General features: G+C 43.7%; 49 protein-coding genes and 2 tRNA genes (2 of these 51 cut by a window edge). 20 read left to right on the forward strand and 31 right to left on the reverse strand.

Going from position 1 to position 57,671, the window contains the following annotated elements; translation table 11 throughout:
- On the forward strand, positions 1-170 hold the 3' portion of the coding sequence (locus DV872_RS05375) for a Do family serine endopeptidase (RefSeq protein ID WP_114628831.1). 1,321 nt of this gene lie to the left of the window's left edge; only the last 170 of its 1,491 coding nucleotides appear in the window; the start codon falls outside the window, past its left edge; it ends in the stop codon at positions 168-170.
- A 194-nt stretch (positions 171-364) separates the two neighbouring features.
- Positions 365-1,498 carry a PQQ-dependent sugar dehydrogenase gene (locus tag DV872_RS05380; RefSeq protein WP_114628832.1) on the forward strand — a complete coding sequence of 378 codons (1,134 nt, stop codon included), beginning with the start codon at positions 365-367 and terminating at the stop codon, positions 1,496-1,498.
- An 8-nt stretch (positions 1,499-1,506) separates the two neighbouring features.
- Here DV872_RS05380 and DV872_RS05385 read toward each other — a convergent pair whose 3' ends face one another.
- The 14 genes from DV872_RS05385 to DV872_RS05450 all read right to left on the reverse strand — a co-directional run bounded on the left by DV872_RS05385 (position 1,507) and on the right by DV872_RS05450 (position 14,255).
- On the reverse strand, positions 1,507-2,310 hold the full coding sequence (locus tag DV872_RS05385) for an ABC transporter permease (RefSeq protein ID WP_114628833.1): 804 nt from the start codon (positions 2,308-2,310) through the stop codon (positions 1,507-1,509).
- Positions 2,307-3,173: an ABC transporter permease gene (locus tag DV872_RS05390; RefSeq protein ID WP_114628834.1), complete on the reverse strand. Its 867-nt coding sequence runs from the start codon at positions 3,171-3,173 to the stop codon at positions 2,307-2,309. The genes DV872_RS05385 and DV872_RS05390 overlap by 4 nt, the downstream gene beginning before the upstream one ends.
- Positions 3,174-4,397 carry an ABC transporter substrate-binding protein gene (locus DV872_RS05395; RefSeq protein ID WP_199563432.1) on the reverse strand — a complete coding sequence of 408 codons (1,224 nt, stop codon included), beginning with the start codon at positions 4,395-4,397 and terminating at the stop codon, positions 3,174-3,176.
- 19 nt (positions 4,398-4,416) lie between these two features.
- Complete coding sequence (locus DV872_RS05400; protein WP_114628836.1) at positions 4,417-5,388, reverse strand: ABC transporter ATP-binding protein; 972 nt, start codon at positions 5,386-5,388, stop codon at positions 4,417-4,419.
- 41 nt (positions 5,389-5,429) lie between these two features.
- Complete coding sequence (locus DV872_RS05405) at positions 5,430-5,873, reverse strand: DUF1499 domain-containing protein (protein ID WP_199563433.1); 444 nt, start codon at positions 5,871-5,873, stop codon at positions 5,430-5,432.
- Positions 5,870-6,334, reverse strand: a complete 465-nt coding sequence (locus DV872_RS05410; RefSeq protein WP_114628837.1) for a MarR family winged helix-turn-helix transcriptional regulator — start codon at positions 6,332-6,334, stop codon at positions 5,870-5,872. Before DV872_RS05410 ends, DV872_RS05405 begins: the two co-directional genes overlap by 4 nt.
- An 8-nt stretch (positions 6,335-6,342) precedes the next feature.
- Positions 6,343-7,731 (reverse strand): NAD(P)/FAD-dependent oxidoreductase, encoded by a 1,389-nt coding sequence (locus tag DV872_RS05415; protein WP_114628838.1) that lies wholly within the window; start codon positions 7,729-7,731, stop codon positions 6,343-6,345.
- 128 nt (positions 7,732-7,859) lie between these two features.
- Complete coding sequence (locus tag DV872_RS05420; RefSeq protein ID WP_114628839.1) at positions 7,860-8,492, reverse strand: energy transducer TonB; 633 nt, start codon at positions 8,490-8,492, stop codon at positions 7,860-7,862.
- Complete coding sequence (locus DV872_RS05425) at positions 8,489-8,893, reverse strand: biopolymer transporter ExbD (RefSeq protein WP_255525787.1); 405 nt, start codon at positions 8,891-8,893, stop codon at positions 8,489-8,491. Before DV872_RS05425 ends, DV872_RS05420 begins: the two co-directional genes overlap by 4 nt.
- Positions 8,886-9,302 carry a biopolymer transporter ExbD gene (locus DV872_RS05430; RefSeq protein ID WP_114628841.1) on the reverse strand — a complete coding sequence of 139 codons (417 nt, stop codon included), beginning with the start codon at positions 9,300-9,302 and terminating at the stop codon, positions 8,886-8,888. The genes DV872_RS05425 and DV872_RS05430 overlap by 8 nt, the downstream gene beginning before the upstream one ends.
- Positions 9,303-9,304: 2 nt before the next feature.
- Positions 9,305-9,943 (reverse strand): MotA/TolQ/ExbB proton channel family protein, encoded by a 639-nt coding sequence (locus tag DV872_RS05435; protein ID WP_114628842.1) that lies wholly within the window; start codon positions 9,941-9,943, stop codon positions 9,305-9,307.
- On the reverse strand, positions 9,944-10,771 hold the full coding sequence (locus DV872_RS05440) for a hypothetical protein (protein WP_114628843.1): 828 nt from the start codon (positions 10,769-10,771) through the stop codon (positions 9,944-9,946). It abuts the gene before it with no gap.
- Between the two features lie 11 nt (positions 10,772-10,782).
- Positions 10,783-13,275 carry a TonB-dependent receptor plug domain-containing protein gene (locus DV872_RS05445; protein ID WP_158546844.1) on the reverse strand — a complete coding sequence of 831 codons (2,493 nt, stop codon included), beginning with the start codon at positions 13,273-13,275 and terminating at the stop codon, positions 10,783-10,785.
- 344 nt (positions 13,276-13,619) lie between these two features.
- Complete coding sequence (locus DV872_RS05450; protein WP_114628845.1) at positions 13,620-14,255, reverse strand: hypothetical protein; 636 nt, start codon at positions 14,253-14,255, stop codon at positions 13,620-13,622.
- Positions 14,256-14,384: 129 nt separating this feature from the next.
- Between DV872_RS05450 and DV872_RS05455 the strand changes: the two genes are divergently transcribed.
- Positions 14,385-14,990, forward strand: coding sequence for a phosphoribosyltransferase (locus DV872_RS05455; RefSeq protein WP_114628846.1), 606 nt, complete (start codon positions 14,385-14,387; stop codon positions 14,988-14,990).
- 66 nt (positions 14,991-15,056) lie between these two features.
- Here the strand turns inward: DV872_RS05455 and DV872_RS05460 are convergent, their stop codons facing one another.
- Positions 15,057-16,334 (reverse strand): hypothetical protein, encoded by a 1,278-nt coding sequence (locus DV872_RS05460; protein WP_114628847.1) that lies wholly within the window; start codon positions 16,332-16,334, stop codon positions 15,057-15,059.
- A gap of 9 nt (positions 16,335-16,343) precedes the next feature.
- Entirely contained in the window at positions 16,344-16,946 is a 603-nt protein-coding gene (locus DV872_RS05465; protein WP_147283106.1) for a TP0733 family outer membrane beta-barrel protein, read from the reverse strand.
- A gap of 130 nt (positions 16,947-17,076) precedes the next feature.
- On the opposite strand from DV872_RS05465, the gene folD reads away from it, so the two are divergent.
- From folD to DV872_RS05485, 4 genes are read left to right on the forward strand one after another with little or no spacing between them, the layout of a single operon-like run.
- A complete protein-coding gene (folD, locus tag DV872_RS05470; protein WP_114628956.1) occupies positions 17,077-17,958 on the forward strand; it encodes a bifunctional methylenetetrahydrofolate dehydrogenase/methenyltetrahydrofolate cyclohydrolase FolD in 882 nt (293 codons plus the stop codon).
- Between the two features lie 42 nt (positions 17,959-18,000).
- Complete coding sequence (locus DV872_RS05475; protein WP_114628849.1) at positions 18,001-20,019, forward strand: LCP family protein; 2,019 nt, start codon at positions 18,001-18,003, stop codon at positions 20,017-20,019.
- 43 nt (positions 20,020-20,062) lie between these two features.
- The gene (locus DV872_RS05480) at positions 20,063-20,413 is read left to right on the forward strand and encodes a hypothetical protein (RefSeq protein WP_114628850.1); all 351 of its coding nucleotides are present in this window, start codon (positions 20,063-20,065) and stop codon (positions 20,411-20,413) included.
- Positions 20,367-21,389, forward strand: coding sequence for an SPOR domain-containing protein (locus DV872_RS05485; RefSeq protein ID WP_114628851.1), 1,023 nt, complete (start codon positions 20,367-20,369; stop codon positions 21,387-21,389). The genes DV872_RS05480 and DV872_RS05485 overlap by 47 nt, the downstream gene beginning before the upstream one ends.
- Here DV872_RS05485 and DV872_RS05490 read toward each other — a convergent pair.
- Positions 21,373-22,878, reverse strand: a complete 1,506-nt coding sequence (locus DV872_RS05490) for a pallilysin-related adhesin (RefSeq protein ID WP_147283107.1) — start codon at positions 22,876-22,878, stop codon at positions 21,373-21,375. The genes DV872_RS05485 and DV872_RS05490 overlap by 17 nt on opposite strands.
- Before the next feature lie 7 nt (positions 22,879-22,885).
- Complete coding sequence (locus DV872_RS05495; protein WP_114628853.1) at positions 22,886-23,863, reverse strand: bifunctional oligoribonuclease/PAP phosphatase NrnA; 978 nt, start codon at positions 23,861-23,863, stop codon at positions 22,886-22,888.
- 34 nt (positions 23,864-23,897) lie between these two features.
- Between DV872_RS05495 and DV872_RS05500 the strand changes: the two genes are divergently transcribed.
- Positions 23,898-24,554 carry an NTP transferase domain-containing protein gene (locus DV872_RS05500; RefSeq protein ID WP_114628854.1) on the forward strand — a complete coding sequence of 219 codons (657 nt, stop codon included), beginning with the start codon at positions 23,898-23,900 and terminating at the stop codon, positions 24,552-24,554.
- Here the strand turns inward: DV872_RS05500 and DV872_RS05505 are convergent.
- From DV872_RS05505 to DV872_RS05520, 4 genes are all read right to left on the reverse strand, one after another.
- Positions 24,539-25,234 (reverse strand): hypothetical protein, encoded by a 696-nt coding sequence (locus DV872_RS05505; RefSeq protein ID WP_114628855.1) that lies wholly within the window; start codon positions 25,232-25,234, stop codon positions 24,539-24,541. The genes DV872_RS05500 and DV872_RS05505 overlap by 16 nt on opposite strands.
- Positions 25,235-25,481: 247 nt before the next feature.
- Positions 25,482-26,114: a deoxynucleoside kinase gene (locus tag DV872_RS05510; protein ID WP_114628856.1), complete on the reverse strand. Its 633-nt coding sequence runs from the start codon at positions 26,112-26,114 to the stop codon at positions 25,482-25,484.
- Between the two features lie 10 nt (positions 26,115-26,124).
- Positions 26,125-31,950, reverse strand: a complete 5,826-nt coding sequence (locus DV872_RS05515; protein WP_114628857.1) for a transporter substrate-binding domain-containing protein — start codon at positions 31,948-31,950, stop codon at positions 26,125-26,127.
- 62 nt (positions 31,951-32,012) lie between these two features.
- Positions 32,013-32,735 carry a FadR/GntR family transcriptional regulator gene (locus DV872_RS05520; protein ID WP_114628858.1) on the reverse strand — a complete coding sequence of 241 codons (723 nt, stop codon included), beginning with the start codon at positions 32,733-32,735 and terminating at the stop codon, positions 32,013-32,015.
- 121 nt (positions 32,736-32,856) lie between these two features.
- On the opposite strand from DV872_RS05520, the gene DV872_RS05525 reads away from it, so the two are divergent.
- The 6 genes from DV872_RS05525 to DV872_RS05550 all read left to right on the forward strand — a co-directional run bounded on the left by DV872_RS05525 (position 32,857) and on the right by DV872_RS05550 (position 40,253).
- Positions 32,857-34,611, forward strand: coding sequence for an NAD(P)/FAD-dependent oxidoreductase (locus tag DV872_RS05525; protein ID WP_370446650.1), 1,755 nt, complete (start codon positions 32,857-32,859; stop codon positions 34,609-34,611).
- Positions 34,601-35,863 carry an NAD(P)/FAD-dependent oxidoreductase gene (locus DV872_RS05530; protein ID WP_114628859.1) on the forward strand — a complete coding sequence of 421 codons (1,263 nt, stop codon included), beginning with the start codon at positions 34,601-34,603 and terminating at the stop codon, positions 35,861-35,863. Before DV872_RS05525 ends, DV872_RS05530 begins: the two co-directional genes overlap by 11 nt.
- Positions 35,860-36,258 carry a DUF1667 domain-containing protein gene (locus DV872_RS05535; protein WP_114628860.1) on the forward strand — a complete coding sequence of 133 codons (399 nt, stop codon included), beginning with the start codon at positions 35,860-35,862 and terminating at the stop codon, positions 36,256-36,258. Before DV872_RS05530 ends, DV872_RS05535 begins: the two co-directional genes overlap by 4 nt.
- 12 nt (positions 36,259-36,270) lie before the next feature.
- A complete protein-coding gene (locus tag DV872_RS05540) occupies positions 36,271-37,818 on the forward strand; it encodes an FGGY-family carbohydrate kinase (protein ID WP_114628861.1) in 1,548 nt (515 codons plus the stop codon).
- Between the two features lie 72 nt (positions 37,819-37,890).
- Entirely contained in the window at positions 37,891-39,654 is a 1,764-nt protein-coding gene (locus tag DV872_RS05545; protein WP_114628862.1) for an FAD-binding oxidoreductase, read from the forward strand.
- Positions 39,651-40,253 carry a GNAT family N-acetyltransferase gene (locus tag DV872_RS05550; protein WP_114628863.1) on the forward strand — a complete coding sequence of 201 codons (603 nt, stop codon included), beginning with the start codon at positions 39,651-39,653 and terminating at the stop codon, positions 40,251-40,253. Before DV872_RS05545 ends, DV872_RS05550 begins: the two co-directional genes overlap by 4 nt.
- 264 nt (positions 40,254-40,517) lie before the next feature.
- Here DV872_RS05550 and DV872_RS05555 read toward each other — a convergent pair.
- Positions 40,518-40,589: transfer RNA gene (locus DV872_RS05555), tRNA-Gly, on the reverse strand.
- A 55-nt stretch (positions 40,590-40,644) separates the two neighbouring features.
- Positions 40,645-40,716, reverse strand: a tRNA-Gly gene (locus DV872_RS05560).
- A gap of 172 nt (positions 40,717-40,888) precedes the next feature.
- Here DV872_RS05560 and DV872_RS05565 point away from each other — a divergent pair.
- The 4 genes from DV872_RS05565 to guaA are packed head-to-tail and all read left to right on the forward strand — an operon-like array spanning position 40,889 to position 46,556.
- Positions 40,889-42,322 carry a lyase family protein gene (locus DV872_RS05565; protein WP_114628864.1) on the forward strand — a complete coding sequence of 478 codons (1,434 nt, stop codon included), beginning with the start codon at positions 40,889-40,891 and terminating at the stop codon, positions 42,320-42,322.
- Positions 42,319-43,758 (forward strand): IMP dehydrogenase, encoded by a 1,440-nt coding sequence (gene guaB / locus DV872_RS05570; protein ID WP_114628865.1) that lies wholly within the window; start codon positions 42,319-42,321, stop codon positions 43,756-43,758. Before DV872_RS05565 ends, guaB begins: the two co-directional genes overlap by 4 nt.
- A 30-nt stretch (positions 43,759-43,788) precedes the next feature.
- Positions 43,789-45,018 (forward strand): adenylosuccinate synthetase, encoded by a 1,230-nt coding sequence (locus DV872_RS05575; RefSeq protein WP_114628866.1) that lies wholly within the window; start codon positions 43,789-43,791, stop codon positions 45,016-45,018.
- Positions 45,003-46,556: a glutamine-hydrolyzing GMP synthase gene (gene guaA / locus DV872_RS05580; RefSeq protein ID WP_114628867.1), complete on the forward strand. Its 1,554-nt coding sequence runs from the start codon at positions 45,003-45,005 to the stop codon at positions 46,554-46,556. Before DV872_RS05575 ends, guaA begins: the two co-directional genes overlap by 16 nt.
- A gap of 169 nt (positions 46,557-46,725) precedes the next feature.
- On the opposite strand, the gene DV872_RS05585 is transcribed toward guaA, so the two are convergent.
- The gene (locus DV872_RS05585) at positions 46,726-48,108 is read right to left on the reverse strand and encodes a DUF1295 domain-containing protein (protein ID WP_114628868.1); all 1,383 of its coding nucleotides are present in this window, start codon (positions 48,106-48,108) and stop codon (positions 46,726-46,728) included.
- Between the two features lie 319 nt (positions 48,109-48,427).
- On the opposite strand from DV872_RS05585, the gene DV872_RS05590 reads away from it, so the two are divergent.
- Positions 48,428-50,017, forward strand: coding sequence for a SulP family inorganic anion transporter (locus DV872_RS05590; protein ID WP_114628869.1), 1,590 nt, complete (start codon positions 48,428-48,430; stop codon positions 50,015-50,017).
- A gap of 84 nt (positions 50,018-50,101) precedes the next feature.
- Here the strand turns inward: DV872_RS05590 and rlmA are convergent, their stop codons facing one another.
- From rlmA to DV872_RS05620, 6 genes are all read right to left on the reverse strand, one after another.
- Positions 50,102-50,917: a 23S rRNA (guanine(745)-N(1))-methyltransferase gene (rlmA, locus tag DV872_RS05595; protein WP_114628958.1), complete on the reverse strand. Its 816-nt coding sequence runs from the start codon at positions 50,915-50,917 to the stop codon at positions 50,102-50,104.
- A gap of 56 nt (positions 50,918-50,973) precedes the next feature.
- On the reverse strand, positions 50,974-51,369 hold the full coding sequence (locus DV872_RS05600; protein ID WP_114628870.1) for a hypothetical protein: 396 nt from the start codon (positions 51,367-51,369) through the stop codon (positions 50,974-50,976).
- A gap of 13 nt (positions 51,370-51,382) precedes the next feature.
- Entirely contained in the window at positions 51,383-51,967 is a 585-nt protein-coding gene (locus tag DV872_RS05605; protein WP_114628871.1) for a hypothetical protein, read from the reverse strand.
- 69 nt (positions 51,968-52,036) lie between these two features.
- A complete protein-coding gene (locus DV872_RS05610) occupies positions 52,037-53,443 on the reverse strand; it encodes a hypothetical protein (protein WP_114628872.1) in 1,407 nt (468 codons plus the stop codon).
- A 9-nt stretch (positions 53,444-53,452) separates the two neighbouring features.
- On the reverse strand, positions 53,453-56,845 hold the full coding sequence (locus tag DV872_RS05615) for a fibronectin type III domain-containing protein (RefSeq protein ID WP_114628873.1): 3,393 nt from the start codon (positions 56,843-56,845) through the stop codon (positions 53,453-53,455).
- A complete protein-coding gene (locus DV872_RS05620) occupies positions 56,838-57,275 on the reverse strand; it encodes a DUF6567 family protein (protein WP_370446651.1) in 438 nt (145 codons plus the stop codon). Before DV872_RS05620 ends, DV872_RS05615 begins: the two co-directional genes overlap by 8 nt.
- Before the next feature lie 182 nt (positions 57,276-57,457).
- Here DV872_RS05620 and DV872_RS05625 point away from each other — a divergent pair, with 182 nt between their 5' ends.
- On the forward strand, positions 57,458-57,671 hold the beginning of the coding sequence (locus tag DV872_RS05625) for a CoA transferase (protein ID WP_114628875.1). It continues 2,318 nt past the right edge of the window; 214 of the gene's 2,532 nt are visible here — the first part of the coding sequence; its start codon is at positions 57,458-57,460; its stop codon lies beyond the right edge, outside the window.

Raw genomic sequence — 57,671 nt, forward strand, 5'->3', positions numbered from 1 at the left:
AGGTAGCAGGTCTACAGTCCGGTGATATCATCACAGGCATAAACGGCAAGAGTATTTCAAACCTCCCCGAGTTCTATCAGGCCATTGCAGCCATAGGAAATGACAAGTTCTATGTAAACTTCATCCGTGAAGGGCATGAGATGGAATCGCCCAAGATTAAAAAGAAATAGTTAAAATAACGTATTACAACCCCGTCTAAGTAAAGGCGGGGTTTTTTTTTCTAAAGCTATCGTGGGGACAGACCCCGGAGTTTCTGTATTTGATAAGTGGTCAGGTGACTGTGATACAATATCTGTACATAATAATAGGAAAGGTAATTGCCTTATAATATTAATGTCATGGACCAACATGATTGGAGAGTATTATGCAAAGTATATCTTTCAAGAGTTGTATACCACTTTTTCTAATTCTCCTTTCCTGCAGTACTTATGCAGGAAGCAATAGGGTCATTATTGAGGGAAATGCAGGCTCAAGGCTTATGGCCGAGAGTTTTGGAACATTCAATGAACCCTGGGCAATGACTTTTCTGCCCGACGGTAATCTCCTGATAAGTGAAAAAGCAGGAAATCTGATTTTAGTCCGATTTGATGAACAAAGCCTTGAGAATGTCATGGGGATACCCAAGGTAGCTTACGGAGGTCAGGGGGGCCTGGGAGATATTATTCTACATCCCCGATACGAAGAGAACCACTGGGTTTATCTGTCCTATGTAGAGCAGGATGATTCAGGTAACAGGGGCGCCGTAGTGGCACGGGCTCAATTCCATCCAGCATCGCTTAAACCTGAATTGAAAAATCTTGAGATAATCTGGCGGCAAACACCTAAAGTTTCCGGAAGCGGGCATTACTCACACCGTTTGGCATTCAGTCCGGATGGAAAACTTTTTATCACTTCCGGGGAACGACAGAAACAGACTCCCGCACAGAACTGGACTGGAAATCTTGGTAAAGTGATAAGGTTAAATGAGGATGGTACATTGCCGGATGACAATCCTTTTCAGGATAAGGGGGAACTTGCAAAATCCTTCTGGTCTCTAGGGCATCGTAATCTTCTTGGTATTGCATTTGATACACAGGGGCAGCTGTGGACACATGAAATGGGCCCCAGACATGGTGATGAATTCAATCTGACCAGTGGTGGAGATAATTACGGTTGGCCCCTTGTTTCATGGGGTGATCAATACTCGGGTGTTCCCATTCCTGATCATAATACACGTCCGGAATTCAATGCACCTGAGCTCTACTGGGTACCAACCGTTGCACCTTCGGGGCTGATTATATACTACGGTTCCATGTTTCCTATGTGGTATGGAAATGCCTTTATCGGAGGACTCAAGTCAGAATCATTGATACGTATCAGTATCAATGGAGAACATGTAGAAGAGGCTGAACGTTTTAATATGGGAAAACGAATTCGTGAGGTTGAGGAAGGTCCTGATGGTGCAATATGGCTTCTGGAGGATGGAAAAGACGGCCGTCTTATTCGACTCAGTCCATAAGTTCCTTATCATAAAAGATTTCTTTTTCTATATAGTTTCTGAACGATGATATCCTGCACTAAAAACAGGAGAAGTGGCACAGTAAGAAAAACAAGTACAAGAAGAGATGATATGGAATGATCCGAGCCGGATATAAAAGGAAACAAGTATCCCGATAAAGAGGGAACGGCTCCTCCTCCGATGAGGAATACAAGGTAATATTCGCTGAAAGCCGTCAGAAAGAGAATCGGTCCTCCTGCAGAGAGTGCCGGTGTCAGCATGGGCAGCTCAACACGTATAAGGGTGTAGAACCATGAAGCCCCCAGATTTCTCGCGGTCTGGGTCATGGTAGGAGGAATTTGCTGATAGCCGACTATCAGCGCTCTGAGCATGTAGGGGTAGTTGTAGAGGGTCAGAACTATCACAACACCGGAAAAGGTTCCTGTAAGTCCCCATCTGAGGAGTATTATATGGATTCCCATGCTGAAAGTCATGACCGGCAGCAGTACGGGAGAGAGAAGCAAGCCCTCTATAAAGCCTTTCATGGGGAAGTCATTTCGTGCCAGGGCTCTTGCGGGAAGCAGGCAAATCACTGCGGCGGTCACCGTTGTGGTGAGTGAGTATGCCATACTGCTTAATACGGAGCTGAAAAACCCGGGACTTTCTCTAAAGACATAGCTGAAGGCTCTGAGGCTGAAAGATTCAGGTCCCGGACCTGGATATCTCCAGGATGAGGAAAAGGCCAGGATTAAGAGGACTAAAAGTGGTGTAATAAATATAAAGAAGAGGAAGGTAAGTGTTATGAGGTTCTTCCATGAAACATTCTTTTTCATACTCTTCGTGCCTTTTTATCAAGTTTTCCTGCACTTTTCAGATAGATAAAAATGAATCCTATGGAAAAAAGAAACATCAGAGTCAGTCTGGCCATGACTAAAGGTCTGTTCACCAGATCTGATTCAAAGTACAGACGATAAATCCTGATGCTCAGCATGGAGGGTTTGGACATCCCCAGTATAAAAGGAATATCGAAGGCACCAAGGCTGTAGAGGAAGAGGATGATGAAAACCGTGTTGATCACAGGGCGCAATTCAGGCAATACAACTTTGTAATAGGTTCTGAACGAACCGGCTCCAAGCATCTGAGCAGTAATCAATCTGTCCTCGGGAATCTGCCTGAGTACCGCCAGCTCCATCAGCACCACAAAGGGGACTTCCTTATATAAATACGCCAGGATGATCGACCAGCCCATGGAGCTGTAAATCAGATCGGGAAAGGCCTCGGCAGCTTCCGGTGAGATCAACTGGTACGCCAGAATCGGTACCATGCCCCTATTTGAGAATAGGAACAATATCAGAAAAGCCACAGTTATATGCGGTAGTATGATGGGTATGCGATACACTGAAGCCAAGGTGTGCAGACGGCTTGGAAGCTTTCGTATCTGCCATGCCAGAAGGCTTCCAAAAAGGACGGAACCAAAACTGCTCGCCAGGGAAATCCAAAGAGAGAATATCCCGTTTCTTAAAAATGCGGGGTCTTTTAAAACCAAATCATATGCATGGAATAAATCTCCCTGGTAGTCGGATACTGCCCCGACACCGAATGACTGGGCTACTGTCATTACCATGCTGTAGATAAAAAAGAGGGCGAATGGAATGAGCAGCGGCGCCAGGTGGGCGGCCAGGGCTAATCGTTTCATCTATCTGAGAACCTCCCTATACCAGGCTTCTTCGATGGCTTCTACATATGATGGACTGATTTCCGGTACGGCGACTGCTGCAAGTTCTTCAAGAGACAGCGTGGCTATTCCGAGGTCCAGATCTTTTAGTTTCAATTGCCATTCTGCACCGAGTCTTGGGGTATCCAAAACGGTGAAATCGCCCCAATTTCCGGGGATGTTTTTTGAATATTGCATTTCCGGCGACAGGAGGAAATTTGCCAGAACCATAGCGCCTGCCGCATTGGGTGCATTCCAGGGTATGCTTGTGAAGTGGGTGTTTGAGATAGAGCCTTCTTCAAATACGAGTGTGCGGATTGTCCGGGGATAACGGCCGTCTGCAATTCTTCCTGAAGCTTCCGCCTGGGTATAGGTCATATTGAAAACCACTTCTCCCTGCTCGAATAATCCATCCAGCCTGGCCTTGTCTGGGGGGTATGTTTTCCCTTCCTGCCAGAGATAGGGTTTGATCTGATTCAGGTAATCCCAGAGAGGAGCTGATTTTATTGTAAAAGATTCTTTATCGAAAGCCTCTGAGAATGTTTCATATCCTCCCGAAGTGGCATATAGGGCCTGACGGAGGAAGGTGCTCCCCGTGAAATCGGGAGGCTGGGGGTAGGTGAAAAGCCCGGGGTTATTCCTGGTCCATTCCAGAAGCTCCTGGAAGTTCCGCGGAGGATACTGCACCCTGGCACTATCATACTCAAAGACAAATTGAGCGCGTCCGTAAGGAGCCTCAAAGCCTTCGGTGGCTGTCCCGAAATCGTAGGCTGCGGATTGTGGATCGACCAGAGCAAAATTGGGGAGGATCGAGGCAAATGATCCATATAAAAGCCCCTCATTTTTAGCCCTTCTGAAATTTTCTCCATTGATCCAAATCAAGTCGATTGATCCCCGATTCCTGGGGACGGCTTTTTCGGCGAGAAGCTGGTTTATAAAGACTGATGCGTCCATGGGGATTCTTTTCAATGACAGTTGATGCTGTTTCATTAAGGCTGGAGCAACAACGTTGTCTATCCAGTTGTTGATGGAGGCACTTCCTCCCCACATATAAAAATTTACTTCCGTACCTCTTGCTGCCGAGCTTATCTCTTCCCAGGATGACTGGGTCCAATCCACATCCATCTTCTCAGTCTGACCTTCAGAAAAAATGAAGGTAGTCACAATTGTAAAAAGAATCATCAACAGTTTATATTTGCTTTTCATACTTGTTCCCATTCATTTTTTATATTGATTTGTCCTGGTCTTCGGGGAACTGGAAATACTCTTTTAGAACAATATCCAATGGATTCCCGGGTGATAGATTTTCTTCTGATGAGTATACTTCCAGATGAGAATCTTTCACTCTGATAATGTATTTATAGAATCTTCCATTGAAGAATCGCTGTTCCACGATGGCGCTGCCCCTGGCATTTTCTCTTATATCCAAATCCTCGGGGCGGCAATAGACCTTATTTTCTTCATCTAATTGAAAGTAATCGTAACACTCCCTGGGAATGCAGTTTACCTTTCCTAAGAATTGGGCCCCTTTCAGAGTTCGGGGTTTTCGGTATAGCTGTTCTGCCGCACCGAAGTCCTTCACTTCCCCCTCCATCAGTAGGGCAATGGTATCGGAAAGCATCATGGCCTCTTCCTGATCATGGGTCACAGAAATGAGGGTCAGGTTGAATTCCTGCTGAATCCTCCTCAATAACCGGGCTGTATCACTTTTCAGGTTTTTGTCCAGATTGGCAAAGGGTTCATCCAGAAGTATCACCTGGGGATTGAGTACCAGAGCCCTCGCCAAGGCACAGCGCTGTTTTTCACCGCCCGACAGTTGACCCGGATAGGCGTCTAGATGATTGAGAATCCCCAGAGTGCCGGCGATCTCCTTCACCAATCGTTCAATTTCTTTCCGGGGTTTATGTCTGGCCTGCAATCCGAATGCAATGTTGTTGTATACAGACATGTAGGGGAATAGCTGATAATCCTGAAAGACCAGTACAGGGGATTGCCTGATATCTGAAGGATAGCTTACTGTTCCGCTGTCCGCTTCGAGTATACCGGCCAGTATCTTCAAAAAAGTTGTTTTTCCCGCCCCCGATGGACCAAGCAATGAAAGGAATTCTCCCTTGGGAATATCCATATCAATGCTTTCCAGTATCATTTTATTTCCAAATCTTTTTGTCAGTTTTCTTACTTCAATATTTTTCTTCATACCTTTCTCTAAGGATCTGTATACTGTTCCATGATATCTATTTATTTCAGCAGCTCTATTAAACTCTCATAACGTTCTCTATTCACTCCCATATCAGAATATCCAATCCTTGAAGCCGAACGAAAATGAATAACTGCCGCCTGTTCATCAAAATAGAATTCCAGATCATCGTTGTACTTCATTTTAGTGCTGGTGTTTACAGCATGGATATAGTTATTCTCTTCTTTGACAATTCTGATATTTCCATAGGCATTCAGGGCCTGTTTAATTTTCTCTTTTGATTCATTCAAGTCTCCCTTGAATGGGATTGGAGCGACCTTTTTTTCAGGATCATCACTTTGGCTGGATACAGCATTAGGGGATTTAGGCATGGGAGCCAGTTTTCCCTGGTTTACACCCAGATTTGAGGGAGTTTTAATATTTTTTACCATCATTACGATTGCCATAAGAGCAATCAGAGCTAGAATCACCAGTAATAATTTCATTTTTTAACCTCTTCTTTCTGTTTAATTTCTGCTTGTTCAAGGATCTCTCCCAGTTCATCTAAGAGACATACATACTTCTGATACTGTTCCATATCCATATTTATATAATTCAGGAGAATCTCAGGAATTTTTATGGCATTATGCTTCAGCTCTCTGCCTTTCTCTGTTATTTTCACCCAAATCCGTCTGTTATCATCGGGATTCATTTCTCTATACAGATAACCAAGGATCTCCAGACGCTTTACAATCGGGGTGAGAGTTCCGGTCTTCAAGTCCAGCCGTCTTCCCAGTTCTTTAAAATCAATATCATCTTCTTCCCACATCACAAGCATAGTCACATACTGGGGATATGTAATGTTCAGGGATTCCAGGATAGGCTGATATAACCTGATCATTGTTCGGGACGATTTATACAGGCGGAAACAGATCTGATTATCCAGCCTGAGGGCTTTGTCATTCATATCTGATCCTACTTCCTGAACAGTTTAACAAGTGGGTGGTTTAGAATATTGTCCACCATAACTCTTTTTCCAATTTTGGAGAAAACTTCACTGTAAGTGGGGTAGGGATGGATTACTGATCCCATTTTAGCAAAATTAATCCCTCTGGTTTTTAAAAGCTGTGCCTCTCCAATCAGCTCACCAGCCCGGTCCGCCAGAATCGAAATTCCCAGAATCTTGCCCTTTCTATTCAGGATAACCTTCATTTTTTCTATGGTTTGGCCTCCTGTCATGGCACGGTCAAGCTGATTGAAATCGTAGTCATATATTCGAATGGAGTCACCGTGAGATTCTCTTGCTTCCGCTTCGGTCATCCCGGCCCGGGCAATTTCGGGTTCTGTAAAAGTTACCCATGCAACATGGTCATAGTTTATTTTCCGCTTGAAAGGAAGTATGGCATTCTGTGTAGCCAGAATACCCTGGGCATTGGCCATGTGGGAGAACTGATAGGGACCTGCAACATCCCCTATGGCATAAATTTTTGTCTGACTGGTCTGCAGACGGGAGTTGACCTCTATACCTTTCTTATTATATCTGATTCCCGCTTTATCCAGTTCCAGTCCATCCATATTGGGTTTCCGTCCGATTGCAACAAGAAGAGAATCTGCCTTTATGGTCTGCTCTGTACCATCTTTTTCATAGCGCAGGGCAATCTGATCTTCCGATCGGGTAACCTGAGTGGCTTTGGCTCCAAGATGAAGTTTCACACCTTCCTCTGCCAAACATTTTTGTATAGCGAGAGAGAACTCCATCTCTTCCCTGAAGATTAGAACAGGCATCATCTCAACAATCTGAACCTCAGTACCCAGTCTGCTGACAGCCTGAGCCATCTCAATTCCTATAGCTCCGCCCCCCAGGATGATAAGACTTTCGGGAAGTCTCTCCAGTTCGAATATGTTCTCATTTGTGAGGTAGGAGACTGAATCCAGTCCATCGATGGGAGGGACAAAGGGGGATGAGCCTGTGGAGATGATATATTTCTTACCTTTTATTTCCCTGTCTCCCACCAGTACTGTCCGGGAATCCTTAAAGCTGGCCTCTCCCTGAAGGTACTCTATTCCGGATCTAGAGAGTGCTTCCGGTGTTTCATGAGAGTAGATCTTATCTCTTACTGCATGAACATGGTCCAGAGCAGTTTTACTGTCATAGGAATACTCTTTGACTTCATTTCTGACAGTGAAAACTTTTTTGGCTTCATGAATCAGGGCCTTACTGGGAATACAGCCGGACCAGGTACACTCTCCCCCCGGTTTGTTTTTATCTATTAGAAGTACTTTTTTCCCGAAACCTGCAGCGGTGACGGCTGAGGTAATACCACCGGAACCTGCTCCGATAACAACAACATCATATATATCCATAATTATTTTCCTCTCATAATGATCGTGCAAGATCAATCGTGTAAGATAAATAATAGTTCATAGATCAATGCCTGTCAAGAAATTGATTTGAAATAAGATAAAAATTATTATTGTTTATTTAAGCTTTCCTATTTTAAAATAAAACGTATGGGATAACGGTAGCGGACTGCTACTTTTGTGCCGTTTGATTCTGCTGGAGAACATCTGACTCCCTCCAGAGCCTGAATGGCTGCATCTGCAAAACCATGACCGGGGTCTTTGAGTATTACAACCTTTCTAATCAGGCCTGTACTGTCAATATAGAGTTCCGCATACACAATTCCTTCAATTCCCTGCCTATGGGCCATGGGAGGGTACACAATTCTGCCCTGTACCTCATCTGAAGGTATGACGGGAATTACTGATATTTTATGCTGAGGGAGGTATATAGGCTCAACGTAGACAACAGTCTCTACCACCTGGCTGACAAGTTCTATCTCTTCATCAACTTCAATAATGATCTCTGAAGCAGCAGGCTGCTCGTTTACCACAATCACTTTTTTTTCGGGTTCAATCCTGGGTGGCGGGGGTGGGATATATTCCATTATATCCACAAGCTTTATTATCTCTGCATCCCTGATTTCCTCTTCCTCTCTTACAGGAAGAGAGAATCTCAAATACAGAAGAAAGGCAATGTGTATAAGAGCAACCGCTGCAAATATTGAAAAGCGGATTAACCTTGCAGAGTCCAATTTTTTTAAGATGTTCTGTCTATCTTTCATAGATCCTCTTTAACAACAAAGCTGACAACGCGATGCTGCAGTGTCTGGAGGATCTTTATGACATGTTCCACATCTTTATAAGCTGTCCGTCTGTCGGCCAGAATATGGATTCTGGTGTCGGCCTGTTCCAGGAAGGCATCAACAATGATGTTCTCAAGTTCTGTAGACGATACATTGTGTCCGTCTACCAAGACTGCACCGTCCTGCTGTATCCAGATTTCAAGCTGATGATCCGCTTCAGTTCTCTCAATCTGACTGGCCTCGGGGTACTCAATTTTGACTTCTTTTCTGTAATTAATAAGTGAGATAAGCATTATGAATATGAGAAGGAGAAATCCAATATCCGACATGGCGGATAGAGGGGCTGAGGGAGCTCTTCTCCGGCTTTCAATTTTAATCAGACTGAACTCCTTCTTTCATGGTGGAGAAGGAGAAGTTTTCAACTTTTAACTTTCGTATCAGCTCAATGGTGCTTACAAAATTCTGGTATTCAGTCTCCGGATGAATCTTCAAAGAGAGTGTCAGGTTGGGATGTGATTTGAGATTTTCTGTTACCAGGACTTCCAGGTCTTCCCCATTCAGAACCTGCTCTCCATAATAGAGTGCTCCTGAGGCATCCAAAGATACCTTTAATAGATCTTCCCTCTGGATGATAAGGGGCTTATCCGTTGAAGGCAGGTTTAAAAGGAATCCAAAGTTGGTGTTAAAACCAGCTATCACAAGAAAATAGATGATCAGGAGAAAGCTGAGGTCATTGAGAGCCGCCATGGGATCATCAGCTTTTCTGGTAAAGAACTTTTTAAGCTTCACTGTCAGAGTTTTCCGGATTGTATGGTTAATGCTCCCACAATATCACTTGATGCTTTTGTGATATCTGCAGCAAAAGTATCCACACGGTGAGCCAGGATGTTATAACCCACAAGGGCAATAATGGCTATTATCAAACCGAATACCGTGGTTAAAAGGGCTTCGTATATTCCGTTTGCTACCAGTTGGGCATTTACATCTGTCGCCTCGGCAATAGAGCGGAAGGCACCGATCATTCCCGATACGGTTCCCAGAAATCCTGTAAGGGGAGCTATTGAGGCCAGTGCCGAGAGGAAGTTAAACCCGTTTTCAAGCTTTCTTATCTGCTCCTGACCTTCTGCTTCCACAGCCTTTTCCATTCGGTGCTCACCATAGGGGGCATTTTTGAGAACCTCTTTCAGTATTCTTCCCGAAACATTTCTGGGCTTCAACTGTGCAAGATAGGCATCTGCTTCTGTCAATTTTCCCTTCTCCGAGAAGTCAAGAATGTCTTTTCTTATGGTCTCAGTTTTTAAATCATGAATGAGGATGTACAGTACCCTCTCCAGAATGAATCCTACAGTCAGTATCGAAAAAACGAGGAGAGGCCACATAAAAACCCCTCCCATCTCAAAAAAGCGGATAAGACTCCATTGTTCGGTCATTTATTGCTCCTGTATCTCTATTTGCGTAATAGAATCATTCCAAAGATATCTCCATCGGGAACATAAGAGAACAAGCTGCGAAGCTTCTTCATAATCTCTGAAAAGTGTCCCCGTATTTCGTATATCCTGAAATTCTTCAGGATAATAGTTTTCTGTATATACTGTATCCCACTGCAGTTCCTCATTTTTAAGATAACGTTCTTTTTTGCTCAAGGGACTCTCAGGCTCCGGAAAGTTTGTACTGAATCCGTAGATTTCCGGAAATAGGAAGGATTCCAGATCACTGACGTAGTCCCTTGAGTAAAAGCCCTTTTTTTTATCCTGAAAAATATAATCATCCTCTGAGAGGGGAATGATCTCAGCCAGAGCTAAGGCGCGGTTCAGTCGGCGGTTTGCCATGTCTCTTGCCCGGTCATGATAGATTCTGTCTCTTTTAAAACGGATCTGTGCTGTCTTGACTGATAGTATCTGAGGTATTTCCACAATCTCTATCCGCCACTTCGTTTTCTCAGTTCTCCTGAGTTTAAGGATACCCTGCAGTGCTGTTTCAGACTCGGTCCAGCCGTTGTACCAGTTGTAAAACAGATGCAGCTCATCCGTATGGAAGATCCATTCACCCGAGTCCTCGAGGAAAGCCTCACCATGAACTTCAGCCTGATAGTCAAAGGGTAGTGTAAGGACAGCCTGATTTTTATCATCCACACTCAATGTCAGTGATCTCTTTCCCTGCGTATAGATCCAGTTTTCGGCATCTTCTGCGGTTGTGCATGAACTCATTACAAGGCAGATCAGAAGAACTCTAAAGAATTTTTTTTGCTTATATTTCATCATCTGTTTCCTTAGTAGCTTACTTTCAAACCGAACGAGGGAATGGGTATTCCAACATTGAAATCTGCCGATGTATCCGTGTTTTCTTCACCGGTGACAGAATTAAAGGATGAATTGGCAGATGGCTGATAAAGTTGGGCAAAAATGTCTTCTACAGCCACATACCACTCCCACTTGATTTTTGAATCAGCAGGATAGTAAGCATAGGCAATTCTCAAATCCACGGGGGCTGATATACCATCTCTCAATGTATCTGAATAGCTGCTTGTCCTGCCGTACTGCTGAATCACTCTACCATCATATTCTACAGGATAGGTCGTGACATCTCCCACTTCCTGACGGGGTGCTCCTGATGCCAGCTGGCCAATCACCGAAAAGGTCCATCCAGGTTGGAATCGCCAGTTCAGAACCAGATTCAGATTATGGAATCTGTGATAGTAGGGAAAATACCACTCATCCATAGGCTCTCCGCCGGAAAGCTGTATTGATTCACTCTCACTGCCTGTATTTGATGGATTGTGGAAGCGGGCCCAAATAAATGAATACGTAAGATAACCGTCCCAGTTGCGGCTTATTTTTTTCTGCAGCATAAAATCGAATCCTGCTGCATGACCACTCCCATCTGTATTGTAGTAGTATCGGGTTTCCCCCTCAGCTTCATCACTGCTCAGAACAAGGCGGTTCAGGTAGTACTTGTAATAGCCTTCCAGTTTAAATTTCCATATATCGTTCCATAGAAATTCAAGCCCCAGAACATTGAAAAGCGCTCTGTCAGGTGACATCTCCCAATCTGATGTACCATACTCTTCTTCAAGAAGCTCTGCTGTCATAGGCATATAAGAAAACAATCCGGAACCCAGAGAGAGGTTGATTTCATCAAAATACCTGCCATCTTTCTGGGCTGTATAAGTCATATTTCCCCTTGGATTAACCAGGGGAAGGGCATTCATTTTAAAATCATCGTTCCAGATATAGTAGAATTCGGATCTGACTCCCAATTCAGTTTTCAGTCTGGATTGTTCATTCCCCGTCTCCCAGATAAGGAATCCGGCTGTATTCAATGATTTATTGTCCTCGACATCAGTCTTAATATCCATTTGTTTGAGACTTAGATTTCCAGCGCTGTCATCTGTGACCCAGAGCTGAAAATCAGAGGACTGTGATGTCTTTGAAAATACTGTTTCGGCCCCAGCGGCTATGATATGAGAATTTCCCAGGAGATATTCACCGTTTAATTTAGCTTGAGCCTGCCGGCTGTCAGTATCGCTGATCCCTCTATTTTCCAGTCCGTCTATTGTGTAGGCATCTCCAGAGCTGAGTCCATATAGATCCCCGTATTTTTCTAAAAACTCATCACTGTAATACATGGTCCCTGAATTGGAGGTATAAAACTCCATATCCATAATATTCCAGTTATATCCGCCTAGAAGTTCTATATGAGTCTTCTCTCCCGGTGACCAATCCATCCCCCCCGAGAGAAAGGCATTTGTATAATTGTAATCAAACATAATGTCTGTGGAATAGGATTCGCGATCGGCTACCGTATCCATTCCCACTCCGTCACTTCCATAAAATCCATTCATGTAGAGCTCCACTGAGCTTCCCGGTTTATAGAAGACTTTGGTATAGAAATCCCTGATATAGGGGAGGGTTGTTATCTGTTCTGTCATTTCCGGGTAAATGAGTCTGATTGAATCAAGATAGGTAATCTTACCCCCCGCAAGGAGCCCCCCCTGTCTACCAAGGGGTGTCTGGATAAAGAGGTCTGTGGAGGTAGTTGATAGAGCTCCGTCAATTCTCAGTTCCGGTTCGTCCGGTGTGATGGTCGTAATCTCCAGGAGCCCGGACATGGCCCTGCCGTAACGTGCCGAATAAACTCCGTTGGAAAGCTTGGCCGAATCAACCATATTGGGATTGAAGATGGAGTAAGCTCCTCCCCAGTGAAAGGGATAGGTGACATAAAATCCATCAAGGGTGGCTGCCATTTCATCAGGATATCCACCTCGGATTGAGGGTCTTGCGTTCCAGCTGGAAGTATAGCCCACACCGGGAAGTGTCTTGATGGTGCTCATCACATCCTCTACGATCCCGATATTGGCGGTTGTATCCATCTCCTCTTTATCCATGACAACAGAGACGCCAACTTCTTCATCACTCTTTCCAATGATCTTTCTCTCTACGACAAGTTCCTCTCCCTCTATGATACCGTTGAGTATTAATTCAACATCCAGAGATTTCTGGTCGGGACTGAGGGTGATTCTCCGGCTGTCATAGCCTGGATAAACAATGGTCAGGACGATTCTCTGCATATCATCAGGAATCTCTATATTTCCCTTTCCATTAAAATCAGTATAGACGCTGCCTTCGAGACCGGGGATCTGAAGTAATGCCCCTTCCAGGGGAATTTCAAGATCACGGTCGGTCACCGAGATAATCAGATCATAGGAAAAAAGAACTGTCAGCTGAGAAAACAGCATAAAGAGCGTCATTAAGCGGGATTTCATAACAACTTCCTTTTTCCTGGTTCTGTGAGCCATAGCATAACAATGAGCTTCTTTCCCGGGGGGAGTTTATGTTTTCTGATTTTATGACTGAACCTGAGATCTCCATCAATAATCATCAGTTCAAATTTATCCTTAGCATTGCATTACATTGTAATTATTATTGACATCAAATTCCTAAAATATTGTTAAAATAATCGCTCCCATAGCCAATAAAGATCTTTTTTTTATACATTTCAATGATTTCAGAAGGTCAGATCCAATCACCGGGAGATACAGGATCTCCCCTTCTATGGATTTTATTGAGAAGAGATCCGCTATTATCATATAAATCCCAGTATTCTGTATTATTGGAGAAGCTCAATGACAATATCCTCTTCAGCCATAAATAATAGAATAATTGGAATCTCCACAAGCATGGAAGATCCATAGATATTGACGAGTATCTCTCCGGCCTCATTAAAATCTTCAGATTCTGAACTGGGCTTGAGTCTTGCTGTTTTCACTTTTTTCAAATCACCGGTAAGATCAAGAAGAAGGGTGTAATTAGATCCTGACATAAATGCCAGAGCCATTTCGTCACTCTCTTCTCCTTCATTTAAACTGGGAATTGATATCTCATATCCCAGATCAGTTTTGATTGGAAGGAACATGCTTTCCTCAAGTTCAGAGACCAGATCATTCACCCTGCCTCTGATTATAACTTCTGCTCCCAGGTGGTAGGAAGTATTTATGGTCAATATTTCAGCTTCAATAATGTTGAAATCCCCAAAGATTTCATCACCCATATCAGTAAATTCAGAATAATCCGTGGCTTCACCGGACATTGAACCTATAGTCTCAAGCATGCCTTTCTGGATGGTATAACGTACCGTCACCTTAGCATTACCCTTATCAAGTGAAACAGCATGAAATATATCGATACAGCTTGTCAGAAAGAAGGAACCAAGGATCAGGATAATCAGTTTTATTTTTGTTTTCATAGATGAAAATTATACATTGTTTTGTATTGATAAAAATATGCAATTTTATTAATTCTTGTTTATACTGATAAAATGAAGCTACGGGAAACCTGAGGCTGCTTTAATAATAAAATATAAGAGAGATGCCCAATGAATAAACTTTTTACTCCCTTTGACGAGATAAGGAACAACGCCCTGAAGCTGGCCTACCAGGTTTATATGGATGGCTTTGTGCCTGATGTTATCTATATTCCTCTGAGGGGAGGAGCCTATATGGGTAATGTGTTCAGTGAGTTCTTTAAAATGGTCAGAAGGGAAGAGAGGCCTGTATTCTATGCTGCTGTTGTTGCCAGATCCTATTCTGATATTCACAAACAGGACAGAGTCATGATTGACGGCTGGACCTATAATCCCGAGCACCTGAGAAACGGAGACAAGGTAATGTTTATTGACGATATCTTTGATTCCGGAAAGACATTGAATCATCTTGTTGAGGTGATCCTGGAGAAAGGCATCCCCAGAGAGGATATCAAGGTTGTTGTTCATGATTACAAGGATGTGAAGTTTAAGGAGCATCTGCCTATTCAGCCCGATTATTACTGCCGTAAGTTTGAACTTAACAGTGAGGACGATCAGGTTTGGATTCACTATATGAGTCATGAGCTTGTGGGACTGACCAGAGAGGAGCAGAACCACCAGTATCTGGACAAGGAGCCCGGACTGCAGGAAGTCTTTGATTTTATCAACGGATTATGATTCTTAATAAGGCAAAAAAAAACCGTCCCATGAAGGACGGTTTTTATATTTAAAATCTGTTTTACTTTATTCCTGATACCATTTTCTGTCGCCATCGTTCATCTGGTTCAACCACAAGCCGTAAGAACTTGTTGATGTATAGACTTTGTCCCTGTCAGAGTCATATAAAAAATTCATAATTGTAGCTTTTTTCAGGTCTGTACTGTTGTAGTTGGTATCCAGAGCGAATGTGTTTGACTGTAAAAGCGGATTTGATCTGTCTGAAAGATTAAGTTCATAATAGCCTTTTCCGTTATAGTAAGTCTGACTGTTATCGATGACATCGCCTCTTGTTCCCACAAGTATAATATCACCAACACCGCTCATCTCAGAGATATCCGCAAATGATGAGAACTGTACATCATCATCACCTTCAAGACCTGTCTGCCAAGCACCCCAGCTTCCGCCGTTGTTGAGCTTGTAGAGGATGGAGTGATTCCTACCGGTTTCTCTTGTAGAGAGTAGGAGAATATCATGAATATCTGAGTAAAAAACACTGTTGTAAGAGCTGCTTTCACCGGGATTTTCCTCTGTAAAGGATTCTGGAGTAGAACTGCCGGCTACGAAAAGTTTACCCGAAGCATAATAATCTACACCTTTACCAACTTCATTGACTGTCATATAAATTTCATTGGTATCAGTTCCGGTACTTGTCATATTTCTAACAATATAGGGGCTTCCTGATAGACCGGGGAGTGAGACAGCTGTACCCGATTCCAGTGTGACACCTTCTTCCAATACAGTATCGAAGTAGAAAATCTCAGTATCTACAACAGTTGAACTGTCGCTGGTCAGAGTATTCCATTTACGATTGGTTCTGACTATATAAAGTCCTCCCTCAATGGGGAGAAGTTTTATTGTATAAAAGTAATAATCATTGTTATTATCTACATCAGTTCTTCTCTCATATTCAAGAACTTTTATAAGTGTGCCATCTACTTCTGTAATATAATATAAACCCGTTTTTGAATTATTATCTTCATCAATAAGGGAGACGTAAACTTTGCTGTTATATACGGCAATAGATGAAACAACGGAGGTTGAACCATAACCTTCAGGCTTGGGTACGATATTCCAGGGACTTTGTACAGAACCGGCAATGCTGTACCACAGTTGTTTTCCGTGGGTGACATAGTAGTCCTGTCCCGCATCATTAAAAAGAATGATACTACCTACTGGAGTTGTTTTTTTAAAGTTGTTGCTGTCTTCGATCTTCTCTTCATTCTCAAGTGCATAGAAGATGGGATCACCCTTACAGGCAGCAAAAAGCAGTACTAGAAATGATATATAGAGTAGTTTTTTCATTAAATCCTCTTAAAAATGGTAAACAGCGGAGAGAGACACATCCATGAAGTTTCCAAATCTGTTGTACTCTCCATCACTGTAGAGCTGGGGTACCCACCAGTAAGTTGTATTCATACCGAAGGACCAGTTTGAGCTATAATTCCAGTAGGCACCAATACCGGGTTTCAGAATCATCTCTACATGAAAACTGTCCAGGTAGGAGGTCATATTGATACCGGCACCCAGGTAGACGGGTACAGAGATCAAATTGTTCAGAAACTGGAACTCATAGGTTCCTCTAAGGGTGATTGGAATCATATAAAAGTTATGCTTATTGGGGCTGCTCGCAAACATCGCCCCCACTTCCATACCAAGTATAATATTATTGTTAACATAGGCACCGTAAAAGAGGGAGCCATTGCCGCCCAACGAAAGGTTGGTGGAGTTAAAGGCATCTGAATCATCCCAGCTTAATGACGGGTTATTGATAAAAAGCGGGATGAATAATCCTGCATTAATTCCGAAGACCTGGTCACCCATTGTATGGTATTCAATTCTGCTGTCTTTAGGATTTTCCTCTTCCTGAGCCTCTTCTGCATAGGCAAGCATTGAAAAAAGTAAAAATATCAGCATAAATAGAATGGACGGGGATGAGATTCTGGGTATCTTTCTATCCAATTTTGTTCCTCATTTTCAAAATTTGTTTGATAATATCATAGTAACAACAAAGCTTCAACGAGGTTACGATGAGGAGGAAATCTTTATTATGGCAACTATAATTGACGGAAAAGCGGTGGCTCAGAGTTTGAGAGTGAAGCTGGCTGAAAGAGTTAAAGAGATGAAAGTATCCGGTGTTGTACCCGGTTTGGCTGTTGTGCTTATTGGTGATGATCCTGCAAGCCGTTCATATGTGACAGCCAAGGAGAAGAGCTGTCATGATCTTGGAATGTATTCCAGAGACATCAGGTTACCCGATGATACAACGGAAGAAACCCTTTTAAAGCTGATCGGAAAACTCAATGCTGATGATGCAATTGACGGGATTCTGGTACAGCTGCCTCTTCCTTCTCATATTGACGAGCAGAAAATTATTGTATCTATCGATCCTTCAAAGGATGTAGATGGTTTCCATCCAATGAATATTGGACGCATGATCCTTGAACAGGATACATTTATTCCCTGTACACCCAATGGAATTCTGAAACTTCTTGAATACTCAGAGATTTCCACTAAAGGGAAAAAAGTCGTTGTTGTAGGACGAAGTAATATTGTAGGTAAACCCATCACCAATCTGATGTTTCAGAAACAGAGCTGGGGGAACGCCACAGTAACTGTCTGTCACACAGGAACAAAGGATCTGAAAAAAGAGACTCTTGAAGCTGATATTCTGATTGCTGCCGCCGGCCGGCCGGAGATGATTACCGGAGATATGATCAAGCAGGATGCCGTTGTCATTGACGTCGGTGTCAACCGTGTTGAAGACAGTACAAAGAAGAGGGGATATAGACTCACAGGTGATGTTGATTTTGCCGGAGCCAGTGAAAAAGCCTCCTTTATCACGCCCGTTCCAGGTGGAGTCGGTCCCATGACAATTACCATGCTTCTGTTTAATACGGTTAAATCCGCAGAAGCAAGAATGGCCTGAAGGCCAAATTAAATAACTAAGCGGAGAACACCCACATATTCTATGAAACGTATTTTACTGATCTATATTCTGCCATCCATCCTCATTCTAACGGTGATGTTCGGATTCTTTATATCCGGGCGGAACTGGAAAAAACAGGCCCTGGGCTATGAAGAGCAGATAAAAATGACACAGGAGGAGCTCTCCTCACTGCGCAGCAATCAGGAGATTCTCAAACAGAATTCAGCCCAGGTGAGACAGTATATAAATCTGCCGGCTCTGGTTTTTGATGAATCGGCTCTTGAAGATGAATCTCAGGACTCAGATGTCCCTGAACAGGGGAACTTTGAACTTGCAGCCTATGGGGCCGTCGCCTTTCTTAATGAGCATAACAGTGGTCAGGATACCCTGAGAAGCTACGGCGCTCTTTTGGAAGACAGTTCATTCATCACAGTACTGAAACAACTTGATCTGAGCTACAGGAAATCTGTAGGTTACACAGGTATTCTGAGCAGGGGTGATGAAGATTATTTCACTCTGGAATATCTGCCGGAGAGCAATGAATTTCAGGCAGAGAGTGTACTGGGAGATGGCGAGGTGAATGGAGTTCTCTCATCCCCTGAGTTTGTCGGATATCTCCAGAGTGAAACAGCCGCCATGGATCTGCTTTATGCCCGTGTGGATAGTCTTAATCAGGATCTTATGAGGATTTATCAGGACCGTGAGCTCAGAAGCAGTTTAAGAGAACTGCAGCTCAGCCTGGGAAAACCTCTTACATCAGGAATGATTAAATCCGTTCCTGTTCTCAGAGTTGATGATTCTAAGCTCCTTTCCATGAAAAGCGATATCGAAACAAGCTCCTATCTTATGGGAGATAATTCATATAAAAGCCTTGATGAGCTCAAAACAGGTCTCCTGGACTATGTCAGTACTAAAGACATCAGAACAGATGCAAAGGTTCAGGATGATCTTGTAGAAGAGGAGATGAAGGATCTGTTGGAAGATCCCGCCTTTTTGCAGAGGTTGAAAGACCTCGGCTTCTCGCCTGTAATGACTCCCCGAGAGGACAACGATTATATCTATTATGATCTGCTGGACTCTCAAAATGAGGTAAAAGGATCTCTGGCTTTGCAGAAAGAGTTTGCAGAAGTCTATCTCATGGATGGGGATGATATTCCCGTTCGCTCCCTCAGAACATTTACCTCTGAGCATAATCTGACTTTCAACTATCAGCTGGAAACAGCGGATACAGCAGTTGTTTCTGATCAGTTTACCGCCGCCGAGGGCTCTGAAACCTTTTTATTAATCGGTTCTCATGAACATAATGCGGATACTATGATTCTCCTCCATGCAGATAGTGACAGTGGCGAGTTGAGGATGCTCAGCGTCCCCAGAGACCTCTATTATCAGGGAAGTAAAATCAACTCCATCTACAGGCAGCAGGGACCCGAGCAGCTAATGTCGGCTCTCTCTTCCGTAACAGGTCTGGAAATTAAAAATTATGTGGGCATCGATATGTATGCCTTTATCGATGTAGTCAATATTCTGGGAGGCATTGATGTTACCCTGGATGAGGCTCTGGTTGATCCCACCTATAAGGTGCGTGAGAACGGCCGCTGGTCAACTCTTTACTACACTGCGGGGACTCATCACCTTGATGGCATTGCCGCCCTTAGAATCGCAAGGTCACGGCATACTTCATCAGACTTTGAGCGCTCTGTTCGTCAGCAGAAGGTCATTGCGGCCTTAAAGGATTCTGTCTCAGTACTGGGTTTTACAAATATCAGTAAAATCTACGATATTATCCAGACAAGCGGGAAATATGTGGAGTCTAATCTCAGTACTGCCGATATGGTAAAGTACTTCCTCTCATATAAAGATTATGAGATAAGCGGTCAGCATGTATTGAATACTGACAATGTTCTTTATGCCACTTATACAAATCTATATAGATTGAGCGAAGAGGAGCAGGCAAAGGCTCTGAAAGATCCAAATTATTACAAGGGTGGATGGATTGTACTTCCAAAGAACAATGATTGGAGTATAATTAAGTCATATATCCGTTCGGTATTAACTTCATAAAGCCGATTCGGATCTTAAGGATAATATTATTAAGGAGAACATCATGCCCCTAAGGCTTATCTGGTATATTTTAATTTTAATCTGTCTTTTTACATTTGTGGGTCTTAACCTGGGGAATATGTCAGATGTCAATATCTGGTTTACCGAGGCGGGTCATTTTAAGGATGTTCCCATTGTTATCAGCTTCTTTGTGATGTATATACTGGGTGCTCTGTCTGTCATTCCCTACCTTATAGGGAGCGGTTTGAAACAGCAGAAACAGAAAAAGCAGCTTAAGAGAGAGAGTCTCCCTGGGGCTGCTTCAAATGATGATAAAAAAAAGAGTAGAAAACTACTGAAGAAAAAAGTTGAAAAAACAGAAGAACCCGAAGCGAGTAAACCGGAACTTCTTTAAGTTTCTGACTTTCCTCCTGTTTCTGCAGCTCTGTACAGCTGCCGGTGCATCGGATCTGCTGGACAGGGCCGGGTCCCTTGAACGGGAAGGGAAGAGTGAAGAGGCCCGCGTTTTATACATACAATGGCTCTCAAAATCCGGCAGCAGTGAATCTGATAGCTTTGGGCGTATTCTGATTCATACACTCAGAATGCCGGCTCCTCTTAAAGAAGATCTCAATCTTATTAAAAAAAATCTATACCGGGTCAATTCGGTACAAGATAAAAAAGATATCATCAGGACAGCCCTTATTCTTTGTGAGTTGTCAGGGAATCATGAACTGACTCAACAGTATCTCTCGGCCCTTTCTGCACTTTATGAAGATGCCGGTGTTTCTCCCGGCAGGGATGTGACCATTTCCCGCCTCACAATGTCTTCAGATATTAAATATGAGTATATGGCTGCTTTGGAGGAGAATGCAGAGTCTCCCAGGCTTCTTATGTGGATTGACCGGGCACACAATCAGCATCCTTTTCTGATTACAGAGGCTGACTGGCTTTTTCAGCTGCAGAAGGTCTTAAATAAGGCAGGTTACAGCTCTCAGGCGGAGATCTTTAAAAAGCGGATACTCAAGGATTTTCCTGATTCTATTGAAGCATCCCTGCTTAATAAACAGATATTTCCATTGGCAGGACCTGAAGAGTTATTTTCAGGAGCTGAAGACAGTGAAGTCATTCAGGATAATATATCTGCTGCTGATCCCAGCACAGATCCTCTGCCGGATTCATCTTCTGAATATACCCTATATCAGGCCGGAGCCTTTCAGAAGTATGAGAATGCGTCACGCCTCAAGATTGAACTGGAAGAGGCCGGGCTTGTCTCTCATGTAAAAAAAGAGGACTCCGCCTACAAGGTTATTGTGGAGAGCCGTAATGATGATCTTACAATAAAGATATTAAACGAGAAGGGAATTCAGGCTTTCAGGATTTATCCATAACTTCAATCTGTTCAATATGAAGAGTTTCTCCTGATTCCTGTAGAAAGCCGGAAACTGTCAGGTTTCCAGGTACCAGAGTGAGAGTTCTGATAATCCTGCTGCTGTCTTCAGTGATCTGGAAATCAACATTGTAAACAGACCTTGCATCCATCAGTCCGTTCTTTCTCTGATATCTTAACTGCAGAATACTTGTACCGTAGAGGTTAAAGAAGGTATATACACCCTGTCTATTTTCTCCATCAACATTTTTCTCGGTAAAGAAAGGGTAGTCCAGATAAAATTCGTTGCCCCGGCTTCCCTTGAACAGTCCGCTCAAATGGTTCAGTTCTTCAATAGGTTCCAGCATCTCATCATGTACCAGACCCTGCTGAAGGCTTTGGCTCAGAGGTGTATAATAACCGCCCCATTCTGTAGTTCCCTGAATTTTCACCTTGATGGAATCCATGTCTTCCACAGTAATTAAGATATCCCGACGAAGGCTCTGAATCAGGATATTCTGTGACTGAATATAGATACCCTTGAAGATTGTTCTGTAGGTGTCATCCCAGTCGTAGATCTCCTGAATATCATCGATGGTGAAGATCACCTGATCTTCATCGGGCTGAAAGTAGAGAATATCCTGTAAGAAGGGCTGTTTTTCACCAACACTGTCGCTTACTCTGTGCCATGGACCGCTTAAGAAGGCTTTGAAGTCATCCAAATCGCCTCTGTAGAGCTTTTTAAGGTTCTCTTCCTTGATGGTTACACCAGGCACTTTGGCAACTGATATGGGCTGATATCTTGAAGCTGCTTTGTTCCAGTTATAAACTGTCTTTATGAGGTCCAGGTTTTCATCATCCTCTGGATTGGTCTCTTCTGTGATAATGGGAAAGCTCTCCCATGTCATCTGTCCGGATTTATATTCCTGAGATCGGTCGGCTGTCTCTATATCAATAGTACCGTTCACAACCAGCTGGGCAATACGTCTATAGGTCAGTCCGGCGCTTCCACCCTGGGTTTTTATACTGAATACATCCAGAGTCTGAAACCCCTGCTTATTGAATCCTGTAATAAGAACCTCATTAAGCTGATTGCCGTTCAGATCCTGCAGGTGGACGCTCAGACCTTCCATATGATCTGGACTGATCATCTCTTCCAGAGAGAGCTGATAGCGCATCATATCGTTATTGTAGTCGGCTATAAAGAGTTTAAGTTTGTCCTTTCCATCTTCATCTTTGACCATTGTCAGGATGATCTGTTCTTCTTCAACATCATGGTCCAGATTAATGTCCTGCAGACGCTGGATATGATTATTATCAGGGATCTCAACCATAGGAACAAGAAAAGTGTTTTCTTCAACTTCATTCACACCTTCATCATTCGTTGTATTATCACCTTCGTTGACATGAGGATTTATAATTCTTGGTACCGCATTTGTCATCTCTTCAGACTTGTTTCGGCAGGATATGAGAAGCATTAAAAGGAGGAGTGAGTAAACAATTCTTTTCATGGGGCTATTATGTAAAGAAGGACGCAAAGAAATCAAGCACTTCGGCCTTTACTTCTTCAACAGGCTTAGTCAATTTGAATCCCGCAGCTGTAGGGTGACCCCCTCCACCGAAGCGTGATGCCAGAGGAAGGCAGTCAATTTCATTTTTAGTTCTTACAGAACAGCGTACCTGCCCCTGTGCATTTTCTTTAACAAATATAGAGACACGCACATCATTGCACTGGAGTGGAATATTAACGATCTCCTGGGATTCTTCGTATTTGGCTCCCGACTCGACCAGAGAATCTCTATTCATATACTGGAAGGCCACATGGTCATTGTAGTGGAGCTCCAGAGTCTTTCCCACCATAGTTCTCAGCTTGAGTGACTCTGTGGATTTACTTTCATAAAGATTGGAATAAACAAAATTGGGCCGAGCTCCGTTTAACACCAGTTTGTGGGCAATGGCGAAGGTTTCGGCACTTGTTTTCGGATAGATGAAAGAGCCTGTATCATAGACAATTCCCGTGAACATAGCTTCCGTAAGGGGAGCAAAGTAGGGAATTGAGAAATACTGCTGTATACTGTGGAGCATTTCACAGGTAGAAGAGGCATTAGGGAGGAACAGGCCTTTAAAGGGGATGTGATTATCATAATCATGGTGATCAATAACAAGTACTTCCTTGACAGTTTCCATATTTAGCCTTGTTGAAAGATGTCCAATATTACCCGGCTCGGTATCAACTACTATAAGGGTTTTTTTATTTAGATCTCCAGGAAGATCATCCTCGGGAGATACATTTTGAATCACATTTTCCGTATCAACATACTTATATTTATGTTCAATCTGATCGGAATTGAGAATTATGACTTTTTTTTTCAAATATTTAAGGATGCTGTATATTACAATTTCTGCACCGATTGCATCACCGTCAGGAGCTTCATGACTAGTAATGATGTAGTTATCATCCTTGATAAGGTGCTCGCAGATTTCTTTAACTGTCATTTATTTTCTGTCCTTGTGTATAATAATATAAACTATGAAAACTGAAAAATCTATTTGTGATCATTTATTTGAAGAAAAATTGAAGCTTGATGTCTGCTGTGTAATCGCTGCCGCCGGATTATCCTCAAGAATGGGACTCTGGAAAGGTGATCTCAAAATTCCATCATACGGGGAGCCGGGCAAAAAGCAGATCCTTTTAATTGAAAATGCTGTTAATACAGCTCTTGAGAGCTGCCGGAAGGTAATTCTTGTCGGGGGTGAACAGATGCCCCGGATTAGAGAGATTTTTTTTAATTGTAAAGAATTGATTCTTGTCGAAAACAGGGAGTATCAAAGGGGAATGCTGAGCTCGATTCAGACAGCTATGAGCTGTGTTGACAGCGATTTTTTTATCATGCCCATGGATATGCCTCTTTTGACATGGTTTCATCTATTTAAAATTCACGATGCATACAGTATCCGGAATGATTCTAAAGTATTCAGGCCTGTTTTTCAGGGATCCCCGGGACATCCGGTATTATTACCCTATTCATGGAAAAAAAGGGTCCTAAAGATGAAAGGGAAAAATCTTAAAGCTAATTTAAGTGATGATGATCAGGTTCTTATTCCCTGGGGGGATGAGTCTGTTGTGCTGGACCTTGATACACAGGAGTCTTACGAGCAGTTTCTAAGAGACTATTCGTCCTCATAAGACTGAAGGACACGTTTTTTAGTTGGAGCTGTATAGGCATAACCCAGGCTGACCATATAGGATATCTTATTTCGCAGCTGAATCTCTCTGGAGTCATAAGAGGCGCTGGTAAACTCTATGGTATCCAGGCTTCCCTTAATCCCCGTGAAGATATTGTTCTTTTCATTCAGTTTTATCAGAAATTTTATACCCGCACCCATTCCGACTGAGATCATATGGTTTGACTGGTTTTCATCCAGAGGATCTCTGTTTAAAAAAGTATATTGAGTATGAAATCCGATATAGGGGAGAAAGCCTATGGGTCCGGCCCAGAGACTCCATCCAACAGCTCCCATATAGTCCAGGGAAAAACCGCTGTTGCTTTCGTTGCTGTCAGATTCATATTTGCTCTGAAAGGGAAGCAAGAGGTAGATATCTGAGTAGAATCCGAGACGACTCCCGGTGAAGCTGCCGTAGTTAAGCCCAAGGGATTGTATGTTATATTCCAGCTTTTCTGTATCAGTTCCGGATGCTTCATTCAAATTTTTAAAGCTTTGCTGGTAACTGATTCCCACCATGTGGATCTGGTTCCAGTCGATGACGTTTTCCTCCTGTTCGATTTCCTGTGAGAATACAGAGGTGGTGAACAGAAGTGTAAGGATGGAAAGGATCGACAAAGTGCAGGCGGGTTTTCTTATCATTTATTTATAATAATTCTCAAGATGGATAAATGCAATCGCATACCTGTGAAAAGATCAGGGCAAAAAAAAGCCCGTAAGTCTGGACGTTGAACCTTACGGACCTGAAATAGCATACCTCCCAAAGGAGATATTGAAACTGTCGAACACATAAATGCGTTACATTTATAAAATTCGGTGTTCCTGAGAAATACTTTAGATAAAAATAAAATACTTTTCCTATACTCATGATCAGACCGATTCTGTTAAGTCAGAATAGTTCGCCCTGTCCGCCTCTCAGGCTCTCTTCTACGAGGGAGATGATATAGTCCAGATCTTCTTTATGATTCAGAATATCGTAATCATCAATATTCAGTACAAGTTTGGCCGAGTCTTTGTAACTGCCCGTCCACTCTTCATAGAGTCCGTTCAGATTCTGAAGATAGTCCCGGGGGATGGCGGATTCAAAATCCCTGTTGCGTCGGGAAATTCTAGCCTCCAGGGAAGGAACTGACGCCTTTAGATACACAAGCAGGTCAGGGGGCTGCAGAAGGGATACAGCAATCTTATACATTTTCCAATAGGTATCAAAATCCCTTTTTTTTATTTGACCCTGCAGGTAGAGGTTCCTGGCAAATATCTGGGCATCCTCATAAATGGAGCGGTCCTGTACGACATTGCCTCCGTTATCCTGCAGCTCTTTATGCATGGCCATCCGGTCGCTCAAAAAGAATAGCTGTGAGTGGTAGGCCCATTTTTTCATATCTGTATAAAAATCTTCAAGATATGGATTCTCTGAGACAGGTTCGTAGTAGGGTGTCCACGAGAGTGCTGTGCATAGGTGTTTTACGAGTGTTGATTTACCGGCACCTATATTTCCGGCAATAATTATATATTTTTTCACAATTTGTTCTTCAGCCTTCTACCATGCCTTTCAGGAGGGCGGCGGCATCTTTCATTTTATATTTTCCCAGAAGTGCAGATGCGTCTTCCAGTTTGTTTTTCAAATCTTCATCTATTTCAGAATCTAATAGATCATCCAGTATCTTCACTGCAGGTCTTGGTTTTCGCACTGCCAGAGAAGCGGCAGCTTCAGCGATCTTTTTTATTACAGCATCCCTGTCGATCTTTACAGCTGAATTTTCTCCATCTTCCTTCTCAGACTTTTCTGTGGACAAATATCCATCTATATTGCCCAGAGTCCGGATCAGGGTCTCATGAACTTTAATAATGAATTCTTCAGCCGGTTTCTCTTCTTTGAGAGCAGCTTCCAGCGCGGCAGCAGCCTCCCGGATCTCTTCAGCACCGAGATTAGCACTGACTCCTTTCAGAGAGTGACTATGGCGTAGTGCAGCTTCATTGTCTCCAGCAGATATCAGTTCTTGTATATCTTCCTTGAAGGATTTAAAATCTGCACTCATATCTTTCAGGAGCTTGGCATAGAGCTTCTTATTGCCTGCAAGACGCTCAAGTCCTTTATGGCTGTCCACTCCTTCAATACTTATTGAATCTGATTTTTCGGCAGGCTCATCCTGTATTCCGTAATCTTCCGGTAATTGTCTGTCCCCCGGGCTGATCCATTTTATAAGTGTTTTCCAAAGCTCTTTCGGCTCAATAGGCTTGGTGACATAATCATTCATTCCGGATTCTAGAACACTCTCTTTTACTCCGGTCATGGCATCGGCGGTCATGGCGACAATGGCGATATCCTTGAACTCATCCCGGCTACGCAGCTCTTCAGTTGTTTTATATCCATCAAGAACAGGCATCTGCAGGTCCATCAGTACTATGTCATAAGACTTCTGTTCCAGTTTTTCAATAGCAACTCGTCCGTTCTCGGCTATGTCCACATAGAAGCCTTCCCCGCTGAGAAGTTCACTGGCCACTTCCTGGTTAATCTCATTATCTTCAACCAGAAGTATTGAGGCTCCTCTGATTTTATCAAAACCGGGAGGCATTTTTACTCTTTTTCTGATATCACTATCTGCTGATATATGGCCGAAGGCCTGCATGATTGTATTTAGAAGGAGCGACTGATTAACAGGCTTCAGGATAAAACCGGAAAAATCAGATTTTTCAGCAGTACTAAGAACTTCATCCCGGCCGAAGGCGGTTACAAGAATATATTTGGGTCGTTCTTTTTCATCCAGGACCTCGTTAATTTTATTTGCTGTCTTAAAACCGTTCATTTCAGGCATACTGTAATCCATAAGTATCAGGTCGAATCCCTTCTTACCGGATTCTTTCTTCTCTTTTACAAGCTCTATGGCCTTCATACCATCTTCTGCAGCAGTTGAGTCAAAGGAGAAGTCACCCAGGTAATCTGTAAGGACTTCGCGGCTTGTGGGATTGTCATCCACTATCAAAACTTTCAGATCCTGAATAGCGGGTGGGATAATCTCTTTTTTCTTTTTATCCTGTGCAATGAATACGGCCGTAAAATGGAAGGTCGCACCCTCACCATAGACACTGTCTACACCGATTTCACCGCCCATCATCTCGGTGAGCCTTTTACTGATGGAGAGTCCCAGACCTGTCCCGCCGTATTTTCTTGTAGTGGAGCTATCTGCCTGAGAGAAGGCCTGGAAGAGCTTTTTCTGCTGTTCATCACTGAGGCCGATTCCCGAATCTCTTACCCTGAACTCTATTGTGGCTTCTTTATTCTCAAGAGTTACCAGTTCTGCCGTAACGGCAATTTCACCTTTCTCTGTGAACTTGATTGAGTTATTAGTCAAATTGAGAAGAATCTGCCCAAGACGGAGGGGATCTCCGATCATATAGGGTGGTATATCTGTTCCTATTTTAAATACAAGTTCCAGGTTCTTATCGCTGGCCTTTGTACTTATCATGCTTGCCAGGTTATCAAAAACTTCATGGATATTGAAGCTGATATCTTCCATGGCAAGCTTTCCGGCTTCGATTTTTGAGAAATCGAGTATATCGTTGATAATACCCAGCAGGTTGTGTGCAGAACCGTGGATTTTACGTATATAATCTTTCTGTTTTCGATTCATTTCTGTTTTCTGAATCAGGTGTGAGAGACCAATTATGGCATTCATGGGAGTTCTTATTTCATGTGACATATTGGCAAGGAAGTCAGATTTAGCTTTTGTAGCCGCCTCGGCTTCCTCTTTAGCCAGAGCAAGTTGCTGTTCTGCCTCCTTCTGCTTTGTTATGTCCCAGATAAGTCCGAAGGCTCTTTCGGGTTGTCCTTCTTCATCAAGGGTTGAAACACCCATGCAGGAGAGATAGATAATTTCAGATTCACCCTTCAAGAGTCGGTAACCACAGTTAAATGTGTCTCCGGAAGTCAGGAAAGCCGAAAATTTTTCCATTGCACGATCTCTGTCTTCAGGATGAACCCTGGAAAACCAGCTCTTCATTTTATGATCAAAAGTATCTCCAGTCAGTCCGGTTATCTCCATCAGGGTATTGTCCAGAATGAAATCTTCTTCTTCCACAATATAGGTCCAGCTTCCCATTCTGGCTGTTTTCATGGCCATATCCAGCTGAGCATCTTTTTCATGTATTGCCTGCTCTGCCAGTTTCCTGGCAGTTATATCCAGAGAGTATTCAATCATCTGAACAAGTTTGCCCTCCTCATCAAAAATAGGATAGCCATGGACTTCCACATATACAGGTTCCCCTTCTGCATCATAGTGAATATGTTCAACAGTACAGGGCTTATTGGTTCTACTTACGGTTTCCAGAGGGCAGGGGTGCTCTTCTGAGTGACAGGGAATATCACTGTGGTGAGACAGTTTGTGACAGAAAGTCAGTACTTTTTCCTGATTAAGATTTCTTGCCGTGGAGTTCGATAATACTATCTCGTATGAACTGGCATCGATCACATAGAAGGGGTGGGTGAGGGCTTCTATTGTATTTTCGAGGTTCTTCATGGCAGAAGAAACTTCCTTTGTACGCTCTGCTACTCTTTTTTCAAGGTCATCATTTGATTTCTTTAAAGATCTGTTAGCCTTTTCACCTGTTGCTATACTTGTCAGAACAGAGCCTGATGTTAATAGAATGCTCAGTAAAACCAAAATCATTATCAGGCTCCGAGCGCTTCTGTATTGAGAGAGGGCATCGTCAGCATCAATTTCTGTAGCAATGCCGAAATTTAATCTACTGTTCCAGAGCCAGGCACCGTATACATCAACACCTCTATAGTCTGCGTATGGTTTCGTGCTGATACCGGATTTGCCTCTTACAGCCTGTGAGGCCATATAGGTCAGGGGCATATCTGAACTATGGGGCTCTACATTTTTTGCCGTCAGAATATTGTAGCCGGGATCTCTCACCTGCATATTGAGTATGTTGTCGACTTCAGCTCCGATCAGCCCGATGTGTTTAAGTTCATGTTCAAATCTGCTTCTGGAAAGGAAATTTCCATAATGGTCAAAGGCATAGGTTTCTCCGGTTTCACCTATCTGACCCATATTGCAGTATTTTGAAAATTGATTACTCGGATCTTCTCTCTGAGTTAATACTGCAATCACTTGATTCCGTTCTCCGAATATAGGTACAGCGTAAAACATACTTGAATAAGCAGTGGGCTGGTCAGCTGATTTGTATACATCGCTTGGAATCGCAGGTATAAAAACAGATTCACCACTAAAAGCTTTTTCGAGCAGCTCTGGTCTGAAATTCAATATCAGGTTTTTATCCCCGATATTGGTATCACGCCGGGAACTCAGATTGACACCGTCCCTTGAAATAATGAAGAATCCCTCTGAGAAGGAAAAAGGGCTGTCATATTTAAAATAATCCCTTATTTCCTTCTGAGTAAGGCTGTTGATCAGTGTCTCTTTGTCTCTGGGCAATAGAACAAGTTCTTCGGTAAGGGATCTCAGTTTTTGACTCCCCGAAACCATGGTCAGTTGATCCAGGTTTTTATTTATCCATATTTCCAGAGTTTCATTGGTTGATGAGAGTACTGTTCTAAGTTCATCCTGAGTCCGTTTTATACTGTTTTTTCTGAACTGCATTATGCCAAAGACAGCCATCAGCAGTAGAAGAGTTATGCAGATCATCAGAATCATCAGACTGTTCCACTTCATTCTTTTCAGATCAAACTGTTCAGTACCGCTGTTACGTTTCTTTAAAATTTTCTGCAAAAGAATGAAAGCGAGAATAAAAAAAGCAGCAACAGAAGTGAAAATTAAAAGATATCTAGTCACTGTTTCCGAATTAGATTCTTCCACTTTCGCTATAGTTGCAATCTCTGCCCGGGAATCAATCCATCTCTCGTTTATTTCGCTGATCTCCTGTTCAGTGATGGAATTCATAGCCTTTATTAGAATCTTCTGTAATATGGGATTCTCTTTACTGACCGCAAGATTCAATTTAGGATTTTCAGAACTTCCAAATGTAATTTCACCAGATATTATCAGATGGGTCAGGTAATTTTCACTGATCAGATAATCAATGACGGCTTCTTCACCTACTGAAGCATCTGCCTTTCCATAGGCCACATCCTTCAGGCTGCCGAGGATATCTTCAGTCATGTGGAGTTTAATTTCCGGAAAGTATTTTCTAATCAGTTCCTCATGATAGTAACCTGTGGGAACAGTAACAGTCTTCCCCTTAAGCTCTTCCATACTATTAAAAGGATTATTTGCATTTGAAACTATTACATTGGGGGTTGTTATATAGTGTTCTGTAAATAGAAAATGCTTCTGTCTCTCTTCCGTGTTAACTATATTGAGCAAGACATCAAGTTCGCCCGTTTTGGTCATGTCCAAAAACTCATTCCATGCTGGCCCTGAGACATATTCAACCTGAAATCCCGCCTTGGCGGAGAGGATATTCATATAGTCAATGGAAAAACCTTTGGCAATCCCGTTTTCATTATAATTGAAAGGCGGCCAATTCATTTCATTGCTGGCTGTAATTATCGGGTTTTCAAAGAGATACCGGGCTTCTTCTGCATTTAATTGTATCTGAGGTGCTTCTTTTTTTTCATATTCCAGCCATTTATTTCTTAATATTCTGTACTGGTCAGAAGGAATTTCTTTCATTGCTTTACTGAGTATAGAAAGGAGAACTGTATTCTCTTTTTTTACAGCCATGGTTGCTTCAATTATTCTATTTTCATCAAGTTTGAGGGTTCCACCGGGTTTCAGATTGGTAACATAGAGATTTTTCATCATAAAATTAATGGTGGGCATCAGATCAAGAAGCAGATCTGCTTCTCCATGAGATACGGCAAGTATGGAATCCGTAACACTACCTACACTGAGAACCTTAACTTCCGGATAGGGTTTCAGGAGTTCCTCATAATAGAAACCTTCTGGAATCGCAATTGTCATTCCAAAGATATCCTCAACAGAATCAATCATATCTTCGGTTTTTCTTATATAAATTGAGGGAGCAAATTCCATATAGGCATCTGTAAAAGAGAGATATTCGGCACGCTCATCGGAGTATGCAATATTCAGCATCACATCCAATTCATCGTTTTTAATCATTTGAAGAAAATCATCCCAGCTGGGACCGGATATATATTTGACTTTAAGACCTGCTGTTTTTGCAAGAAGATCCATATATTCTATGGAAAATCCTGTTGGTCTGCCGTTTTCATTAAAATTGAAAGGACCCCAGTCAAGTTCATTGTGAACTCGAATCTCAGCATTGTTTTTGATCCACATCTGTTCTTCCTGACTTAGATCAAGAGAGAAAAGAGGAGTGAACAGAACGGTCAATAGAAAGATAAACAATGCTCGCCTGAATCCGGCCATGAAGGAATTCCTTTTGAGAAATTAAGGTTATATTACTATTCTATTTCAACGCAGTTGCTAAATCAATCATTATAACTGCCGTAAGTGCTGTAGGAATCTGTCTTTTCAATCATTATGAGTGCAGTCTCTAAATCTCTTTCAGACAGGGCTTTAATGAGTTCGTTATGATATCCTACAACCTGATTTTTAATTTTTTCTGAGGCATAAAAACGGGTCAGTAGATCCATGTGTGCGGGTTTAAGGGTGTTTACCAGAAGGGCAAAGAGAGTGTTGGTACTTAAAAGTCCCAATCCCAGATGAAATTGGAAATCAAGTTCTGCCAGGTCTTCTGCTTTTTCGGCTTTAAGCATCTGTTTATTAATTTCCTTCAGATACTTCAGTCCCTTATTATCACTCTCTTTATTCTTGTTCTCACAGATTCGGATGACAATCCCTTTTTCCATATAGATCCGGAAATTCTCCAGGTCCTTGGCAAGGTTGGGACTCAGTTTATGGTCACTGTTATTGATAAGGGAGAGAAGCAGGTCCAGTGTGGCTTCCTTTCGGTAGTCATTCACAACAATACCATGCCTTGGTCTGAGTGTTACAAGACCTCTGTTCTCAAGAATCAGAATCCCTTCATGGATAACCGGCCGGGATATTCCGAATTCTTTTGCCATCTCTCTTTCGGGGGGGAGTTTTTCACCTGCCTTGAGCTTTCCCTGAAGGATGAGATCTTCCATATGGTATACGAATTCTTCCTTCAGACTGACTGGTTTCAGGGGTTTAAACAGAGATTTATCCATGGAACGATTGTAAGGAATGGTGTGGGACTTGTCAATTTTGAAATAAAAGATGACAGATGGATTTTTCTATTGTATCATTTGGTGGTAATACCACCAGCCTTAATCAGGGAGAGGTACATATTTGATAAAGAATGCTGAGAAGCAACTGAATAAAATCAGGAAAAAGCTGAGCAGGAAGGGTCTCGATGCTGTCAAAGTCAGTATGTTTAGAGAGTCAGTACAGCTTAAAGGTTCTGTTGACTCCTGGGAGCAAAAGGTTCAGGCAGGGCAGAGTTCCGCTGGACATGGGTTTAAGGGTGTCCTCAATGACATTCTTGTCAGTGGTTGTGATGAACCGGGTATGAGTCAGCCCCAGCTCGAAGATGATCTGCTTGAAGGACGTTCTTTTGATGTTGTGATTGTCGGGGGCGGAGTGATCGGCTGTGCCATAGCAAGGGAGCTCTGCCGGCTGGAGCTGACGGTAGCTGTTCTTGAAAAAGAGGCGGATCTTGCGATGCAGGCTTCAGGTAGGAATGACGGAATGATTCACCCCGGTTTTGCTGCAAAGCCGGGATCATTGAAGTCTCATTACAATACCAGGGGTAACCGCTTATATACGAATCTGGCCGAGGAACTTGGTTTTAACTTCACCAGGCCGGGGACAATTATTCTATTCAAAGACTGGTGGATGAGGTTTTTACTGCCACCTATCTTTAAAAAAAGATGCAGGGATAACGGTGTTGATGGTGATTACAGGACCCTCTCTCAGAAAGAAGTTAAAAAGCATGAACCCAATGTCACAAAAAGGCAGAAAGGGGGCTTTCTCCTCCCTTCAACAGGTATAGTTTCTCCCTTTCAGGTGACTATTGCTCTGGCTGAAAATGCTGTTGCAAACGGTGCCGAGGTTTTTCTTAATACCCTGGTATGTTCTGTATTTCTTGATGAAGGACGAGTAAGTTCGATCGAAACAAACCGGGGCCGTCTAAGGGCGGGAGTGCTCATTAATGCAGCCGGAGTCTGGTCTGATAAACTGGCGGAGATGGCGGATGACCGATTTTTCTCCATTCACGGTAGAAAGGGAACTGATGCTATCCTGGACCGGAACAGTGAAGGTGAACAGAATCATATTCTCGGAATGCCTTCATTCAGCTCAAATAAGAAGAATCACTCTAAAGGGGGAGGATTGGTACTCTGTGTGGAGGGAAATATCCTTCTTGGGCCCACTGCCGAAGAGGTTTCGGACCGCGAGGATTATTCCACTGATTCTGAGATGTTTACCACGCTGCTGGAACAGCTGGAAATGAATACAAAACTAAGCCCCTCCATGATAATAAACTATTATTCTGGAGTCAGAGCCGCCAGTTGGGAGGAAGATTTTATTGTTGAACCTTCTGACAAGGTGGCAAATCTTGTTCATGCCGCTGCAATACAATCTCCGGGATTTGCTTCTGCCCCCGCAATAGCAGTGGATGTTGCTTCAATGGCCGTCGATATCCTTAGAACATCTGGTGTGGATATTGTTCCCCGGGATGATTTCAATCCTGTGCACCATGGCATACCTCAGGTGAAAAATATGAATGCTGCTGACAGGGATACCCTTATAAAGAGAGATCCGGCATACGGTGAGATTCTCTGCCGCTGTGAAGAAGTCTCCCGTGGAGAGATCAGAGATGCTCTGCACTCGGCTGTGCCGGCTGCAACAGTGGATGGTATTAAACGAAGAGTGAGAGCCGGAGCCGGTCGCTGTCACGGTGGATTCTGTCTACCGAAAGTCATATTGACAATGGCCCGGGAGATGAATGTCCCCATAATTGATATTACCAGGAAGGGTTCGGGATCGAATATTCTTGTGGCTGAGACAAAGATCTCCGCCCTGGAGGTTTCAGATGCTTCTTAGATATGATGTTGTTATTATAGGTTCAGGTCCTGCAGGTATGGCTGCCGCAGTGTCTGCATCTGACAAGGGAGTGTCTGTCTGTCTGGTAGAGAGAGAAGAGCGGATGGGGGGGATTCTCAAGCAGTGTATCCATGACGGATTCGGGTTGATTCGCTTTAAAGAGAAGCTGACAGGACCGGAATATGCCTGGCGTTATGAACAGATGGTCCGGGAAAATCCTATTGATTTTTTAAGCAGCACTTTTCTTACACAAATCAAAAAAGAAGAAGATGTATTTGCTCTATCATTTATCAACCCGGAAAAGGGTGTGTTCCGGATGGAAGCTGATACTCTTATCATGGCAATGGGTTGCAGGGAAAGGACAGACCGTCAGATTTTCCTTCATGGAGAGAGACCTGCAGGTATTTTTACCGCAGGACAGGCTCAGGATCTTATCAATCTTAAAGGATTTTTGCCCGGGAAAAAATGTTTGATTCTTGGCAGTGGTGACATTGGTCTTATTATGGCAAGACGCCTGACCCTTGAAGGTGCTGAAGTGCAGGGTGTCTATGAAATCGGATCAGAACCTTCAGGGCTCACCCGGAATATTGTGCAGTGTCTGGAAGACTATGATATTCCCCTCCATCTGAATATGTCAGTCAGAGAAATTCACGGTAGAAAAAGAGTGGAATCTGTGTCTCTCTGTGAGGTGGATAGTAATAAGAAATTTATCGAAAACACCACTGCGAAGATCAGCTGCGACTGTTTAATCCTCAGTGTCGGACTGATACCTGAAAACGATATTCTGGCTCCTCTGGGTATAAAAATGGACCTGGTAACAGGCGGACCTGTTGTGGATCAGAATCTTGAAACTTCTTTTCCCGGAATCTTCTCCTGTGGTAATGCTCTTCTTGTGAGTGATCTTGTGGATTATGTTTCTGAGAGCGGTCATATTGCAGGTGAGAGTGCAGCAGGACGATGCAAAAATCATAGCATAGCGAAAAAAATCAGTTTGGAGTCTGCCGGCAATATTCACAGTGTTGTTCCTCAGACTTTTACTGCTGATGCCGGGTTAGTTACACTCTATCTCAGGCCTTCTAAAGCAATGGATAAGGCTGAGCTCCATTTGATACAGGGTGAACATATTATCCTCAATAAAAAAATGAACTGGTTGAAGCCCTCTGAGATGCACCGGGAGGAAGTTGATTTATCAGGAATAGATCCCGCAGGACCAGCTCTGGAATTGAGTTTAATACAGGGAGCAGCTAAATGAAAAGAACAATGACCTGCATCGCCTGTCCACGGGGATGTCTATTGAATATCAGTGAAACAGACGGAAATATCACTGTCACAGAGAATCAATGCAGCCGGGGAGTAGACTATGCTCTACAGGAGCTCAAAGAGTCACTGCGGATGCTCACCACAACTGTCAGAACTTCAGGTACTGATTATCCCAGGTTAGCGGTTAGACTGTCCCGGGATGTTCCCCTCAGACTTTTTCCTGATTATATGAAAGTTATATCGAGGATTATTCATAAGGGCAGTTGTATTCCTGGAGATATTCTGGCAGAGAATCTTCTTGATTCGGGAATCGATCTAATATCAACAGGCGCTGTCAATAGTGAAGTAGCTAAATCAAATGATGTTGATTCTGAAAAAAAGGTATAGGAGTAATGAAACATGAAGAATAAAATTCTTGCTGTAGATTGTGGTACACAGAGCCTCAGAACCCTGATATTTGATACCGCAGGAGTTATCCTGGATAAAGAGAAGATTGAGTATGCTCCCTACCAGTCAGATAAACCCGGGTGGGCTGAACAGAACCCCGAGATGTTCTGGGAATCCCTTGTGCTGGGCTGTCAGACAATGAAACAGAGAAACCCGGATCTCTTTGATGAGATCGGCGGTGTGGGTGTGACCACCCAGCGGGATACAATGGTTTGTCTTGGGAAAGATGGCAACTCACTGCGTCCCGCCATTACATGGCTTGATACACGCAAAGCTGACAGCGTCTATACCCCCGGACCCATTATGAAGATTCTCTATAAAATTGTTAAGAAAGACAAGGTCATTAAAAAAACCATGCGTGATGGTAAGAGCAACTGGATAAAACAGAATGAGCCTGATATCTGGAAACGCACATGGAAATATGTACAGGTTTCGGGCTATCTGAATTATAAACTCTGCGGTGAAGCCGTAGATTCTGTTGCTTCCATGGTAGGCCATGTCCCCATGGAATTTAAAAAAAGACGCTGGTCAGGGAAATCTTCTTTGAAGAGTAAAATATTCCCGATTGATGATGACAAGAAATACAGGCTGGTTGAACCCGGTACCATTGTGGGACATATAAACAGAACATCCTCCCTGGAAACAGGTCTGCCCGAGGGGATCCCCCTTGTGGCCTGCGGCAGTGACAAGAGCTGTGAAACCCTGGGGATGGGATGTCTTGATCCTTCCCTTGCATCTCTCAGTTTCGGTACCACAGCAACAGTGGAGGTCAACACAAAGAAGTATTTTGAACCACTCCCTTTTCTGCCGGCCTATTGTTCGGCATACCCCGGAGCCTGGGTTCCAGAAGTGGAGATATTCAGAGGCTACTGGATGATCAGCTGGTTCAGAGATGAACTTGGCCAGAAAGAGACAGAAGAAGCAGTCAGGCAGGGTGTTCTTCCCGAGGAGCTGCTTGATAAACTCCTGGATGCAGATCCTCCCGGATGCCGGGGACTGATGGTTCAGCCTTACTGGGGGCCCAGCCTGAAAGATCCCCTTGCCAAGGGGTCTATGATCGGCTTTGGAGATGTGCATACACGAAGTTCCATCTATAGAGCTACCGTTGAGGGACTGGGATATGCACTTCGTGACGGACTTGAGACCCTGGAGAAAAGAGGGCATTTCCGATGTAAGAAAGTAGCTGTTTCCGGTGGGGCGAGTAAGAGTGATCTTATCTGTCAGATCTCGGCAGATATTTTCAACAGGCCTCTGCTGCGGGGAAGAACTTATGAGACATCAGGTCTTGGTGCAGCCATTCTCGTTGCAAGCGCTCTGGAGCTCCATAGCTCCGTAGATGAAGCGGTCAAAAATATGGTGGTTTATGAGAAGTGTTTTGTCCCCAGAGCAGAGAATGCAGAGCTCTATACCCGGCTCTATAAAGTATACAGAAAGATATATCCCAGGCTGCAGAATCTGTATCTTGATATTCAGAAAATAACTGCTTATCCGGATCTGTGATTCAACGATTCAATCACAGCCATCAGCCAGACATAAGAACAAGACAGCAATGCAGATTAAGAGGAGAGAATAATGGCCGAACGAAAAAAATATAAAGATTACAAACCTCAGTGGGAGATTGTCCCGCCGACGCCGGGCACTTTTCGCTCGATTCTTAAGTGGGGCGATAAAGAGAAATTTAAGGAGCCCAATGAGAGACTCTTTAAGCTGATGAAAAAGACCTTCCATCTGGATGATGATCATTTTTCAAGGAAGATAGATGAGGGAATGGAACTGGTTCCCGATGATATTCCTTCGAATATGGATCAGAGACATATCGATTTTTTCGCTACTGTATTCCCTGCTGACAGGATGAGTATAAAAACATATGACCGTCTCTCTGTAGCTTATGGAAAGACAATGTATGACCTTTACCGCCTCAGAGAGAAGGTTCTTGAGAATCTACCGGATATTGTACTTTATCCTTCTGAAAAAGAGGAAATTGAAAAAATCATTCCCTACTGTAATGAACATAAAATACCCGTGTATATCTATGGCGGTGGTTCGTCAGTCACCAGGGGCGTAGAAGCATTCAAGGGCGGTTTAACCCTTGATATGAGACCACATTTTAACAAGGTTGTTGAGTTCAATGAAACGGATCAGACAATCACCGTGCAGGCCGGAATGTCCGGACCCAAACTTGAAGAGGTTCTTAACAATGCAGTCTCTGAGTTCGGCGCGGCAAGAGCTTATACCTGCGGCCATTTTCCCCAGTCTTTTGAATACTCCTCTGTAGGAGGGTGGGTCGTAACCAGAGGGGCAGGGCAAAACTCCACCTATTATGGAAATATCCGGGATATGGTTATGGGGCAGGAGTATGTAACACCCCGCGGAATCATCAGCAGCTACGGCCTCCCTGCCCATGCAGTTGGACCCGAGATTGATGAAATCATGATGGGCTCGGAAGGGGCATTCGGTGTACTCACTAATGTGAAGCTGAAATTTTTCCGCCTTACTAAAGAGAATAGGAAAAAGTTCAGTTTCATTTTTAAAAACTGGGAGCAGGCACGCCTGGCTGGAAAGGAGATTATGCAGGCCGAAGCAGGGCACCCCTCGGTATTCCGTCTCTCAGATCCTGAAGAAACTGATGTTATGCTCAAGCTCTATAAGGTGGAGGGCACCTTGCTTGAGAGTATGATGAATATTCTGGGGTACAAGCCAATGGAACGATGCCTTTTTCTTGGTTGGTCTGAAGGGGAGAAGGGCTTCAGTAAAAATCTGTCAAAGCAGGTTAAGAAAATCTGTCGAAGGCATGGAGGACTCTATCTCACAGGTTATCCCACTTCCAGCTGGGAGCATGGAAGATTCAGCGATCCCTATATGAGAGAATCTCTGCAGGACTATGGAATCATTATCGATACAATGGAATGCGGTGTTACATGGGATATGATGGGGCGGGTTCATGAATATGTGCGCAAATATACCAAGTCGCGACCTGATACAATCTGTATGACACATCTCTCCCATGCCTATCCACAGGGGGCCAACCTCTACTTTATCTTCATCGGGAAGTTTAAGGACAAAGAAGAATATCTGGATTATCAGTTTGGTATCTTTGATAATATTCAGAAGGCCGGGGCTTCTATGAGTCATCATCATGGAGTTGGCAAGATGACGGCAATGTGGGTGGAGGACTCAATAGGAAAAGCACAGCTGGATATCTTCCGTTCATTGAAAAATTATTTTGATCCCAACAATATTATGAATCCCGGCGGAACCCTCGGGCTGGATATGAGTGAAGATGAGAAGCGTATACCCAAGTATGCAGGCAGAACCTGGGATAATCCGGCTTATTGATCTCTAATCGTAGTTATGCTGCGGCCCGGCAGAGACTGTCGGGTCACGGTGCTGCAGGCGGTGTTCTCCAATCGATTGAAATTGTGATATCATTAATCAAGATGATTCGAAAAGCACTATTAAATGATATGGATTCAATTCTCAGCATTGTAAAAGATATTGTCATAGATATGAAAAAAAATGGAAATGATCAATGGACTGAAGCATACCCGGTCTTTGAGGATTTCTATGCTGATATTTCTTCAGAAGAATTTTTTGTCGATCAGGATGATTCAGGCAATATAATGTCTTTTGTCTGCCTCAATACAACTGAACCGCCTGAGTATGAAACTGTTTTCCGGCAATCGGACCAGAAGGCACTTGTTATTCACAGATTAGCAGTAAACCCGGGATTCCAGGGCAGAGGATTGGCTAAAAAAATTATAATGTTTGCAGAACAACGGGCAAAGGAGATGGATCTGAATTTTCTAAGATCTGATACCTGTGTTCAGAATCCTGCGATGAACTCTCTTTTTGAAAAACTGCAATATAGAAATGTGGGTAAAATTCATTTTTCTGATTGCAAATATGAGTTCAACTGCTATGAGAAATCATTCTAAAAAAGACCTTTCAATTTATTAATCCGGACTTTTACATCAGTTCTCAAATCATCTCTGTTTGATGTGTCTTGCACCCCTTTTCACTGGCGTTATATTTTCTCTATTGTTTAATTTTTTATGCAAAGTATTTACTTGCTACCTTCGGTAGCGACGAAGAGGCCTGCCTCACTTTCGCCCAGGTATGGGCGCGTTTCAGTCGGTTCGATTCCCTCTTTTCATGTTATAAACAAAAAAGCCGACCATAAAGGTCAGCTTTTTGTTTAGAGCGTCTGGAGGGAATCGAACCCTCATCATCAGATTGGAAGTCTGAGGTAATAGCCATTATACGACAGACGCAAATAATTCAACTTTTTGTAATATTCTTTATTCAATTACACATTTTTAAAAAGTAAGCGTCTGGAGGGAATCGAACCCTCATCATCAGATTGGAAGTCTGAGGTAATAGCCATTATACGACAGACGCAATTACTTTGCCTTAAAGGCATGCGAAATATATCAAGAAACACTTTATAGGGTCAATACCTTTTCAGTTAATTTTTTAAACCTCTGAAATCCGTAAAAAAAAGATGCGAAATCTAGCTAAAAGGTCTTGTCAGACCTATTTACATTAGGAACACATTCTGACAATATTCTGTATGGAAAATAGAAGTATATATAGAAACATCTCTCCCTTAGATCATCGTTATTATCAATCGAACAAAGAGCTTTTCGAAGCTCTGTCAGACAGACTCAGTGAAGAAGCCACTGTAGCCTACTGTGTAAAAGCCGAAATGGCCCTTCTTAAAACACATATCAAACTTCAGAATCTCGGAGATCAGTCTCTTATCGATTCACTTGATGCTGTAGAAAGCAGCATTACACCCGAAGAAGTCTATATAGAAGAAGAAAAAACTCAGCATAATATCAGAGCCCTCGTAAATGTAATTAACAAAAGGGTTCCTGAGAATCTTAAACCATGGGTTCATATGGGTGCTACATCAGTGGATATACTGGATACAGCCAATGCCATGCGGATGCGTGATGTTACCAGAGATGTCATTCTTCCTCTACTTATTGAACTGGAAGAACAACTTATCAAAATGGCCGAGGCCGAGGCGGAAACTCCCCAGGTGGGAAGAACCCATGGTCAGCATGCGGTTCCTGTGACCCTCGGTTTTGCAATAGCCGAATATGTATCAAGACTGGGACAGTCCATTTCTGAAATTGAGAGACTGTCGGCAAATCAGAGAGGAAAGCTCGCCGGGGCTGTTGGTGGATATAATGCAACCAGCATGATCACTTCAGAACCTCTCGCAATGGAAGAGATATATCTTGATTTTCTGGGACTCAAACCTTCTGAATATTCTACTCAGATGGTGGAGCCTGAATATCTTTTAAGGTTGCTTCTCGAATACAATACAGCATTTGGAATCATCGCCAACCTTGCGGATGACTTAAGACATCTGCAGAGATCTGAAATAGACGAAGTCCGAGAGTTTTTCTCGGCTACTCAGGTAGGATCTTCCACAATGCCCCAGAAAAGAAATCCCTGGAACTGTGAGCATGTGAAGAGTCTCTGGAAGGCATTTTCTCCCAGAGTCATGTCATTCTATATGGATCAGATCTCAGAACATCAGAGAGACCTCTCTAATTCTGCTTCAGCAAGATTTCAGGCGGATTTTATTGCAGGATTTGCAGCGGCAACTGCCCGAATGAAAAAAATCATTGCCGGTATGTCTGTGAACAAGGAACAGCTTAGAAAGAACCTGACGGTTCAGGGAGACTTTGTTCTTGCCGAACCCACTTATATTCTTCTGGCAATGTCCGGCATAAACGGTGCTCATGAAATTGTTAGAAAAATAACTCTTTCCTGTGAGAAAACTGGAAAGACTATCAAAGAAGTTCTTCAGACAGAACAGCAGGAAAGCTGGGAAAAAATTAAAGAGCAGCTTAAAAAGGTCACCGGACTCGATGCCGAGGAATTCTACTCAGATCCTTCATTGTATAGAGGAAAAACAGCTGAGAAGACCAGAACTCTCTGTAAAAAATATACAGAGCTTCTTTCAAAAATCAAAGGAGACCTTAAATGATTCAATTAGAAGAAAAATATAGTTATGATGATGTTCTGCTCCAGCCTGCCTATGCAGATTTTCTTCCTTCAGAAACATCTGTAAAAACAAGACTGGCTGGAAATATTTACCTGAATGCACCTATTATCTCAGCAGCCATGGATACTGTAACAGAGTATCAGATGGCCATTGCCCTGGCACTGGAAGGGGGAGCGGGTGTTATTCATCGGAATCTTCCTCCGGAAGAGCAGGCAAGGCAGGTTGAACGTGTGAAGCGCTATCTCAACTGGATTATTGCCAATCCAGTGATTGTCCATAAGGGACAGACTGTTGCTGATGTTGAGAAGATCATGATGGAAACCGGAGTTACGGGACTTCCTGTACTGGATGGTAAAAAGCTTTGCGGTATTATTACAAACCGTGATATGAGATTCTGCGCAAATCTTACTCAGAATGTAGAAGATGTAATGACAACTAATCTCATCCTGGAGAGGGGTACTCCTTCTGTGGAAACTGCCCGGGAGAAGTTTGACAAACATAGAATTGAAAAACTTCCTGTTGTTGATCACAATGATCACCTGACAGGGCTTATCACCGTATCAGATATGGAAAAGCATAAAAGCTTTCCTTCTGCTGCACTGGATGAATCAGGAAGCCTGGTTGTTGGTGCTGCTGTTTCTCCCAATGACTATAGAACTCGTATTCCTCTTCTGCAGAAGATGGGATGTGACTTTGTCGTTCTGGATACAGCTCACGGAAACAGCCTCTCTGTTGTCAGGGCTGTTGAAGGTATTAAAAAAGAATTCGGCATTAAGGTTATCGGCGGGAATGTCGCTGATGGAGACGGTGCCAGAAGACTGATCGAGGCCGGAAGTGATGCCATCAAGGTCGGTGTAGGTCCCGGATCGATCTGTACTACAAGAATTGTAGCAGGTATAGGTGTACCTCAACTCTCCGCAGTTTATGAATCTGCAGAAGAAGCCTCCAAACACAATATTCCCATAATTGCCGATGGCGGTATCAAATATTCAGGTGACATCACCAAGGCTATTGCAGCCGGTGCCAGCTGTATCATGGTGGGTAACTTATTTGCGGGTCTGAAAGAAGCTCCCGGTAAGGAAGTTATCTTTGAAGGAAGAATCTTCAAACAGTATCGTGGTATGGGATCTGTAGGAGCCATCAAGGAAGGAAGCGGGGACCGCTACCAGATGAAGAAGGACGAAGAACCTGTTCCTGAAGGTATTGAAGGACGTGTTCCATTTAAGGGCGAGCTTAAGCCATACCTTAATCAGCTGGTTACCGGCCTCAAAAAAGGAATGGGTTATTGCGGATGTCGCACTATAGAGGAATTGCGCTCATATCAAAAGTTTGTTAAAATCTCTAGCGCCGGTCTAAGGGAGAGCCATGCTCACGATGTGAACATAACCCAGGAAGCTCCCAATTACTCACGATATTAAGATCGGCTACCAAACTTTAAGGAAGTATAAATGAAACTTGTTGTTATCGGTGCTCAATGGGGTGACGAAGGCAAAGGGAAAATGGTTGATTACCTTGCCGAAGATGCTGATCTGGTTGTCAGATTCTCGGGAGGTGCCAATGCGGGACACACTATCAAGGTAGATAATAAAACTTTTAAGCTTCACCTTGTACCTGCAGGAATAATTTATCCTGGAAAAAATGTGGTCCTTGGAAATGGAATGGTTATTGATCCCGAGTCTCTTTTTGAAGAGCTTGCACAGATTAAATCTCAGGGAGTTTCCTGGGAAGGCCGTGTTTTTGTTTCTGACCGAGCTCATCTTGTACTTCCTTCTTACAAGAAAGAAGATATTGAAATGGACCCCAAGCGTCCTCGTCCCATTGGAACTACAGGGCGTGGAATTGGAATTGCTTATGGTCGTAAAGCCTATAGAGACGGTATCCGTGTCGCGGATCTGTGGGATGATATGGTCTGGGACGCCCTGGATGCATCAGATCAAGAATGGCTCAGCCCTTTTAAAGAAAGACTGAGTTCTATGAAAGTAAATATGGCCGGATTCATGATGGCTAATAAAGATAGGAATATCCTCCTCGAAGGTGCTCAGGGAGCTCTTCTGGATCTTGATCACGGAACATATCCCTATGTTTCATCCGGTATTTCTACAAGTGCCGGTGCCGCATTAGGCTCTTCCATGGGATTCAGATTTATCGATAAGGTTCTGGGTGTTTTCAAAGCATACCAGACACGAGTCGGTAATGGTCCCATGCCCACAGAAATGCTGGAGGGTGATGATCTTGTTCTGGGAAATAATCTCAGAGAACTGGGCCATGAGTATGGAGCTACAACAGGAAGACCGAGACGAATCGGTTATCTTGACCTCGTAGCACTCAAGTATGCAGGCTGGGTAAACGGTCTGGATGGGTTTATCCTGTCACACCTTAATCTGTACGACGGATTTGAAACATTATCTATTTGTACTGCCTATGAAATTGACGGAAAAGAAGTTACAGATTTTCCTTCTCTGACTACAGATCTTGAAAAAGTTAAACCTATACTGAAAGAACTTCCCGGTTGGGAAGGAAAAGTCGGTGATGCACGCAACTGGGATGAGATTCCAGAAGGTGCTAAGAAAGTCATTGCTTTTATTGAAGAATACACAGGGGTACCTGTTGCCGGTTATTCGGTCGGTCCCCTTAGAGATGAAACATTTATGAAGGAGCCTGCGTGGACAAAATCCTGATCCTGGACTTTGGAGGACAGACTTGTCAGCTTATCGGTCGCAGAATCCGTGATTTCGGAGTTTTTTCTGAGATCGTACACGGTGACATTGAACTGACAGATGAAATTGTTACTCCTGATGTGAAAGGTATAATCCTTTCAGGATCTCCCTATTCTGTTTATGAAGATGGAGCTCCCGCTCCCGATCCCAGAATATTTGAATTGGGATTGCCCCTGTTGGGAATCTGTTATGGTTTTCAGAGAATGACCTACCACTTTGGTGGAGAGGTTAAACCCATGGAAACCAAGGAATATGGACGTTCCAAGGTTCACTTTCTGGAAGAATCTGAATTAACTGCAGGAATTCCTGATAATTTTCTTTCCTGGATGAGCCATGGCGACAGTATTGAAAACCTGGCTCCCGGTTTCAAAATGATCGGTGAGTCGGAAAATCATCTTCCTGCAATTGCAGCAAACAGGGAAAAGAATTTTTACGGTATCCAGTTTCATCCCGAAGTTACTCACTGTGATAACGGGAATGATATTCTGGAGAACTTCTGCTGCCGGATCTGCGGCGCTGCTAAGGACTGGACTCTGGATCTCTTTATGGAACAGATTTCAGAACGGGTACGTACGCAGGTTGGAAAATCAAAGGTTCTCCTTCTTATTTCCGGCGGTGTGGATTCTACAGTTGCCGGTGGACTTCTCCTTAATATCCTCGATCCCGAACAGGTATACCTGATGTATATCGATACGGGGATGATGAGAAAGGGTGAATCCGAAGAAGTTGCCATAAACCTGAAAAAACTTGGTGCTACTCATCTTCATCTTATTGATGCAAGGGACCGTTTTCTTGATCCTTTAAAGGGTGTAGAAGATCCCGAGAAGAAAAGAAAGATTATCGGTGATCGCTTTATTCATGTACAGGAAGAGGAGATAGAGAAACATATTTCAGGTGAATACTACCTGGCACAGGGTACTCTCTATACCGACCTGATTGAATCAGGCAAGGGTGTAGGGAATAAGGCAAATGTCATCAAGAGTCATCATAATGTCGGCTCTCCCCTTGTTGAAGCCAAGCGTCAGGCAGGTCTGATTGTTGAGCCTCTGGATATGCTCTACAAAGATGAAGTCCGTAGGCTCGGTGTTAAACTGGGAATTTCAAAAGACATTGTTTTCCGTCATCCCTTTCCCGGTCCCGGACTTGGAATCAGGATTATCGGTGATGTTTCAGAAGAAAAATGCCGCATCCTGAGAGATGCAGATTATATCTATATTACAGAGCTGAAGAAACGGGATCTTTACGATAAGATCTGGCAGGCTTTTTCAGTGCTTCTTCCTGTTCGCTCAGTGGGTGTTACAGGAGATGCAAGGGAATATGGTTTTGTACTGGCCCTGAGGGCTGTGGTGTCTCATGATGGGATGACAGCGGATGTTTATGACTTCCCCACTAAGGATTTACTGGAGATCTCTTCAAAAATTACCAATGAAGTCCCTGAGATAGGACGGGTTGTATATGATATTTCATCTAAACCACCTGCCACTATCGAGTGGGAATAAATACAGAATAATTATATTTGAATAAAGTATGGCTGCTCTCAGTGATTTGAGCCCCATCTGTTGGATTTTTGTCCAATTTTATGGATTCACCTCAAGGAGCAGCCTATTTATTTGTTCAGAAATTAAACCGGCAGCATCAGTTTTTCAGTCCAAAGCTGCCAGCTGTAGATCAGTGGTTGTGTCCGAAGGGTCTGGGCCTCCACATCCTGATGATCATTGAGAAAGGTACGAGAAAGTACATGATATTCACTGCAAAGAAGAAGAGCGGTGATGGTGATGCATTAACACCAAACAATCCATCGGCTATATAGATGATCATTGTTGAACTTAGTGCCCCTCCGTATATGAGTCCAAAGTTTCTTATTAAATTCCATCCTCTGATAAAACAGATTACAAAGAAAATATATAAGGGTCCCCAGATAACAGCCGATATAAACGCACCGATTCGAACAACAGGCGGATTTATTATCAGATTGGGATCGGCCTTGACTGCATAAGTCTGATATATAATCTGCTCTACAGGACTTGAGCTGTCAGGGCTTAAAATCTGCTGAAAACCGTTAAGAGAGTCTGTGACAAAGGATGTACAGGTAAAAAGCATAAAGATCACAACATAAAAAATATCCTTTCTACGATCCATCAGTTTTTTACCCGGGAGAGGATCAATCTTAGTTTTCATAGGAATCAATTCAGAAATACTCAGCTGTACAGCTTTATAACCACTTCTTCTGTTGAGCTGTCTAGCCTCCATGACAGGTATTGAATAGAGGGTGAAAAGCAGAACCATCCCGACGGCACCCAGAGCACTCCAGTACTGCAGGGGGGCAGCAGCTACTACAAATAGGAATATACTGATCCAGAACAGGATCTCACCAAAGTAATTGGGATGGCGGCTAAGGCTCCACAAACCCTTTGTCATGGGGTTGAAGCGTTCTTCACTTCTTCTGTGTATACGCATCTCACCATCACTTTTCAGCTGAAAATAGACTGCCGTCAGACCTGCCGACATGGCGATGAAATCAAAGACATTCAAAGCTCTGTTTGATCCTGTCAGCACAAGGTAGGCTGGAATTGAGGCAAGGAATACAATCAGAGTAGGAAAGAGATGAATGGCCAGAAAACTGATGGGCCAGAAGAGTTTTTTAAATTTCATTCTGAAATCTTTATAGCGCCAGTCTTCATGATTAAGTCCGGGCCAGTCTATGGCCCAGTTCAGAGTCAGACGAAGTGCCCAGAGTGTACATACAGTAAAGAGGGCAATATATCTAGAGCTCAGTATTCCTCTGAAAGGGCCTTCCATATACCAGAGGAAAAAGAGAAAGGGCGGGATCACGCTCCAGTATGGATCGTACATGCTTGAATTATTGACTGCCAGGCTGCTTATAAAGATCAGAATGGTGACCGCACAATCTGCAATAAGAGTTCTGGATAGAAGAGATAAGGATTCAGGGAGAGATCTGAAAATAAAGTATCCAGCTGTGAGTGCCAGAATATAGATTACTGTTACAAGCCACAGAGATTTTCGTTTTGAGCCGCGTATGTATTTAAGCATGTAAATTCCCCCATTGGATATTTCCCGGAATTCCGGATACCAGGTCTGTGTTCACTCTCTACAGATATTCATGAAATAAATGAATAAGTGTAAGACATTATAATCTTTTTATTTATATCTGACCAAATTCTTAATAAATATTTTTAAAATTTAAAAATCATAATAGTGTTTTCAAAAGGAGAAGCTCTGAACAATTCCTGATCCTTTTTATGTCTGATTTAAATAATTCTTCATATCATAAGGAAAAGCATCAATCTCTATTGTTATTTTGCTTGATTGTTGATAATTTGCATATTCAAATTTTAATATAGGACTATGAATGACATTATCTTCTTTGAATATTGAAGGACCTCGGAATCTTAAAAATGATTTACTATCAGGAATTACAGTCGCTCTGGCGCTTGTTCCTGAGGCTATTGCTTTTGCTTTTATTGTGGGGATTGATCCCACTATCGGTTTATATGCCGCTTTCATGATGGGTCTGGTCACAGCCATTATAGGTGGCCGTCCCGGGATGATTTCCGGTGCCACCGGAGCAGTGGCAGTGATCTTTGCTCCCCTTATCAGAAGCCAGGTGGCAGCTGGAGGGATGGAATCAGCCCTTGGCTACCTTTTTGCCGCTGTAATTCTTATGGGTTTGATACAAGTCCTCTTCGGTGTTCTGAAACTCGGTAAATTCATCCGTCTTGTTCCCCATCCGGTTATGCTGGGATTTGTTAACGGATTGGCTATTATCATTTTCCGCTCACAGTTTGAGATGTTTATGACAGGTCATCAGGATACATTCGGGGCTAAAGCCCTGATATTGATTGTCATGGGTCTCCTGATTGCTCTAACCATGGCTATCAGTTATTTTCTGCCCAAGTTGACAAAAGCTGTCCCTGCTACCCTGGCCGCTATCATCGTTGTCAGTATTCTCTCAATTATTCTGAATAAAGCCGGGTTTCCAGTATTTAATGTTCTTGACTTCGTTCAGGAAAAAGATCCTGCACGATTGACTCTTGCTGCATCACTTCCAGGTTTTTCTATTCCAAAAATTCCTTTGAATCTGGATGCTCTTAAAGTCATTTTGCCATATTCCCTCCTGGCAGCTTCTGTCGGACTGATTGAGTCATTGATGACTCTGTCTCTTGTTGATGAGATGACAGATACCCGTGGCCGCGGTAACCGTGAATGTATCGGACAGGGAGTGGCTAATATTTTAAATGGTTTCTTCGGTGGAATGGGAGGCTGTGCCATGATCGGTCAGTCTGTTATCAATATCAAAGCTGGTGGAAGGGGACGAACTTCAGGTATTACAGCCGCCGTCGCTCTCCTTTGTTTTATTCTTTTCGGAGCTCCTCTGATAGAAAATATACCTCTTGCCGCCTTGGTAGGAGTTATGTTTATGGTTGCTTTCGGTACTTTCGAATGGTCCAGTTTTCGTGTCTTGAAGCAGATCCCAAAATCAGATGCTCTGGTTATCATTCTGGTATCATTGATTACTGTTACAGTTGACCTTGCGATTGCAGTTGCAGTGGGTATTATCTTTTCTGCTCTTGTTTTCGCTTGGAAAAAGGGTAAGAAGATTGATGCTCAGGAGAGAGTTGATGAAAGTGGTACAAAAATTTATACACTCGATGGAGCACTCTTTTTTGGATCTGTCATGTCTTTCAAGGAGATTTTCAGATTCAATGAAGATCCTGATCGAGTTGTAATTGATTTCAAAAACTCCAGAGTCCATGATCACTCCGGTCTGGAAGCGTTGAACTTCATTACAGAAAAATATTCTTCATTGAATAAGAAACTCCATATTCTCAACCTCAGTCATGAGTGCCGTCTGCTCTTAAACAAGGCAGAAGGAATTGTTGAAATTACAGAGATTGAAGGTCTGGAATGGCATCATCTGGCCGAGAACAGCCTGGCTTAGATTTTCTACATCTTAAATAAAAAAGAGATTGATCCGAAAGCCGGACAATCTCTTTTTTTATTTATAATCATAGAGACTTTCTAACTATTTGACCTTCTTAAATATTTCAATATGAAAATCACAATCAATCGTAAAGCTTTCCATTTTACGAAGCTGTTCTTTTTTACTTTCAGTGATTTTCCATCCAAAAGGCGTCATATCCAGAAGAAGCATGACAGTCTCAAAATCACTTAAGTTCAGTGAATATTTAAGTTTAATTGATTCTTGCACATCAAATCCATCTAATGCAGCAGGCTCATTTAAATCAATATGGACATCACTATATATTATGTCCCGTAATTGATAGAGATGCCTCTCTCCGGGTATTACTGCAATGAAGTATCTGCCATTTTTAACAACACGATGCAGTTCAGAAACTGATGAGGGAGCAAATACTCTCAAAATGATATCGATGGCTGAGTCAGCAACAGGCAGATCAAAAGCACTGGCTACACAGAAATTCACATCTCTATATTTTTTTGAAGCATACCTTACAGCAACTTTAGAGATATCCAGGCCCAGCATATTTAATGATTGAATATGATCTTTTAGATGACCTGTGTAATATCCTTCACCACAGCCGATATCCAGAATTGTCATCTCCTCATGGCCGGGTATGTTCTCAATAATTTCGACTAGTTTGTCGGCCAGAGGTTTATAATGTCCTGATTCAAGAAAGGATCTTCTTGCTGCCATCATTTTAGAATTATCACCGGGATCTTTTGATTTTTTAGAATTTACAGGCAGAAGATTCACATAACCTTCCTTTGCAAGATCGAAGCAGTGCCTGTTCTCGCAGAAAAGAGATCTGTTTCTTAGCTCAAGGCTTTCTTTACAAAGGGGACAGATAAAATTATTCACAACATATACCAATGAGATTTATTAGACTCATATTTCCTATCATAGTCAATGTCGGATCAGCGAAAAAGGCTCAGAGTCCTCAGACTGCCATCTGCGTCCTTCCAGTTCCTCAGTTCTAGTGAGCTGGAAGTCACAACATACTGACAGGCTGAGATGATGCCGTCATATTGAAAGATTACGGCGCCGTACTCATCATCGCTGAACATGAATGTTCCCTGTGCAGTGTGAGAATAGGAGCCCGAAACGCTGATTGCTTCATCACCGTGATGAAATGTCGCCTTAAATGTATCGGATTCAGTTATGGACAATTCCGCCGAAAGCTCCGCACCATCCCTGTCATATCCATACCAGTTGCCTGCAATTTTGTTGGGATGCAGCATGCCGTCAATCTTTTCGCATCCCATAAAGAGAAGGCTGCTCATCAATAGAATCAGTATATATATTTTTTTCATCTTATCCTTCCTGTCAGTTCAGCAGAGTCCAGTCTAATTCACTACGGGACCTTCCTCTCTGTTCCACCCCGTAGCTTCCACCCCCGGCGGCTCCTCCTCTGATATCAATTCTGTCATAATAGACCTTCGCCGGATACATCCCCTCAATATCTATGGTTCCACGCATCTTACCGTTCTGACTGGTAACACTCGTAATGATCGTATCAGAATTGCCTCCAATAACAAAATAAGGGTTTCCGATATTATCGAAGATATCACAGTAAGCTGTGTATTTCATGATGACTTCGGCCCCGCCGAGACCTCCGGAAGCGTTGTAATACAAGGTTCCCGAAACCCTGCCGTTTTTGGTTTCACTGCCCAGGGCATCCAATCCGCCCTTGTGCATAAGGGTGAGTTTCTTCTGGGAGCTCAGTATCGCGTTTTCATTGTACTCTTTCAGAAAAACCGTATCGCTGAGAGCTCCGTATCCCGCTGCCTTGATGCTCACATCCCCTTCCTTGCCCAGGCTGTTCAGAGGAATCACACGGTAGTAGTAGTGTGTACCAGGCTCCAGGGAAGAGCTGCTGTCTATATAGGAGGAATCACTTGTTTCTCCCAATGGATAGAATCTTCCATTTTCCTTACTGGCCCGCTCTACACGGTAGCTTTCTGCTCCCGATGGTTCGCTTCAGCTCAAATGAACGGGGTAAACACCCGAAGTGTTGGCAGATTCTCCTCCCCCGGGGGGGCTGTTCTGCCCGGCCGAAAGATTTCCTACGGCTCCGGTCACAGGTTCATCCACAGAACTGGGAGTGCTTTCAGCTCCCATGCCGTTCTGGGTGACAATACGATAGAATATTGGAGCCGAAGCCCCCAGATGGCGATAGGACACTTTTCCGGCACTGTCAGTTTCTCCAACTGAAATGGTTGTCAATGCCGAAAATGAACCCGATGCGGAACCGGCATACTCAATTCTGTAGGACCAGTCCTTATGATTCATGATTTCATCGGGGGTGAATGCACCGGGAACTCCGCTCCAGGACAGGTCTACTCCTCCGCTGCGCCAATGGCTTCCGAGATCAGAGGGAGGACTGAGAAGGTAGCCCTCTGCAGTTTCACTGAAGGCTCCCTTATAATGAACTGCTGGTTCTGCCTCATCCTTTTTAACACCCTGGATGGAGTAGTAATAACGGGCACCGCTTCGAAGGGCATCAGTATCACTGTCTGTGTATGTCGTCTCACTCAGGCCGCCGGGAGTGATGTTCTCCTCCTGGGAGTTGTAATCACTCCATCGGTAGACATAGAAAAAATCGGCTTCCGGTTCGGTCCAGCTGAGTTTGATGCTGTCCCTGGAGGCCCCCTGTTGGGCTGTCAGGTTTTCCGGTCGGGGCGGCGCACCCTCACAGAGGGCAAATCCCATGCTGTAGGAACTGAACTCACTGCAGGAACCCTGTGAGTTCCTGCTGCGGACCCAGAAATAGAATTCCACACCCTGATTGGATTCTGAGATGGTGAACAGGTATGAACTTTCTATTCCGGAGACACTCTTATAGGGATTATTGGGAGCCACCTTATCGGTACTTCTATAGATATCATATCCGGAAGCTCCTGAGACCTCCTCCCATACAAGTAGGATATTCTGTGTGGATGCACCCTTGGAGGCTTTGACAGCACCAGGAGTTGAAAGAAGGTACCCGCAGACGGCTTCGCTGTAGGGACTGTAAAGGTCCAGACTCCGGGAATAGGCACGCAGACGGTACCACGGTTTTTCTCCATTTTCAACGGCTCTGTCCTCAAAGCTGTTTCCATAGATCTTTATTCCCATGTCGGTGAATGGCCCCTCTTTCAGGTCACCCTTTTCCAGTTCGTAATAGTCAGCGCCTTTGCTACTGTCCCACTGAAGGAGAATCTTATCCGGATATCCGGCCCTGGATGCCCGGAATTCATCCGGCGATTTGAGAGAAGGGGGATCATCAGGACCGAAAAGATCATCGAGATAGGCATTTTCACTATCGCTTTCGGAGATGAAATTCATCATATCCCTGCAGGACATCAGGAGTAATATGGTTATGAGTAGCATCAGCAGACGTTTCATGATTTTCTCCTAGAAGCCCAGTTTGCCTATCAGCACAGACTCATCCATGAAATAGGAAATCGGGACTGCTGAGTTCCGGTCAAAGTTGACAGTCTGTCCGTTGTAGATGACAGTATAAGAGCCTCCGTCCCAGTTGGGATTGTTTTCGTCGTTATTTGAAACACTGACATTTTCAAAACGGATGGTTCCACTGTATAGTCCTGCTCCCGCTGAGCTTCTTATGGTCAGCATCGAAGTATCTGATGAGCCGTGTTTGTAGTCACCGCTGCGGGAATTGCCGGATACACCGCCCCCGTTGTCCTTCATAAACGAACCATCCAGGATCAGGAAGGTATCACGGTAACCCTTGTAACTGTAATATCGCCTGTAATTGCTGCTGAAGAACCCATCCCGGTCAATGCCGTGGGTATAGGTTCCGGCAGTATCACCGGCCCTTGATTCGGAAATTAGATCTCCCCCGGGCGAACCGGATGAGTAGAAGAACTTTTTCATGGAAAGGTGAAGGGCGAAATTCACCATATTCAGAAATTCCTCGGGAGAGACCTGACGGTATCCCGAAGTTTCGTCGCTCCACTCTGTTGTAACATTGTCACGGCGAGTCAGGACACGGTATTTCTGTTCATAGTTTCTCAGAATCAATGCATCCGGGTCTCTGAATTCAACAACATCACCCCTTCCTGCTTCCACGATGCCCGCATCTTGCCAGTCTCCCGAACGATCGTCCCGCCTTTGAATCCTGTAGCTTTCCGCACCTACTACAGCGGGCCAGAAAACTCGGGTATAGAATCTACCGTTCTGAAGGAGGCTAGTATCACCCTTGGAGGCTGAAACAGCTACTGGTCGGGAGAGGGCATATCCTGTTGTTACTTCCGCCGGTTCGAGACTCTCCAGGCCTCCTGTCCCGACAGAACGAACCATGAAGGAGGAAAATACATTCCCGAGATTCAGGTCCTGATCGCTAAGAGGATAGTTCCATGAGAGGGTTCTTATGTTGGAACCGACTTTAAGCCAGGAACTTCCTGTCTGGCGGTAGACATTGTAGGAGGCAGATCCCGGTGCCTCATCCCAGCTGAGTGTTATGCCTGTAGCCGAGCTTCCCTGGGAGGCCCTGCAACCGGCCGGAGGACTCAGGGCATAAGCGGATTGAGCAGTCGAAAGAATGTTGGATGTTACCCCTGATTTCAGAGGACGGATAAAATAATAGGACTCCCTTCCGCCGATAAGATAAGCAGTGTCCATATCCTCTGCTGTGTTGCCTCTGATTCCCTGAAGAATTCTTTGGGCGGTCAGGGGATTGTCCTCCGTGTTACGGTATATATCATAGAACTCCGCACCCCTGACATCATTCCATCTCAAAACAACCTTGTCCTTGTATTCTGCCCGTGAGGCCTGAAGGCCGATCAGGGCTGGACCAAGTGTGCATCCCGTCACTGAACTGGCGGCTGCTGTTTCGACTGTCGGCTGTCCATCACTCTCTTTCAGAGCCTTAAGTGTCAGTTCCCACAGAATGCCCCGTAAGGAGGCCTCTCCATTTCCGGGAGGTGTAAATTCCAGTGAAGGATTCTTCATATCTTCCGGAGTAAATGGGGATGCTGCGATAAAATCATCAGCGCTTCCGGCTTTCCGGTAGAGCAGGCGGTACGAGCTGGCTTCCTCTGTTTCATTCCAGTTCAGAATAATCCTGTCTGTATAAAGTCCCTGAGATGCTCTCAGTCCCCCAGGCAATGCCAGTGTGAACCCCCGGAGACTGTCGCTCATATTCTTCTGCCCATCCATATCACTTTCGACCCGATAATACAGAACAGTTCCTGCTGCCAGTCCCTCCTCGCTATATGAGACATTTCCTTCACCATCCACTACCAGGTCGGAGACGAGAAGATCTGCGGCGCTATAACCGTAACCGCTGTCATTCCTGTAGATATTGTATTTTATGTTTTCCATACCCTTCCAGTTCAGGGTTATAGTGTCGGCAAGACCTTCGGAGACCGTCAGATTACGGATCGTATCATCCATACCCGGAGTGAAACGGAAAGACTCATTTGTCCATTTCCAGGCTGACAACTCCTCCTCACCATCCTTATTAACCGCGGCCACACGGTAATGGTAGGAGGTCAGGGGAGATAGTGTCTCATCCCTGAAAAAGGGCTCAGCCAGACCATCTGCTAACATTTCTTCTGCTCCGTCGATCAAGTCTTCCACTCTATAGAGCCGGAAGCTGACATCCAGAGCCTTTTCACTCGGGTAGATCCAGGTCACAAGAGCAGCTCCTTTGTCTGCCCTGACAGTCAGTCCTACAGGTTCCCAGAGACGGTATCCGGTGGTTGCCATGGTTTCTCCCGGCGATGAATAGACCGTAATTCCATCCTGGTCATGAGCATAGAAGGGGGTAAGTGAATAGATATAATCTCTGTTTGCCACGCCAGTGGTATCGGACCAGCTGGTCAGTCCGGCAGTTTTTTCTGTCAGAACTTCGGAAGCACTGTCCCCTGACTGCCGGCTGAGGGTATAGACAACAGGGATGCCCTCATAACCGGCAAGTTCTGTCGGGGCAGTCCAATTCACTGTTATCAATTCGGCAAAGTTTCCTTGTGAAGCTCTCAGATTGATGACCGGATCAGGATAAGACTGATCCAATGTCACCACTTCAAAGGCCGTACTTTCAAGAGACTGATCGCTTCCTTCCACCTCTACCAGAATTTTATATGTATAAGCCGTTTTGGGATCGATTCCCTTCTGGATCAATGACCATGTGGGACCATTTACGGAAATATTCTCCGGGGATGAAACTATTGCATAGGATTCATTTCCCCTCTTCCTGAAGACGGTAAAAACAGGATTATAGCTCACTCCATCAACTGACAGGTTGGGTAAGGTCCAGCGTAGTGTTACTTTTCCCGGTTCCAGAATCGGTTCGGCAATTCGGGGTATATCCATAAGTCCACCGCTGACAACAGAGCTGAAATCACTGACAGTACCTGCGCTGTTGACCGCCCTGATTCGGAAGTAGTATACGCTGCCGGGTTTGAGTGTATTGGCCTCGGTCCCTGACAGCCGCCATGAGACTTTTCTGCTGAGATCGGCTTCCTGTTTGAGCTCATCCAGTGGTGTATTGAAATCAGCAAAGGGATCCTGGGTGTAGGAAATAAGATAATAATCGGCACCCAGAACAGGATTCCACTCCAATTCTATTCTGTCGGTCCTGCCCGAAAGGGCTGTCAGTTCCTGGGGAGCTCCCCAGGGAGTCAATACATTGGCTACCGTTTCCGGCTGCGCCGGCTTGTTGTCCGGTGACATCAGTAGTTTGTCATCCAGGGGAGCCATCATTTCACAGGAGATTGTAAAAAATGAGATTGCATAAAGTGAGATTATCAACAGAATGAGGAAAGATCTATTTTTAGTCATCAACATACCTTATAGCCAGACCGTTCACGATAAAACGACGGCGATTAAAGAGAAAGAAAAGTGAGATATCCTCAAAATCAGTAGTTATGTTGATTACGTCATGGGCACCCATCAATATGGCCTTCTCAAGAAGTTTGTCATAGGCATTTCCGCCCCACGAAAGGACAGCATAAGTCTTGTCCAGCCCGGGAGGAAATCCCAGGATACTGTAGCTGTTGATCTCCTGTCTGACAGTACCGATTACCGTTATTTTTTTTTCCGCAACTGGAATATAGTGCTGACCGTTATCCTCTCCCCTTTTTTTTCCCATAGAGGCGCATGAGGTCAGAGATATTATCAGAATGATTATAGGAAGAATATGATATTGCGGCTTCAAATTTATGCTCCATGTTGCTGCAATTCCATTCAAATCTAACCCAAAAAGGCTCAAATGCTTGTTTTGCAGAAAAGATTGCTATATATGAAATTAGTATTGATGAAAAAAACTGTCAAGCGGATGTTTACAATTGTTTATTGGATTCTCAAATCAGAGTGTACGGATAGTTACTTTCCCATATCATTTATGTTAAACTTTCTCTTCATTTTATTCCTTTTATATCTCAGGAGACATTAATGGCAAACCCATTGGAAAATATACGGGTACTCGATTTCGGACAGTATGTGGCAGGGCCGGCGGCGGCAGCCATTCTGGCAGATCAGGGGGCTGAGGTCATTAGAATCGACCCTCCCGGAGGCCCCCGATGGGACTCTCCCGCCATGGACAGCCTGAACAGGCGGAAAAAGAGTATCGTTCTGGACCTGAAAAATGCTGAGGATCTGGCAATCG

The organism is Oceanispirochaeta sp. M1 (assembly GCF_003346715.1).
Taxonomy (GTDB): domain Bacteria; phylum Spirochaetota; class Spirochaetia; order DSM-2461; family DSM-2461; genus Oceanispirochaeta.

Excerpts from the sequence above, each read along its gene's own strand:
- guaB (WP_114628865.1), top strand. The coding sequence starts at position 42,319 with ATGATTCAATTAGAAGAAAAATATAGTTATGATGATGTTCTGCTCCAG.
- DV872_RS05385 (WP_114628833.1), bottom strand. The coding sequence starts at position 2,310 with ATGAAAAAGAATGTTTCATGGAAGAACCTCATAACACTTACCTTCCTC.
- DV872_RS05575 (WP_114628866.1), top strand. The coding sequence starts at position 43,789 with ATGAAACTTGTTGTTATCGGTGCTCAATGGGGTGACGAAGGCAAAGGG.
- DV872_RS05545 (WP_114628862.1), top strand. The coding sequence starts at position 37,891 with ATGGCCGAACGAAAAAAATATAAAGATTACAAACCTCAGTGGGAGATT.
- DV872_RS05400 (WP_114628836.1), bottom strand. The coding sequence starts at position 5,388 with ATGAAGAAAAATATTGAAGTAAGAAAACTGACAAAAAGATTTGGAAAT.
- DV872_RS05495 (WP_114628853.1), bottom strand. The coding sequence starts at position 23,863 with ATGACAGTTAAAGAAATCTGCGAGCACCTTATCAAGGATGATAACTAC.
- DV872_RS05480 (WP_114628850.1), top strand. The coding sequence starts at position 20,063 with ATGCCCCTAAGGCTTATCTGGTATATTTTAATTTTAATCTGTCTTTTT.
- DV872_RS05490 (WP_147283107.1), bottom strand. The coding sequence starts at position 22,878 with ATGAAAAGAATTGTTTACTCACTCCTCCTTTTAATGCTTCTCATATCC.
- DV872_RS05530 (WP_114628859.1), top strand. The coding sequence starts at position 34,601 with ATGCTTCTTAGATATGATGTTGTTATTATAGGTTCAGGTCCTGCAGGT.
- DV872_RS05600 (WP_114628870.1), bottom strand. The coding sequence starts at position 51,369 with ATGAAAAAAATATATATACTGATTCTATTGATGAGCAGCCTTCTCTTT.
- DV872_RS05420 (WP_114628839.1), bottom strand. The coding sequence starts at position 8,492 with ATGAAAGATAGACAGAACATCTTAAAAAAATTGGACTCTGCAAGGTTA.
- DV872_RS05520 (WP_114628858.1), bottom strand. The coding sequence starts at position 32,735 with ATGGATAAATCTCTGTTTAAACCCCTGAAACCAGTCAGTCTGAAGGAA.
- DV872_RS05465 (WP_147283106.1), bottom strand. The coding sequence starts at position 16,946 with ATGCTGATATTTTTACTTTTTTCAATGCTTGCCTATGCAGAAGAGGCT.
- DV872_RS05390 (WP_114628834.1), bottom strand. The coding sequence starts at position 3,173 with ATGAAACGATTAGCCCTGGCCGCCCACCTGGCGCCGCTGCTCATTCCA.
- DV872_RS05415 (WP_114628838.1), bottom strand. The coding sequence starts at position 7,731 with ATGGATATATATGATGTTGTTGTTATCGGAGCAGGTTCCGGTGGTATT.
- DV872_RS05380 (WP_114628832.1), top strand. The coding sequence starts at position 365 with ATGCAAAGTATATCTTTCAAGAGTTGTATACCACTTTTTCTAATTCTC.
- DV872_RS05435 (WP_114628842.1), bottom strand. The coding sequence starts at position 9,943 with ATGACCGAACAATGGAGTCTTATCCGCTTTTTTGAGATGGGAGGGGTT.
- DV872_RS05405 (WP_199563433.1), bottom strand. The coding sequence starts at position 5,873 with ATGAAATTATTACTGGTGATTCTAGCTCTGATTGCTCTTATGGCAATC.
- DV872_RS05585 (WP_114628868.1), bottom strand. The coding sequence starts at position 48,108 with ATGCTTAAATACATACGCGGCTCAAAACGAAAATCTCTGTGGCTTGTA.
- DV872_RS05455 (WP_114628846.1), top strand. The coding sequence starts at position 14,385 with ATGAATAAACTTTTTACTCCCTTTGACGAGATAAGGAACAACGCCCTG.
- DV872_RS05410 (WP_114628837.1), bottom strand. The coding sequence starts at position 6,334 with ATGAATGACAAAGCCCTCAGGCTGGATAATCAGATCTGTTTCCGCCTG.
- DV872_RS05615 (WP_114628873.1), bottom strand. The coding sequence starts at position 56,845 with ATGACTAAAAATAGATCTTTCCTCATTCTGTTGATAATCTCACTTTAT.
- DV872_RS05565 (WP_114628864.1), top strand. The coding sequence starts at position 40,889 with ATGGAAAATAGAAGTATATATAGAAACATCTCTCCCTTAGATCATCGT.
- DV872_RS05610 (WP_114628872.1), bottom strand. The coding sequence starts at position 53,443 with ATGAAACGTCTGCTGATGCTACTCATAACCATATTACTCCTGATGTCC.
- DV872_RS05445 (WP_158546844.1), bottom strand. The coding sequence starts at position 13,275 with ATGAAATCCCGCTTAATGACGCTCTTTATGCTGTTTTCTCAGCTGACA.
- DV872_RS05540 (WP_114628861.1), top strand. The coding sequence starts at position 36,271 with ATGAAGAATAAAATTCTTGCTGTAGATTGTGGTACACAGAGCCTCAGA.
- DV872_RS05515 (WP_114628857.1), bottom strand. The coding sequence starts at position 31,950 with ATGGCCGGATTCAGGCGAGCATTGTTTATCTTTCTATTGACCGTTCTG.
- DV872_RS05590 (WP_114628869.1), top strand. The coding sequence starts at position 48,428 with ATGACATTATCTTCTTTGAATATTGAAGGACCTCGGAATCTTAAAAAT.
- DV872_RS05475 (WP_114628849.1), top strand. The coding sequence starts at position 18,001 with ATGAAACGTATTTTACTGATCTATATTCTGCCATCCATCCTCATTCTA.
- DV872_RS05535 (WP_114628860.1), top strand. The coding sequence starts at position 35,860 with ATGAAAAGAACAATGACCTGCATCGCCTGTCCACGGGGATGTCTATTG.
- DV872_RS05440 (WP_114628843.1), bottom strand. The coding sequence starts at position 10,771 with ATGAAATATAAGCAAAAAAAATTCTTTAGAGTTCTTCTGATCTGCCTT.
- DV872_RS05450 (WP_114628845.1), bottom strand. The coding sequence starts at position 14,255 with ATGAAAACAAAAATAAAACTGATTATCCTGATCCTTGGTTCCTTCTTT.
- DV872_RS05500 (WP_114628854.1), top strand. The coding sequence starts at position 23,898 with ATGAAAACTGAAAAATCTATTTGTGATCATTTATTTGAAGAAAAATTG.
- DV872_RS05395 (WP_199563432.1), bottom strand. The coding sequence starts at position 4,397 with ATGAAAAGCAAATATAAACTGTTGATGATTCTTTTTACAATTGTGACT.
- DV872_RS05505 (WP_114628855.1), bottom strand. The coding sequence starts at position 25,234 with ATGATAAGAAAACCCGCCTGCACTTTGTCGATCCTTTCCATCCTTACA.
- DV872_RS05460 (WP_114628847.1), bottom strand. The coding sequence starts at position 16,334 with ATGAAAAAACTACTCTATATATCATTTCTAGTACTGCTTTTTGCTGCC.